Raw genomic sequence first — 57,671 nt, 5'->3', positions numbered from 1 at the left:
AATAACCACCGACCCTGCTTATGGGCTTGAAGCTGTATGGATAAAAGATGACAGCAAAACCCAAGCGTTGAATATGGGCTACTCGGTGGTAGATTTAGGCACCATTATTGCCACACACACTGGTAAGGTGATCAAAGAGCATTTAGATGAGCTATTCAGTTATGAGGATGTACAAAAACTCAATGAGCGTTTAAAAGAGATTTCACCTAGCTTAGCGGAAACCTTCGAAAAAGCCTTACCCACTAACTTGCAGCTTAAAGTCATTCGTTTATTGCTTAAAGAGCACATTAGCATTAAAGATATTGTCACCATTGCAGGCACTTTAATAGACAGTGTTGAGGTAACTAAAGATCCTATTCTACTGGTTTCAGATGTGCGCTGTGCTTTGCAAAAAGTATTAGTAAAACAGGTAATGGGTAATCGTGATGAACTCAGTGCTTATAGCTTAGATGAAAAACTAGAAAGTACCTTACAAAGCTCACTCGACCAAGCGATGCAAGCAGGCAAAGTTGTACTGGATAGTTTTGCGGTTGACCCTAATTTACTAGGCCAATTTCAACGCACTATGCCACTGATTGTCGAAGATATGAAATCAAGAGGGGTAACACCTACATTAATTGTGGTGCCACAGTTACGACCCTTGCTGGCACGTTACGCCAAAACCTTTACTAAAGGCAGCTTAGTAGTTCTTTCTTATAATGAAATTCCAGATACCATTCGTGTTGATATACTCGGATCGTTGGGATAATTAGTTAGATTTCATCTATAAAATGAACTTAGCATGAATTTTGTAAGTAATATTTGCAATTAATTCTATTTAACTATAGTCTATTGTTTTTATTATACATAGTTACTAGTTTTTATGTTGGTAAAAAACAATGCATAAGTAAATTAAATGGCAAACTATGCGAAAGCATAGGACGCAAAGCTTCCAGTCTAAGGCAATCGCTACGATCGTGGGGTTACATTAACTTAGTGATATTAATTAATACCTTGTTTGTATTTGTTGTATTTCGCTATTCATTTAAAAAACTTAATTGTTCTCTAAACTTATACGGAATACTCATGAACGGATTTCCTAACATTATTAAATTTGCACTTCCTTGTGCATTATTTTTGACGCAATCAGGGCAGGCTGCAGAACAAAATCTGGTCCAAAGTTATGAAAACTCGACTTGGACTGTTAAGGGCGATTCTTTCGCTTGTTCGCTACAACAGCGCTTTGAAAATTATGCGTTGCTTGAAGTTAAAACCGTGCCAGCACAGCAGCAACAACTTGTGTTTACTTGGCTTTTAAAAGATAAGCCAATAACCCGTTTGCACGTTTCATCACGCAAAGCCGATTGGCAATCAGCAAATACAGTACTCACCCCACTTAACTTCACATCAACAGATATCGAAGACAATAAAGTGCAATTTTCAGCGGATGTAAGCGCTTTACTTCGTTTAATTAAGCAAGGTGGTTGGTTAGACACTTTAGTCAGCTTTAAAGATGAGCAGTTGCGCCTAACGTTTACCAATACCCATAGCGATGAAATAGTTGCAGATTATCAACAGTGTTTAAGTAACCTTTCTCCGCTTTCTTGGGAGCAAGCACGTGATCATCAGTTACAGTTTGCCAGCGGGCAGCGCACGGTAACAGCTGAAAAAGACTTAAAATTTCTAAAGGATTTAGTGCGTTATATTTCTTTAGACAATCGCGTTAGTAAAGTATTTGTGGATGGCCACACCGATAATACAGGCTCGCCGCTATCTAATCGGCTGCTTTCAAAAGAAAGAGCGGATGACGTAGCTTCAAGACTCATTGAATTTGGTTTACCCAAAGACATGTTAGAAGTGAGAGCGCATGGTCAACGCTACCCCATTATTAAAAATTCAAAGCAGGGCGCATCGTCTAATCGCCGTGTTTTAGTTCGTCTTTTCAGACACTCAAGTTAATTGCATCGTAAGGGAATTATATGAGTCAAAGATACCTCTTATGGATCAGTGAACAACAGCCAACGCCTGAAATTCAGCAAGTTGTATTTGCCGAAAATTTTAAGTTTTTGCATACAAACTCCATCAGCGATGCGGTTAGTCACTGTCTTATTAGTAAACCGGAACTCGTGTTTGTTGATGCTGATACTCAACAACTCGAGCTTGTTGAATTAGTAAAATTACTGCGCAAAACATGCCCAACCTCACAAATTGTGACTTTAGTGGATTCATCGCAAAGTGAAATTGCTTCAAAAACAATTAATACCGGTGGTGCTGTTGATTATCTCTTAAAACCTTTCTTTGCTGAGCAGCTTAAAAAAACAATCAGAAACACTGATTCAATGAAGCATGGGTTTGAAGATTTAATCGCTGTTTCTACTAAATCACAGCAAGTATTACGTTTAGCCAACCGCGCTGCACATACCTCAGCAGGGGTGTTAATCACCGGCGAGTCTGGAACAGGTAAAGAGAAGCTCGCGCACTTTATTCATAAAGCTTCAGATCGCAAAGATAAGCCATTTATTGCAGTTAACTGTGCTGCTATCCCAGAAAATATGCTCGAAGCCATGTTATTTGGATTTAATAAAGGTGCGTTTACCGGCGCTGTAAATACCCAGCCAGGCAAATTTGAATTAGCCAATGGCGGTACTATTTTACTCGATGAAATTACTGAACTACCGCTCGATTTACAAGCTAAGTTACTGCGCGTATTGCAAGAGCGCGAAGTTGAAAGACTGGGTAGTCATCAAAAAATCAATTTAGATATACGCATTATTGCTGCCTCCAACCGCGTACTGCGTGAACAGGTTGAGCAAGGCGCTTTTCGTGAAGATTTATTTTATCGTTTAGATGTATTACCACTTAGTTGGCCAGCACTTCGGGATCGTGTTGATGACATCATCCCATTGGCTTATCACTTTATCAAAAAATATGGCAACTCTGAGTTTCACATTAGTAAACAAGCAGAAGATGTGATGCTTTGTTACAACTGGCCAGGGAATGTGCGTGAAATTGAAAACGTAATCCAACGCGCCTTAGTGATGGCCAGAGGGGCAGAGATTCAGGTTGAAGACTTAAATTTACCGCAATGCTCACCGGCGGCGGCAGCTTATTGTGCCACCCAGTTAAAAGAAAATAAAAAGCAGGCAGAATTTGATTACATATACAGTTTGTTGAGTCGATTTAAAGGGCATCGTACCCAAACAGCACAGGCGCTTGGGGTAACTACCCGAGCATTAAGATACAAAATTGCCGCCATGCGTGAATGCGGTATTGATATTGATGCAATTGCATAATTTGAAGGAAAAATAAAATGTCGCCAATTGAAAGTCAACAAATGATGCTGGGCAAAATGATGGACATGCAAAAAATTGCAGGTCCAGAAAGTATAGAGCCGGCTGCTATCAGTAATCAAAATGTAAATATTAGTGAAGATTTTAAGCATGTTATTCGCTCTATCAACGCCCAACAAAATATAGCTGGTGAGATGGTAAAAGCCGTTGATACCGGTGAAAGTGAAGACGTAGTAGGGGCGATGATTGCCAGTCAAAAAGCAGGGCTTAGTTTTTCTATGCTAATGGAAATGCGCAATAAAGTGCTCAATGGCATTGATGATGTCATGCGCATGTCACTGTAGAGGCTGATATGAAAGGAGAATTAACAAAAGTACCTGAGCAAAATGAGAGTAACCTAAAAGAAAGAGTGGTTAATCTCTCAAATAAATTAAATTTTGGCAGCTCAGGTGACAGAAGTGTCGCGACCATTGCTCTACTAGCGACATTAGTAGCGGCAACCATAGTCCTTATTTTATGGACATCGGCTAAAAACTACGTGCCGCTCTACGGTAACCAAGAAAGCTACGATAAAGCCAATATTTTAGAGATTTTAGATAAAGAGCAAATCACTTTTCGCATTGATACCGATAGCGGCAATATTTTGGTTCCTCAAGAAAAGCTGGCGGATGCACGTATCACGCTTGCGGCCAGAGGAATAAAAGCCTCTATGCCTGAGGGAATTGAAAATATTAGCGATAAAGTGTCTATGGGCACCAGTCAATTTATCGAATCTATGCAATACCAGCATGCCTTAGAAGGTGAGCTGGCGCGCACCATTATTAACATGCAAGGTATTCGCAATGCGCGCGTGCATCTAGCAGTTCCCAAGCGCAGCTTGTTTGTTGGTCGTACTGAGCAAAAAACTGCAGCGTCTGTGATGGTTGATTTAGCGCCAGGCCATGAGCTTAAACCGGAACAAGTGGAAGCCATTATTGCACTGATTATTGGCAGTGTGCCAGGGCTTGATTCTCGTTCTGTGTCGGTGGTGGATCAGCGCGGTAAATTACTCAGTGGCGATTTATTCGATACTACGCCAGTGGGTAAAGAAACCGATAAAAAACTCGCCTTTATTGAAAAAGTTGAACGCAATATAGAGCAACGCGCCTCTATAATGTTGTTGCCAATTTTGGGTGAAGGTAATTTTAGAATTCAGGTTTCAAGTGATGTTGACTTTAGCGTGGTAGAAGAAACCCGTGAAATGGTTGACCCACAAAATGTATTAACACAAGAGTTTATTAAATCTGATAGCACCATGGATCAGCTGGCGGCGGGCATTCCGGGTTCTTTAGCTAATGAGCCACCAGTGCCCAATGAACAAGCTGAAGATGAAAACAACGAGCGTACTTCACAACGAAGTGAGAGCAAGCGACAGTTTGAAAATGGCCGCTCAGTCACTCACACCCAATTTGAAGTAGGCCGAATTAAAAACATGAGCTTATCGGTACTTATTAATGAGCAAGTAGCAGGCACTGCTGATGGCTGGAGTGAAGAAAAGCTCGCTTCATTAGGTGAAATGGTAAAAAAAGCCACGGGGTTTAACGACGCACGCGGCGATCAATTCAACATAACTAGCTTTGCCTTTGTAGAACAAAAAATACTTGCCCCAGGTGAAGGCCTTGAGTGGTGGCAAATGCCAGAGCTTAAAGAGTATGCCCGTTATATTGTTGGTACTTTAATTAGTTTATTGCTGATTTTATTTGGCGTGCGTCCTTTAGTTAATCACTTAATTAAAGGCAAAAGTAACGAAGTAAACAACGCCATAGCAACCACAGATAATGAGGTTAAGTCAGCCTCTGCAACAGAAAGACAAAGTAGTCCGCTTGATGAAGCCATTAATGCGAAATCGCAAATAGAAAACTTAACTGCCAAAGAGGGCGCAAGCGAACATCAAAATATGTCGTTACCGCAAATAGGCAATGACTTTGAAGAACAGATAGCGCACATGCAGTTACTTGCTAATAAAGAAACCGAGCGTGTCACATCGGTAATAAAATATTGGGTAGAACAAGGAGTTGAAATTGAATCAAGAAAAGCTTGATAAAGGCTCACAATTACCGGCGTTAGATCGCGCCGCTATTTTATTGCTAAGTATGGGCGAGGAAAACGCCGCCAGTGTTATTCGTAAATTAGGCCGCCGTGAAGTGCAGGCTATTTCTGAGCGCATGGCTAAAATTTCAAACGTTACTCAACAGGATGTTGCAGGCACCTTGAGTGAGTTTTTTGATTGCTATCGCAATGAAAGTGGCGTCAATGGTGCATCGCGTGTGTATTTAGAACGAGCACTCGATAAAGCCGTCGGTAGAAAGCTTGCCAAAACTATGCTTGATGATATTTATGGTGGCGCCATGAATGACGATTTACGTCGTTTAGAGTGGATCCCGCCTGAACTTATCGTGCGCTTTTTAGAGCAAGAACACGTGCAAATGCAAGCGCTGTTTTTGGCTTTTTTACCGCCAGAGCAAGCCTCTGCCATTATTGTGCTGTTTCCAGAATCTAAACACGATGACTTACTTTATCGTATTGCGAGTCTTCGTGAAGTGAGTGAACACGTTATTGATGATGTACGTTTAACGCTTGAGTCGTGTATTGAATTTGTTGGTCGCCAAGTGGGCGCGCAGGTCAATGGCGTCGATAAAGCAGTTGAAATTATGAATCGTTATAACGGTAATAAGAGTCAAATTATCGAACTAATGAAAAAACATAACACTAACGTGGCTGATGAAATACAAGAAAAAATGTACGATTTTGACAGCTTAATTAAGCAAACAGACGAGACATTAACCTTGCTACTTAATGACATTCCTGATGAGTTATGGACGATGTCATTAAAGGGTGTGAACAGTGAGTTTTTAGCGCGTGTTTTAGGTGCACTACCTAAACGTTTAGCGCAAGTGTACCAACAGCAAATTGACGGTTTAAGCGCACAACCACTGAGCAAAGTCATTGCCGCCAGAAAAGAAATTATGTCGATAGTTAGAGACATGAGCAAACAAGGTGATATTGAATATCGCTTATTTGAAGAAGAGACTGCAGGCTAGCTATGAGTCAAGTATTCAGGTTTCCCACTTTAAATAAAAATGAGCAACATCAAACGCTGCAAGAGCGTTTAGATGCTGCTCAGCGTATTGGTTTACAGCAGGGCTATGAAGAAGGGCTCGCGCAAGGGGCTGCCAATAAGCAAAGCGAATTAGAGCAGCAAATGGAGCAACAAATAGAGTTGCGTGTTGCTGAGCGTCTTGAAGCGCAAAAAACACAGCTTATTGAACGTTTTAACACTTTATTCGACAAAGCGAATAACGAACTACTCAACTTTAATGATGAGTTTAAACAAGACATTGTCTTGATGATAAGCAGGTTAGCAGAGCACGTTATTGACTGCGAGCTAAAAGTACGCCCCGAAATACGCTCGCAGCTGATTGAAAAAGCCATTACCTTGCTTAGCAATCGCGATGTAGTAACAAAAGTTATGATCTCAGGGGCTGATCGCCACAGCTTTAATGATGCACGTTTAGCTGAATTTTCGGTGCCGGTTTACTTTGATGAGGCTCTGATCAGTGGAGACGTTGAACTGGTGGCAGAGCAACAAACACATCGGTTTTCTTTTTCAGAGCGCCTACAAAGCTTACTGGATGAAGTGATACCTGAAATACTCAAAGCGCAGCCACATGACTAACCCCCTACACACTAGTTTAAAATCTGCGCTGACAGCGCTAACCCCGCCTGAATTAGTTAAAAGCTATGGTCGTTTAACACGAGTCAATGGTTTAACACTTACCGCGACGGGTGGGCAATTCGCTATGGGCGAAAAGTACCAAGTTGAGAGTGTTGACGGTCACTGGTATGACGCTGAAGTTGTGGGTTTTAATCAAGATGAAGCCTATTTAATGCCCTTGAAAAAAATACAAAATTTATATTCTGGTGGGCGAGTCAGACCAGTTATAAAAAACAGCCATGTGGCTATTTCAGAAAAGTTATTGGGGCGAGTAATTGATGCGCAAATGCAACCCATTGATAACCTAGGGCCACTTGAACAAGACAGCACAATGGGTGCTTGTAAATTGAGTAACGATTATTCTTTAACGCCACTGGAGCGCAAAGGCGTTACCGAGCCGTTAGATGTGGGTATTCGCGCTATTAATAGCCTATTTAGTGTAGGTAAAGGCCAGCGTTTAGGGTTATTTGCAGGTTCGGGTGTAGGTAAAAGTAAATTACTTGGCATGATGACCCGCTTTACCTCGGCCGATGTAGTCATTGTAAGCCTAGTCGGTGAGCGTGGTTGGGAAGTAAAAGATTTTATTGAGCAAAGCTTAGGTAAAGAAGGGCTAAAAAAAGCCATTGTAATAGCATCCCCAGCAGACGATTCTCCCTTATTGCGTATCAAAGCCGCCGAGCTTAGTCATAGGCTGGCGGCCTATTTTAGAGATAAAAACTCAAATGTATTGCTATTAATGGACTCATTAACCCGCTATGCGCAAGCACAGCGTGAAATTGGCTTATCGGTAGGTGAGCTGCCCGCATCTAAAGGGTACCCGCCATCGGTATTTAGTAAATTAACCCAGTTGGTTGAAAGCTCTGGTAATAGTGAAAAAAGCAAAGGCAGCATGACCGCCATTTATACGGTATTAGCTGAAGGCGACGATCAACAAGACCCAATAGCCGATAATGCCCGAGCAATTCTTGATGGCCATATAGTATTGGATCGCACATTAGCCGAAAAGGGCCACTATCCGGCCATTAATATTGGTTCATCGATTAGTCGAGTGATGCCAAATATAGTGAGCGATGAGCAATTGAGCTTTTGTTATAAATTGAAAAAACTTTATAGCCGCTATATGCAAGTACATGAGCTTATACCTTTAGGGGCGTATCAGGCAGGTAAAGATCCGGAACTCGACAGTGCGGTAAATTTGTATCCAAAAATCGAATCATTTTTATGCCAAGGATTGAACGAACAAGTGGATTTCTCACAGTCAGTGAATCAGTTAAATGCAGTGATGGGTGAACTGAATGCTTAATAAATTTTTAGGATTACAACAACAAAAATTAGATAAAATGCTGGCCGAGCAAACTCAATTACAACAAAGAAGTAACTTAGAGCAGCAGCGACTATCGCAGCTACAGCAGCACATAAACAGTATGGATAAAAACCAGCAAATGAGCTCGGCGCTAAGCTTACAAAATTTATCAGGGATGAAACGCATTTTGTCTGGTTTGTCAGCGCAGCAACAAGCGCGGATTCATGATTCACAGCAAGATGAATTACGTCAACAGCAAGCTTGTTTTAAGCAAATGAGCTTTACCAAAGGCATAGAAGGGATAGTAAGCAACAGGCACCGTGCTTTTCAAAGCCAAGCGCAGCAACAAGAAGCTAAAGTTTTAGATGAAATGATAAGCCAAGCACATAGTCGTACCCTACATAAATAACTGCTAATTTTTGCTACAATGGCGACAAAGTAATTTAGGGTAAATAGCGTGCTGCCGGTTCAAGAAATATATAACTCACTCATTGATGCATTAAAAGCCAATCCAATCACCTTACTGCAAGCGCCGCCTGGTGCAGGTAAATCAACGTGGTTGCCATTACAGCTTATGCGCGATGGGCATTATAAACACATAGTGATGTTGGAGCCTCGGCGCTTAGCTGCACGTAATATTGCCAATTATTTAGCGCATTGCCAAAACGAAACGCTGGGGCAAAGTGTCGGTTTACGGGTGCGAGGTGAGAGTAAAGTAAGTGCGAACACGCGCCTTGAAATAGTCACCGAAGGCATGCTGACACGCATGTTACAAAATGACCCTGAGCTCAGTGATGTTGATTTACTGATTTTTGATGAGTTTCATGAGCGCTCTATCGCAGCAGATACCGCGCTGGCTTTTGCTTTAGAATCGCAAGCGGCGCTACGTGAAGATTTAACCATTATGCTGATGTCGGCCACCCTCGATAGCGATCGTTATACCGCATTTTTTAATTGCCCAGTTATTCAGTCAAGCGGGCGAAGTTACCCGATTGACGAAATATATTGCCCAATAAAAGATGAAAGCCGCTGGCTTGATGCTATCCCGTCAATAATAAAACAAGCACTCAATGAGCAAACCGGCAGTGCGCTGGTATTTTTACCCGGCCAACGAGAAATACTGCGCGTGCAACAAGCATTGAGCGACTTACCTAGTAACTGCCTAGTCGCCACTTTATTTGGTGAGCAAGATAAAGCCAATCAACAAGCTGCAATAGCACCTGCGCCTCAAGGGATGCGAAAAGTAGTATTGACCACCAATGTTGCCGAAACCAGCTTAACCATTGAAGGCATTCGAATTGTGATTGATAGCGGCAAGCGCCGTGCAGCCAGCTTTAATTTAAAAACCGGTGTAACTGAGCTGACGACTCAAAGTATATCTCGTTCATCGGCAGTACAACGCGCAGGGCGTGCAGGACGAATAGAAACAGGGGTTGTGTATCGTTTAGGTTCAAAACAAACTTTTGAGCGACGAAACAGCCACGATAACCCTGATATTCTTACCTCAGATATTAGCCAACTGATGCTTGAGGCGAAGCAGTGGGGCGCAAGCATTAGTGAACTCACCTTACTTGACCCGCCGAGTGAGCAACAATGCAACCAAGCTACCAATTTATTATCTATGCTTGAAGCGATAGATAGCCACGGTAAGCTCACCGCACTGGGGAGTAAAATGTTGGGCTTTGGTGCCGATATTCGCCTAGCGCACATGTTATTAAAAGCGCAAATGCTAGAACCACAGTTAAGTGGGATTTATCGCTTAGCTATTTATTTAGTCGCCTTACTAGAAAGCCGAGTTAGCACTGCCAATGAGCTCAACCTAGCACTGCATAGTCAACAGCAGCGTCCGCATCCTGTGTTTAAGCAACAATTAAATTATTGGTTAAAACGCTTAAAATTTACCGACAGCAAAACAGATTTAAACACCGATCATTTAAGCTTATTAGTGTCGCTTGCCTACCCAGATCGCATCGCTAAAAAACGCGGTAATGGCTACTTACTTGCTAATGGCGCAGGGGCCGAGCTAAACCCTGACTACTGGCATAATGACGAATATATAGCTATTGCCAGTATGGGCGGACACAAAGGCGGGCGAGTTTTTGCAGCCACGACGCTAAATCCATTAGCGCTTAAAGAGTATTTACCGCATTTATTCACTGAGTTGACTCGCTGCGAGTTTGATGAAAAAGCCGCTAGGTTTATTCATCAAGATGAAGTAAAACTTGGAGAAATTACCCTTAGCAGCCAACCAAGTAAACATAAGCTTGATAAAACAGAGCGTGCCAAAGCATGGCTTAGTGTGTTTGCCAAGCAGGGCTTTTCACTGTTTAACGAGCAAAAAGAAAGTGAGCAGTTACTTATTAGAATGTGCCTAGCCAGCAAATTGATGCCAGAACAGTTTCCTGTTATTAATCAGCAGCAGCTCATTGAAACAGCAGGTGATTGGTTAGGGGTATACCTTGAAGATATTAAAACCCTTGAGCAAGTTAAAAAGTTTAATTATTTTGAGGCACTACAAAACTGTTTTAATTGGCAACAGCAAAGCGAGCTAAAATCTTTACTCCCACTGCGACTAACAGTACCAAGTGGCTCTAACATAAAAATTGAATACCAACTTGATGGACCTGCCAAGCTTAGTGTGCGCATGCAAGAGGTATATGGTTTAACCAGTACACCTATGCTAGCTAACGGTAAATTAGCATTGCTAATGGAGTTGTTATCGCCAGGCAAGCGTTCACTACAGTTAACCCAAGACTTAGCACATTTTTGGAATAGTAGTTACCGCGAGGTACAAAAAGAGATGAAAGGGCGCTACCCCAAACATTTTTGGCCAGACGATCCTGCCAATAGCGTTGCCACCAATAGAGTAAAAAGCAGAATGTGATCACGCTTCCTTAATGTCACTTAATGTTAAACGTTGACCATGCAAATAACGAACATTTTTGGGCGTTTTACAAGCGACTAAACTACTATTACTTTAATGCTGACATTTTACAGAGTAAGGCTTACTACGCTAGTGTACATATGAGCAGTAAGGTAGCGAGCGTTTGTAACTAATTGAAGATGCAGCTAACAATCTAAAAGTGATAATAGAGGGAACATGCATGAAAGGCGTTATCTTTAGAGGGCTTGAGGCACTGGTTATTGAAAAATGTGGCATGGCAGCATGGGACGACTTACTTGAAAAAAATGCACCGGAGGGTCGTGTTTATATTTCTGCAGAAAGTTATCCAGATGAAGAAATAGTTGGTTTAGCACAAGATGTAGCAACTGCACTTTCTATGTCTATGCCAGAGGTATTAAAAGCCTTTGGAGAGTATTTATTTTCTCACTTAAAGGCACGTCATCCAAGCATTGTTGCTAACTTTAATTGTTTTGCTGATCTCATTATTAGTATTGATAAAGTAATTCATGTTGAAGTAGCTAAGCTTTATCATGAGCCTAATTTACCTGAAATTGACGCCCAAATTATTGAAGACGGGTTTATTTTAATGCGTTACAACTCTAAGCGACAGCTTTGTATGTGCGCCGAAGGGCTTATTTTTGGTGCTGCGGCTCATTATGGGGTTGATGCTAAACTTAATCATGCCCAGTGTATGCATGATGGGTTTGATTCGTGTTTAATTGAAATAAAATATGAGACTCCCCATGGCTGAAGACGACTACAATTATAAAAAAGCGTATTTGCGCGAAAAATCAGCCAGAGATCAATTAGAAACCCTACTAGAAGACAAAACACGGGCATTGTTTATTGTTAATCAAGAGCTGGAAGAAAAGCTCGAAACGGTTAAAAACCAACAAATAACCTTAATGCAAAGTGAAAAAATGGCTACTTTAGGCACGCTTTCTGCTGGGGTCGCTCATGAAATCAATAACCCGCTTGCTTACGTAACCAGTAATATTGAAAGTATAAAGTTTATAAAGCCTGTCATGGTTACGTTAATGAAGGCTGCTCAGCAGTTTATAGATAAATCGATTTCAGTATCGCAGTTAGAGTCTATTTTAGTTCAGCTCAATCAAGAGAACGATTTAAGCTTTATTGTGGACGATATTGATGACTTAGTTGATGATACCCAAGAGGGATTAGAACGTATCGCTCATATTGTTAATAACCTTGTTGACTTTGCAAGCCTAAAAGACAACGTAACTGCAATGGCAGATATTACAGACTCACTCAATAGCACACTAAAACTACTCGACAACCAGCTAGGGGCATGTGCTATAGAGTTACACATTGAAAAGTTACCTCTAACACGGTGTAATATATCATCGATGAAACAAGTGTTTGTAAACTTATTAATTAATGCCAAACACGCCTGCGACGATTTGCGCGATCAGCAAGGAAAAATAAGTGTTAAGCTGTTTGCCAATGAAAACAATATTTACATAGAGGTGGCAGATAACGGCTGTGGAATGGACGCTGATACACTTAAACAAATGTTCGATCCCTTCTTTACCACTAAACCCGTAGGCCAAGGCACTGGTATGGGAATGGCTATAGTTTACAATGTACTTAAAGAGCACAATGGCACTATAGAGGTAGAAAGTAAAGTGGGTATGGGGTCTTTAATACGTTGTGTAATACCTATTGCTACATAACTTTGTAAGCTTAAAGTTTACAATGCAGGCATGGCTACAAAGTGTGTTGTGGCTATTGAGCGTAGGTATAAGTATCTTAACTCGATACTTCTTGTCCGCCATGTTGCTCTGCTAAATCATCAAGTTCGGCAACGGTATAATCAAATCCGCTTTCATCATATTCGTAGCTTACTTTAACGCTGTCGCCGCCATTAAAAAGACGTGTTTTTACGTCATTGACTGGCCAATCTTTTAATTCGTGTAAAAAACGGTTTGCAACTTGGGATGATTCAAATCGATAACTAATCTCTGTTTTCATAAATAATAATACCCTGATAATTTTACCCCCGTAGTTTGTTGATTTTTACCAAGGAGTCAAGTTATCTACTTTAAAAGGGCAATAAATTATGACTTTATAGATACTTATCGGTCATAGTAATCTAAATTGGAGTGTTAACAGTATAAAGCTGTTTAAAAAACAATAACGACATAACAAAAACGGAGTAGGCAATGAAACATTTAGTGAGCTTAGTTGGGCTTATCGCATTTTTAATGGTGGTATTACCGGGGCCTCTTTATAAATTTAATATGGTTGAGCTAGGTACTGCCTTTGCCGGTTTTAGATTAGGCGTTTATGTAGGTGGTGCAGCATTAGCCTTATTATTAGTTCAAGTGCTATTCATGCGTAAAACAGTGAGCCTAACCAGTGCAGTGGTCACGGTTATTTTTGCAGCTGTTGCTATTGCAATGCCGATTAACATGATGAATACAGCAAAAAGTGTTCCGCCAATTCATGATATTTCTACCGATTTAATTAACCCACCTAAGTTTGTTGCGGTTGTGCCTTTACGTGCTGATGCACCTAACCCTGTTGCTTACGCGGGTGAAGAAACGGCAGCGCAGCAACGTGAAGCGTACCCAGAACTAAAACCGCTCGAGTACAACCAAACCCAAACAGAGCTGGTGGCAGCAATCACTAAAGCCATGGAAAACCTTGGTTGGGAACTGGTTAGTAGCGATGTTAATAATGGCATTGTTGAAGCGACAGACACCACAACATGGTTTGGTTTTAAAGACGATGTTGTGGTTCGTATTAACGATAAAGGCAGTAAACGCGTGGTCGATATACGCAGTAAATCACGCATTGGTAAAAGTGATTTAGGTAAAAATGCACAGCGTATTAAAACACTGATTGACGAGTTAAATGCTGTTGTTGTGGAATAATTGAATACTAATAAACAGCCCTTGCGTTTTTCAGGGCTATTTGCAGTTGCACATGATCAGCTTATGTTCATAGCTGACAGTGCATACTGTGGATGATTTTTAATAAACTATGGAGTTATTATGAAAACAGTCGGATATGCAGCAAAAAGCCAAGGTTCTGAGCTTACAGAGTTTTCTTTTGAGCGCCGCGATTTACGAAATAACGATGTAGCAATAGAAATTTTATATTGTGGTGTGTGCCATTCAGACTTACACGCAGTGCGTAACGACTGGGGGGGTAGTAATTACCCATTAGTTCCTGGGCACGAAATTGTAGGTAAAGTAATATCAGTCGGTAGTGATGTAAAAAAATACAAACAAGGCGATACCGTTGCCGTAGGGTGTATGGTTGACTCCTGCCAAAGCTGTGACCAATGTGATAATCACGAAGAGCAATTTTGTCGTGAAGGCATGGTCGGTACTTACAGCGGGACCGATAGAGTTAACGGCGAAATGACTCAAGGTGGTTACTCTAAACACGTTGTAGTACGCGAAGAGTTTGTATTATCAGTGCCTGAAAACTTAGAATTATCGCGCGTGGCGCCGTTACTTTGCGCCGGTATTACTACTTATTCTCCGTTACATAAATGGGGTGTAAAAACAGGTAGCCGTGTTGCTGTGGTAGGCCTTGGTGGATTAGGTCATATGGCGGTTAAAAATGCAGTAGCAATGGGTGCAACCGTTACTGTTATTGGTCGTACAGAGTCTAAAAAAGAAGATGCAATTAAGCTCGGCGCACAGCATTATTTAGTATCAAACAATGATGATGAAATGAAAAATGCGCAGTCAGCGTTTGATGTCATTATTGATACCGTGCCTGTAAAGCATGACTTATCAATTTACACACCGCTACTTGATATCGATGGTACCTTGGTTATTGTTGGCCAAGTAGGCCCAGTAGATGAGCTAAACACAGTTCCTCTTTTAATGGGTCGTCGTCGTGTGGCTGGTTCGTTAATTGGCGGCATTGCAGAAACACAGCAAATGCTTGATTTTTGTGGTGAGCACAACGTACTGCCAGAGTGTGAAATGATCAACATAGACGAAATTAACACCGCTTATGAGCGTATGGAACGCTCTGATGTGCGATACCGTTTTGTTATTGATATGTCATCTATTAGCGTTTAATACGCTAAAGAGTAAAATGTAAAAAGAGCCGCTTAGCGGCTCTTTTTGTTTTTATTAACAAGGCTGTGCCTGTTTAGTTTTGTTGCCGCTAATTTGTATATAACTAAGCAGCCACATTAACAGCCCACCTAAAAATAAAGCCGCAGCAACATAGCCTGTTTGATTTGGCGCTGCTCCTTTTGCAATAGCAATGCCGCCAACCCAAGGGCCAATAGCATTTGCAATATTAAACGCACACTGCACTAATGCCCCAATCATGGCGTGGCCGTCAGGTGATACATCCATTAATAGCGTTTGCACTAAGGTTGATAGCCCTAAGCTGCAGCCAATAAAAAATATAACCGCATACAGCAGATAAATATTATAGCTGGCACTGACATATGCAAATGCAAAAACAATGGTAGAGGCAAGCGTAAATCCGGTGGTTTTTATCGCTGATTTATCGGCAGCTTTACCTAGTACGTAATTACCGAGCGTAGAGCCAATACCAAACATCACCATAGCAATTGAAATTGTATAGGGCGCGCTCTGAGTGACCTCTAAGATCGTATCGGCCACATAGGTATAAATACAAAATACGCCACCAAAGCCAATAATAACAATCCCTAATATTGACCAAACCAGTTTGTTTTTTAGCACCCCTAATTCGTTGAGTAAGTTTGAGGTATGGGTGTTTTTAACATTGGGCACCATGTTATACACAAAAATAAAGGCAATAAACGCCAACATCCCAGCCGCAGCGAGGCAATAACGCCAACTAAGATTTTGCCCAACCAATGTCACCACCGGCACACCAACGATAGTGGCTATGGTTAAGCCCATAAACACTTTTGACATAAAGCTAGCGCGTTTTCCTTGCGGTGCTATATCAGAGGCCAGTAATAACGCGGCACCAAAATAAGCGCCATGGGGAAGGCCACTTAAAAACCTAAACAGCACCAGTTGTTCTAACGAGGTCGCTAATGCACTTAAACTGTTTGAAATACACATTAAGCTTAAAAATAATAATAGCGCTCGTCGTTTTCGCATATTTGCCGTTGCCAGCATTAAAATGGGTGCGCCAACCACCACCCCAAGAGCATAAGCACTAATAGCATAACCACTTTGTGACGGGGTACTGCCAAAAGCCTCACTAATTAATGGCAACATAGGCATCATAGAAAATTCAGATAACCCTAAAATAAAAGTACCCAACGCCAGCACAATTAAAATAGCGGTTCTATTGGGCTGACCCGACGGCGATGTAGTATCAACGGCCATATAAATCCTTGAAGATAATAAATAAAATTTAATAACAAACTAAACGCCAGTGCGTTTAAAAATAAAGCACACACGCTTATTTAGTTGAATGTGGAAATGAGGAGTAAAGAGGCGTGCATTTTAAATTAAAAGCTCTCTTTCGTCATGGACTAAACCATAATTTAAGATGAATAAAATTTAACTTAAGCCAACCAAAGGATGGTTAAGTAAGTTCAGCAAAGTATTAACGTAATCAAAAATAAGCAGTGTTAAATTTAAAATGTAATGTTAACTTGACTTTTTGTAAGGTATGAATGATATTTGTAAAGTAAACATTACTTTTAAAAACAGGATAAAGGCAATGAAAGCAGAATTAAATTTAAAACAACGCCAAATTAAAAATACCAGTTACCTAGCTAAATGGACCTTAATGTGGCTTTTTACTTTAGCTATTTGCAGCTTTGGCCCCACTTTAATCTGGGATCGTTCAGCGCTAATTAGTGGCTTTTTTATTATTATAAATTTGGCTGCTGGCGTAGGGATGATTTTAGCCAACAAGCGCTATTTGCAAGGCATGGATGAATTAATGCAAAAAATACATCTCAGTGCCATGGGGTTTACCTTAGGTGCAGTGTTAGTAGGCGGGCTGGCATACACCAATTTACAATTGAGTGGTTTAATTGATTTTAAAGCGCAAATACCCGACTTAATGTTTTTAATGGGGGCGGTGTATTTAATTAGTGTGTATGTGCTTAATAAACACTATTGCGCAGGTGATGAATGAAAAATAGATTAAAAGTGTTAAGAGCCGAGCATAATTTCACTCAAGCAAAGTTGGCCGAGCTGTTGGATGTATCGCGCCAAACGATTAATGCCATTGAAAAGGGCAAGTTCGATCCCAGCTTGCCACTGGCTTTTAAGGCCGCAAGGTTGTTTAAACTTAAAATAGAAGACATTTTTGATGACGAACAGGGTTAAAAATTAACAAAGTGCGACAATATGTCGCGCTTTTTAACTTGCCGCAGCACGTATAATTTACCCACAAAATTTTTGTGGTAAATCAATAATGACTGATAAAAAAAATCCCCTAACCTCCTATTTAGTATCGCCTTTGGCACTTGTTATAAGTGGCGTACTATCGCCTGTTGCCTTTGCAGATGACGCCTCAATTGAAGTGATTGAAGTACACGGTCAAGCACAAAACAAACACCTATCGTTAGGTTCATCTGAATCGTTATTAACTGATTTAGGTGTGGACTTTTCAGCCGCCGGTGGCATGGCTAACTTACCTGTTTTAAATGGTTTAATGGGCGATAGAGTGGCGGTACTGGTCGATGGAGCGCAAATCACCGCCGCCTGTGCCAATCAAATGAACCCGCCACTGTCGTATATTTCAGCCAATCAAATTAGTAGCTACAAAGTGGTTGCAGGTATTTCTCCGGTAAGCGCGGGAGGCGATAATATTGCAGGGGTGATCGCGGTTAATTCTATTTCACCTCAGTACAGTGAAAGCAAGCAACTTGGCTGGCACTCTGGCTACGTATCAGCCCAATACAATACGCTAGATAACGGCAAAAAGGTAGGCGCGGGCATGCGCATTGCCAGCGACGTATTCAGTTTTAATTATCAAGGTGCGTTTAGCGATGCTAACAGTTATGAAGATGGTAACGGCGATTTAGTGCTCGATACCCTGTACCGCGCGCAAAACCATAGTTTAAGTGCTGCCATGCGCGATGATAAGCAACAATTAGTTGTTAAGCTAAGCCATCAAAAAATACCCTATCAAGGCTTTGCTAACCAATATATGGATATGACAGATAACACCAGCTATGGCGCTGTTGCCCAGTATAAGCGTGCTTTTACAAACAGTGAGCTTGAAGCGCAGTTAAATTGGCATAGCGTAAAGCATGAAATGGGCTTTTTCAGCGCAGAAAAAACCGGAAAAATGCCAATGAAAACCGACGCCGAAGATATAAGCACTCAGTTAAAATGGCGATTAGCGCTTGATAACAACAGCCAGTTATTACTCGCCCAAGAGTACCATTATATGAATATTGATGATTGGTGGCCTGCGGTTGAAGGCTCAATGATGATGGGGCCAAATGACTACAACAATATTAATAACGGCCGGCGTCAGCGTATTGCCCTGCTTGCTGAATATGAAAGCCAACTAAATACTCGCTGGTGGTTAAATGCAGGCGTTCGATTTGAAAATGTAATAACCAATACCGACGATGTACAAGCATACAACGCAGGTATGGCCGCTATGAGTGCGATGACCATGGCGATGCCAAGCGATGCAATGGCCGCTAAAGAGTTTAATGGTCAGAACAAAAAACAAACAGACAACCTAGTCGATGCAAACGTGCTGATTAACTATCAACTAAGCAATAATGACGAGTTACAAATTGGTTTAGCTCGTAAAAATCGCGCACCTAATTTATACGAACGTTACAGTTGGGGGGTGGGAAATATGGCCACCACCATGATAGGTTGGTACGGCGATGGTAATGGCTATATTGGTAACATTGCCCTTAAACCTGAAACCGCACATACGCTTAGCACTACGTATACCCGTATGGCTAAAGACGACAGCTGGCGTATCAGTGCTAATGCGTGGGTGAGCGATGTAAATGATTATATTGACGTCAACAGAGTAAGAAGCTTTAACCGCACAGCGCTTGCTGCCAATACTCGTAATGTACTTATGTTTAATAACGTAGATGCCACGCTTTATGGAGTAAAGCTAGATGCGGTTACTACTCTGCACGAGTCTAAGCAGTATGGTAGTTGGTCGTTAAAAGCTAACATTACCAATACCCGTGGTAAGCGCGACGATACCAATCAGCCGCTTTATCAAATTAAGCCACTGCAAACCCAATTTGCGATTAACCAGCAAATAGGCCGCTTTGAAAACGCACTCACGTGGCAGTGGGTCGATAGTAAAACCCGCGTAGATAGCAACCGCCTAGAAAACCAAACCGAGCAGTATCATTTACTTAATTTAAGCTCAAAAGCCAGTTGGGATGCATTGACTGTGAGTGTTGATATTACCAACCTGCTTGATGAGTATTATGAATTACCACTGGGCGGCGTAAGTATTGCTGAGTTTAAACAAGATATGTCACAGGGCTTTAACCAATTAGCAGGGCAGGGGCGCTCTATTAATTTGGCTATGAGTTACGCGTTTTAAGATGAGAGAGTAAGTTAGTGTGAGCTGTCAGATTCGATTTTTGGTTAATCGAATCTGACAGTTAATTACTATTAATTTTTTAAGTCTGCTTGTGACAAAAATCTATAAACTGCGTTAGCAGCGGATTTTTGTATTTGTCTTTATGCATCACTAACCAAAACTGTCTTTGCATGGAGTGGTTTAAGTTAAGCTGCGTAACGCGGCCATCGTTTAAAGCGTACTGTGCCGCGAGTGACGATAAACATCCCAGCCCTAACCCTTCTGCAACGCTGTTGATCAATGCCTCTGTGGTATTGAGCTCAAAGCTTTGACTCCAATTATCGATATGCGTAGCAAGGTTTTGTAAAAAGAATGAGCGTGAGCCAGAGCCGGTCTCTCTTAATACCCATTGACTGTTTGCTAAGTCATTAAAACTAAGCTGTGGTTTTTTAGCTAAAGGGTGGGATAGCGGTGCAATAATGCACATGGTGTCTTGATTAAACACGGTTGAGACTAAGTCACTTTGCTGGGCATGGCCTTCTATTAATGCAATGTCGAGTTCAAAGTCGCGCAGTTTTTGACAAATAAGCTCAGAATTTGAAATAAAAACCTGCTGAGAATAATGCTGCTGTTGTTGGCGAAATCCACTGAGTATAGAGGGTAACACATGATTACCAATGGTATCGCTGGCACCTATTTTTAAGGTACCGCTGGCTGTTGCGTGGGACGAAAAAAGCGTATTAATATCATTTGCTCTGTGCAGTAATTCATCTGCAAGGGGAAGTAATTTTTGCCCTTCTTGATTTAAAATTAAGCGATGATTTACCCGGTCAAACAGTGGGTGGCCTAATTGTTTTTCAAGCTCGCTAAGAGACATACTGAGTGCCGCTTTAGACAAGTAAAGTCGCTCTGAGGCTGCGCTAAGCGTTGTATGCTGGGTAATACCTACAAACACTTTAAGTTGTTTAAGAGAAATATTCATGAGCTTGGTGTTTAGTTTTTCTGAACGTGTGTTCTATATGATTAGATTTAACTAAACAAGATGCAAGGTTAAACTTCTTTATAAGATAAACAGTGAGTGTGGAGTATAAACATGTTTAATTATATAAAAGCCAAAGTAATAACCGCACCCACCCCAATGGGCGGATTAGCATTAGGCATAGCCAGCCTTGGTTGGGCTTGGGAAAATATGTTCAATGTAAATGGCGCAGCGCAATACACTGGGGCGGCAATTGCAAGCGTATTATTATTAATACTTGGCTTAAAATTTTTACTGCACCCGCAATTACTAAAAGCCGACTTAGCGCACCCTGTTGTAGGCAGTGTGGTGCCTACTTTTGCTATGGCAACGTTGGTGGTATCTAATTCGTTAGGACACGTTAACCTATTAGCTGGCGATGTGCTTTGGGTAGGCGCATTTTTATTGCATTTGGGATTTTTATTGAGCTTTATTATTCATCGTGTTCGTGAGTTTAAAATTGAACACATGGTGCCAAGTTGGTTTGTCCCACCGGTGGGGATTATTGTTGCCGATGTCGCGTTCTCGGGTAATCCTGCACTGCTATTTTTAGCGCAAGGGGCACTTTATTTTGGCATGTTAATGTACGCAGTTATGCTGCCGATAATGATTTATCGGATAATATTTGCTGAGCAAATTCCTGATGCTGCACAGCCTACACTGGCTATTTTAGCGGCGCCAGCAAGTTTATCGTTAGCGGGGTATTTCACTGTGGTGACTCAACCGTCACCAGTGATTATTGGGGGGTTATTTGGTATTGCCATACTAATGACACTCATTATTTATACGGCATTTTTTAAATTACTACGCCGCAGGTTTTGCCCAGGGTTTGCTGCATTTACCTTTCCCATGGTCATTGGTGCTACAGCGTTATTTAAACTCGCGGATTGGATGCTAACGATGAACGTGGATATGCAGTTTATAAATCAAATACATTACTTAGCGATATTTGAGCTGCTAGTAGCAAGCGCTGTGGTTGGCTATGTAGCGATCCTTTATACGCATTATTTTAACCCTTTGGCTTCAAAGTGGCTTGAATATAAAACGAATAGGTAATTATCAGGTTTTTGTTTATTTAGTTATTATTTTTGCGACAGTTAAAAAAGAGCCCAAAGGGCTCTTAACTGGGGGGATTAATAAGGATTGATAGGGGAGTAGAAGTTGTTGTTATTACCATTAATGCTCACGTCTAGTTGCATACCATTATGAGCGTGGCTAACCACATTGTAATTATCACCAGGTAGTAGCTTTACTCTATTAACATTTTGATAGTTAACAGCACTGCCACATTGCAATGTTACTCTTTGCGTATTAGCCGTTTCTTTAAAGATGTAAATTTCATTACTGCCGTCAACAACACCTGTACCAGAGGCATCGATGAACAGTGAGGTTGCCTCACTGGCTGCAATAGAAAAGTACTGATTGCTGTGATGGCCTAAAGACACGATGGCGCGCCCCATTCTGTCACGTTCTTGGAAGTGCGTATCGGTTAAGCTGTTGTTTAATACAGGCACATTAATAAAGCGACTGCTGAAGTTAAGTGTCTCATGGCAAAAGTCAGTGACTACTTCATCGGATACTGCACCAGCAACGCCATCTGGGTCGTACACGCTGTTTGCCATTAATGCCATGCCTGCAGACGTTCCGCCAACGACACCGCCCTTATCAAAAACGTGTTGCACAGCGGTTTGTACTTTTGTACCTTGCCATTGATTAAGATAATCAGATTGGTCTCCGCCTGCAATCCATACAAATTCGGCACTGCGGATAGCCCAGTCAACATAGTCATCATTCGCTTTGTTGCGAGTATCAATGATCAGTGTTTCTACTGAGTCGGCATTCATTAAGTTCAGTAAATAATTGTTGTAGGCGTCAGTACCTGAGGTTCTAAGCACAACAACATCGGCACCGCTGCCAACATGGTTGGCAACGCGATTACTAAATGCTTGATCAACATCGCTGCCACCACCCATCAGTAATACAGCACCTTGATCAGCTGTTAATGTGCTACATGAATCAGTCCTGCCACCTTGTAAATATGCTTGTAATGAACCTGGTTTCGCAGGGCGAGAACTATAGCCACAATCATCGTTACCACTTCCGCCACCGGTGTTACTACCTTCACCAAAATTGACTGTTAGATCGTACCAACCTGTACCCGAGTAACGCGTTACTTTTACATAATAAGTACCCGTTGATTGCGCGTTATAACTGCCTGTTTCTGGCACATTACTGGTCGCCCCTTCGGCTAGGGCCGACCCCGTTTCTTGATATAATGCCCAGTCAAAGTCATCACGAGTATGATGATCAAGATTAACTTCAATAGGTCCGGTTTGCGTTAGTTCGAATCTAAACCAATCAGTATCATTTCGACTCAACGAGCCTGCAACGGCGGTATTACTACAAAGTGGGGAATTTGCATTGCTTTCAGTGTCGTTTGATTCAACCTCGTTTGTTAAACAAGCATTACTTGCAAACGAAAAAAACATGCACGCGGCTAGTGATCCATTAAGAATTGAGAGTTTTCTTTTCATTATTGTTACCTGAATTTTAATTACATAGAAGCCTTCCTACTGCGAGGCATTATTGCTTTTAAATTATTCAGGTTTTTTTATTCGTCGAACCATTCACTTAAATGATAGTCGACAGAACATTCTTGAGGAGCACTAGGAGTGATAATAAATAGTTTGTTCATTTATGCCTCCTAAGTGATTATTGGTGTGTTTCAGCATTGTTGCTGAATATTCAATATTACAGTTGGGCGTTCAATTTGCAACTATTTATTAACTTTTATTTTACTTTCATTCCAAGTTTTTGTTTTTATTGATTTATAAACATGTTTCATCGTTTATAGACTCTGTTAGCTGTTCTTGAGCCAGTAATGCTAATTTTTCACGTTCAGCTTTAGACACATATGCAGGTTTATTACTTTTATGTAATTTTGCATTTGCGCGCTTATCTTTGTTATTAAACTTTGTAATGATCTTTTTTCTGCGATTCATGATTAACCCCGTAATTTTAAGGTGCGCATTATACAGGCATCTTTAGTAAAGCTGTTAGATAAATATAGTGGCGGTTTTACGCTCTGTCGCAAAGCGTTGTTTGTTATTATACAAGGGCGTTATAATTATGGTTCTTGGTTGTTAATTAAATGGGATTTGTTTTGAAAAAGTTAGCTTTAGCTAGTATCGCTTTATTGGCCTTTAATACTCATGCACAATTAAATAAAATTAATGACAGCGTGGCTGATTACGCTGTAAATACCTACCAAAGTGCGCAAGTACATACACTCACAAATTTGGTGTCTTTTCCAACGGTCAATAAAAGTGATGTTAGCGCACCACAAAATCCCGACTTTATTGGCTTTAAAGCGTTACTAAAAATGAAAGCGGCTGAGCTTGGTTTTGATTATCAAGATTTAGGTTACACCGTACTTATTGGTATGGGGCAACAAACTGAAAAGGTAACCATAGTAACTCATGGCGATGTACAACCTGCTAATGCCAGCAAATGGAAGCAAAGCCCATTTATTATTGACACCTCAGAGGTGGGTAAGTTGGTTGGCCGTGGTACCGAAGACGACAAAGGCGCTATTGCGACTGCAATGTACGCCATGAAGGCGATAAAAGATAAAGGCATAGCGCTTGATAACCGTATTGAATTAATGATTTACCTAGCGGAGGAGTCTGACTGGGGGCCGTTAACTGAGTTTATGAAAACTTATCAGCAACCAAAGTATGCGGTAACCATTGATGCCTCATACCCTGTAGTGGTTGCTGAAAAAGGCTGGAGCTTAATTGCGCCAACATTTGATGCAACATCACCACAAACAGGTGTGTATGTCAGTGATGTAATCGGCGGCGCATTTGCCAGTCAAATCCCTGAAGATGCCAGCCTATTACTACATAACGCCAACGAAACATTAATTAATCAATTAAAAGCAAAAGCTAACACACTTAAGCAAGTTGAATTTAATTTTACAGAGCAAAATAACGCGCTTGCCATAAGTGTTAAAGGCATGTCGGCCCACTCATCTGAACCGGAATCAGGCGTTAACGCCATTGCTTATTTAGCTGAAATATTTAAAGACGTTGAGCTTGAAAACAACAGTGATGGCCAGCTCATTGATTTTGTTAATCAGCTTATTGGTTTAGATATTCACGGTAAACAGTTTGGCGAAATTGCTTATGAACATGACTTTATGGGGCCAATGACCGTAGCGCCTACGGTTATTGAACGTGAGGGTAATGCGCTTACTTTAGCGGTCAATGCTCGCCGTCCGGTTGGTAAAAATGAGACGTTACTTAAACAACAAATTGATACTGCGCTTGCTAATTGGCAAACGGCTAATCAGGTTACGTTAGCTAACATTAAAACCACCATTGGTACGCCCATGCTTTTAGATAGCGCACCCCATGCGCAAAAGCTACTTGATATTTTTAAGCATTATACGGGTGATAAAAACGCTGATTTTGTTTCAATAGGGGGCGGTACAAATGCCAAGCTATTTGATAATGCCGTGTCGTTTGGCCCATCTATGCCGGGCAAACGCTACACAGGGCACTCAGAACATGAGTTTATTACCCTTGAGCAATTAGCACTTAATTTACGTATGTATACCGCAATGATGATAGAGCTGGGGAATATGTAATTTTGGATATATAACCTATATCTAATACGAAAAAACCGCCGTAACGGCGGTTTTTTTATAGCAACGGTGTGCTATTGAAAATCAACTTCTGGCAAGCATTCAAACCCTGGTTTTGCAAATAAGTAACCTTGCATTAGCTCAATACCTGCGTGTTTTAACCACTGATATTCTTCAACGGTTTCAATGCCTTCAGCCAGAGCTGTAACATTTAGCGCGCTAAACATGTTTAAACAGTGAGTTACGATTGCCTGGCGATTTTTATCTTTGTCGATATCTCTGATCAGCGCCATATCAAGCTTGATAATATCAGTTTGAAAATCGGCTAATAGGTTTAATCCAGAATAGCCTGAACCAAAGTCATCGGTGGCTGTTTTAAAGCCTAATTCTTGGTAATAGCTCACAACACGTTTTACATGTGCGCTGTCTTCTATTTTTTCGACTTCTGTAAATTCAAACATAATATTTGTTGTAGGGAAGTTATACTTTTTAGCGGCTTCTAGGGTGGTACGAATACAACGCTCTGGCTTGTAGATAGCGTTTGGTAAAAAGTTAATACTAAGCATCGAATCTACACCTAGCTTTGATGCAAGTGCAATCGCTTTAATTCTGCATAACTGATCAAACGTATAGCGGTTAGTATCGTTAACACGAGAAATAATAGAGTAGGCCGATTCATTATTTAAACCACGGACAAGTGCTTCATATCCAAAAATAGTATTATTTTGACAATTTACAATAGGCTGAAATGCCATGGTAAAGTCAAAATCTAGTTCATTCGAATCAACGCAATTGCTACAAGATACTTTTTCGCAATTTAGTGATTTATCATTCATTCATCGTACCCTTTGTTTTAACCTACAAAATAAGGTGTGGTTAAGCCTGCCCTTAATCCTAACAAAGTATTGATATTTTACATAATCTATTTAACTATTTTTGTTTAACCTTTTTGTAACTCACTGCGATTAAACAGTGCCTTTATTTCTATGATTAATGAAAAAGTAGCAATAAGGTTATGGCTTTTTTACATGCGCATAACCTTACTTTTCATGAGCTTTAAGCGCTTTGCGCCTAGCTTAATACACTCGGTATTTACTTAAGTGTGGCGTTAAGCGAAATCTCAGTATTTAATAATTTTGAGATAGGGCAGCCTTTTTTGGTTTGTTCGCACAATGCTTGAAATTGCTCATTTGAAATATCAGCAATGGTTGCATTTACTTCAAGGGCAATGTGCGTCACGGCAAAGCCATCATCCACTTCGTCTAAACTAACCACTGCTTCGGTGTTTATGTTCTCAGCGGTAAAGCCCGCTTCACCAAGTGCCAGCGATAAAGCCATACCAAAACAGGCACTATGTGCTGCACCCACTAATTCCTCTGGGTTTGATCCTGGCTTATCTTCAAAGCGGGTATTAAACCCATACGGCTGGTTATCTAATGCGCCACTTTGCGTTGAGATATAACCTTTCCCTTTTTTAATATCACCAGACCATGTTGAACTTGCAGATTTTTTAATCGTCATTATGTTCTCCTTGTTGAGGGTGTAGGCTTTTTAGGTTAATTAGTCATACCGTGTAGTGTTTGCAATACGTTGTAAACACTACATGGTAAAACAGCTAAAAAGCGTTATTTACATAGATAGTTGCAAAATAGAAGCCAAATAATTTAATAAACAAGGTTCACGTTATGTTTGGGATTATTTATTATCCCGAATTTAGGTTATATCAGCTATTTGCAGGTGATAAGGCGGGGCGCTTTCACGGTTTTGAAACGCTAAAATAGCGTTGTTTTTAATTATTCCGTGTTCAATATTGATAGCGCGGCGAATGGTTTCGTCTTTTTGCCATTGCTCTGGACCGGCTAAAACAGTTGGCAAGTATACAATGAGCGCGGCAGAAATAGAGCGCGTTGCACTTTCCCATAAGTAGCTAGGGGTATGATCAACCGCGTAATAATCCGTGGTTTTATAGCTAAACATTGGGTGTTTAAATGTTGTTGGCTTTGCAAAAAAGAATCCCATTCCTTCATCACAGCTTACATCTATTATAAGGCTATTGGGTTTTAAGCAATCGGCTTCAGATTCAATCACAAAATTGACGGGGTTTGCGGTTTCTTGGTAGGTGCCATTAACAATAATGTCAGCTTCGCTAATAAGCTCAGTAAGCGGACGCTGCGAACCATCGTGCTCAACCACTATCATACGAGCTTCGCCTTCAATGCCTGGGCGTACTTTAACATAATGACAATCAAGTACTTCTTCACGCACTTCATGATCGGGGCGCTGTATACAAATTGTAATATCTCTAAAACCATGAGCTTTTAATGCATAAATAGCGCCTCGGCTAACAGCGCCAAAACTAAAAATAATGGTTTTACGTTGATTACCGTAATGGCCATCAATGCCTTTTAGTTGCAGAGCATGTAACACCGCACAATAACCAGCCATTTCATTGTTTTTATAAAAAGTATGACGGCCCACATTCCCCTGTGGTGACCATACAAACATGTCTTCAAAGGCAATAAGAGTGAGTTTTCTATCAAGGGCAGCTTGGGTAATTGCTTGTTGTTGTACGCAATGTACATAGCCCCAAATTGTGCCGCCTTCTTTAAGCTCTTGTAAATCAGCAAGCACTGGTTTGGCAATAATGACGGTGCCTAATTGGGTTAAAATATCACTGCGGGTGGCAATGCCGCCTGTCAGTGCTGCAATTTCTTCGTCGCTCATATTAAATGCCGCGCCATAACCTTGCTCAAAAATCATATTTTTTCTGAGTTTTTCAGGTATACGCATTAAATGCGCAGGATGAATAGGGTAGCGTCTTTCATCTGTTTTACGTGATGTTCCAATTACGCCAATAGTTAATTCACTCATGCTATATCCTTGATTAAAGTATGCTGAGTTTATAAACGAATAATGCTACATCGCTAACAAACAAAGAGGGGTTTTACAGGCAAGCTCACGCCATGGCTGTAAAATAAGGCTTGGTAAAGGGTGTTCTTTTAATTAGCTGTGCTAGGTGTAATGAATGTTGAGCAGGCAGAGGGTAGAGTGTTAACTTGCATTGAATAACAAGTTGAAACGTTAACCACTATAACAGCTATGTAAGATATAAAGTGAGATTAAAGCGAATATGCGTGTATTGGTTTTTATAAGCGGCTATTTGCTGCGTTTGCACCGCTCTGAGCAATAAATAACGTTATCCCAATCTCGTTGCCACTTTTTACGCCACGCAAACGGCTTATTGCATACTGGGCAAATTTTTTGCGGTAAGTTAAGTTTTTTGTGCGCCATAATTAGGTGTTCTCTTTATTGCTGTTACTGCGAGTTTTGCGTTTTACACGGGTGATTTTTTGAGTCGGAGCTACGTGTTTTTTAAGAATTTTACCTATGGCGCGTTTTACATCGGGCCGCTCTCGGTATTGCCATAGCCGTTCGCGGGCTTCTTTTGAGGCGGTGGTTAAATCAAGCATCGGCTCAGGGTAGTCTTCACCTAGTTTAAAGTCGTTAAATAGCGCTTCCATGGGCGTTTGCTCCCAAGGTTGATGTAAATATTCAATGGGGAGCTTTTCAAGTTCAGGGCACCATTTTTTTATAAACGCACCGGTTGGGTCTTGATCCTCCGATTGCTTTATTGGGTTGTAATGACGAATGGTATTAATACCGGTGACAGAGGCTTGCATTTGAATTTGTGGGTAATGAATTCCCGGTTCAAAGTCTAAAAAGTAATTAGCCAGCGGAAAACTTGCCTGTTGCCAGCTGATGTTTAAATGATGCGTTACAAAGCTAACTAGCATAGCGCGCATTCTAAAATTAATATAACCGGTGGCTTTTAAACAGCGCATGCAGGCATCAATAATAGGAACACCAGTTTGCCCCTGTGCCCAGCGTTCAATATCGCTAGTAACCTGGGCGTCATCACGATACGGAAATGCATGGTAACCCGGATTTAGCGCTTTAAATTCCATGGTGCATTCGCTTTCAAACTTTTGCATAAAATGGCAATGCCAATGCAAGCGTGATACAAACGCGGCAAGTGGGCGCTTCCACCCTTTTTTATCAGCAGAAGTGCTATGGTATGCGTCAATCGCCATTTGATACACTTGCCTCAGGCTGATATTCCCCCACGCTAAATAGGGCGATAACCTAGAGCAATGTGTACGGCTTAAGCTTGGGCTGGATATTCCTTTTTGATAACCCTTACCGCGTTCAGCAAAAAAGCTTTGCATTACTTCACGGGCAAGTCGAGGGCCCCCGTGCTGAAAATGTTCATTATCTTGCGTGTAGGCGCTCGGCAGTATAGGTGTTTGATAATCAGTAAGAGTAAGTGGTTTTATTTGCTTCCAATTAGGTATAGCAATAGGTGCTTGCATGGTTTGTTGCCAGCGCTCGTTCCAATTACTGCGATTTCTTTTGCCACGTATCACAGCCCCCGTTGGCGACTCTAACCAGTTAATGTGATGGTGTTGGCACCAGGCTTTAATTGCTATGTCACGCTCAAAGGTATTGTTTAGCCCTATTTCTTGGTGGCTAAAGAGGTTTGTGATTTCAAACTGCGAGTGAAGCGATTCAAGCAAGGTTTGCATATCTTCATTAAATATATATACGCGGCTGTTAAAGCGATCCAACTGAGTGTTTAAGTCGCAAATAGATTGATATACAAAGCGCCAATGCCGCTCGTTGTAATGCGCATCGTTAAGCAGTAAAGGTTCGAAATTATAAATTAAGAGGGTAGGCAGGCCGTTACTAAACGCATTTTTTAAAGGCTGATGATCGCTTAGGCGTAAGTCACGTTTAAACCAGACTATGTTTATTTTTATGCGCATGGATTCAATGTATTATTTAAAAATGCTATGAAGTAATTATTTAACTTGTACGCAGCGTAGCGATTTTCCGATTTAGTTTTTTAAGATTAAAAGTGAGAAACCATGTTTTTAGATTTAACCGATAATAGCAATCATTCTGTTTATAGCTACTTAGTGGGCGGTATAAGCCCAAGACCGATTGCGTGGGTAAGCACGTTAAGTGAGGAGGGGGTTGCTAATATTGCGCCTTATTCGTTTTTTACTGTTGCTAGTTGTAACCCGCCGGTTTTAAGCGTCACGCAGGTAAACCCTCGGGATAATGCAAATAAAGATACGTTAAATAATTTACTCGCTACCAAAGAGTGCGTAGTTAATATTGTTAGCCATTCGCTTGTTGAACAAATGAACCAAAGCTGCGCTGACTATCCACGTGACGTGAGTGAATTTGATGCTGCAAATATACAGCGTACCCCCAGCCAATTAGTCAGTGTACCAAGTGTTGCTGCGTCAAAAGTGCGCTACGAATGTAAGTTGCGAGAGGTGATTACTATTTCAGATGAGCCAAGCGGTGGGCAAATGATGCTGTTAGATGTGGTGGGTATTTTCCTCGACGACACCGTTTTAGTGAACGGATATATTGATCCAACGCGTTTAGATGCGGTGGGTAAAATGGGCGGCGATTATTTTAGTACCACGAAAGACAAATTTGCATTAAAGCGCCCACAGTTATAAAGCAATGTTGGTAACCTATTATTCGGTTTGTGGTAAAAAGAATGCACTTATAGCACCTAAAAAACCAAGAGTACTGTAAAGTAAAATTAGCTCAGCGGTTGATAAAAAAGCCTCGAGTAAACCTATACTACCCAGAAGTAGTAATAACACCCCAATTACCGTGTTACTTACCGATACATAATCGGTGCGTTTATTGCCCTCAGCCATATCAACAAGGTAAGTTTTTCGCCCTAAACGCACGCCTTGGTGTGCAACTGAGAGTAAAAAATACAATATAGGCATAACCCACCAATTTAGCAGTAGTGTGCTATACCAAGTGGCAATAACAAATACGGCTAAGCCATTAAATGTGACTAATATAGCGCTAAGCACTAAAACACGCTGGCTGGATAAGTCACTGAGCCTGCCCCAAATAGGCGCCGAGACTAAACTAGCAAAGCCAGAAACGGCAATAAAAGTGGCAAGCAGAGAAAATTCAAAAGACTGTTTACTGGCTAAAACTATATAAAAAGGGGCACTCAGAGCTGAGCATAAAAGTAGCGCACGCGTAATAACAAAATGGGCAAATTGTTTATCTTTATAAAGCAGCTTAAGTTTAGAAAGTGCATGCAGCAAGCCATTTTCACCGCCATCGGTTGCCCCCTTATATTCATTTATTTGGCTGTAAAAAAAAGCCGCGATCACCCACATTATTGCACCGAGTGCTAAGGCTATAATGACGGTGTTTTGATCTTTTTGTTGTGAAAAAAACCACATAAGCAAGCCAAACGTTAAGGTGGCAAAACCGGCAATACTGGCAGCTAAGCCACTAATATTACCGCGCTGTTGCTTAGGAATAACTTTTCCAAGCACATCTTTTGCGGCCACCGAGTTAAACCCTCTAGCTAAGCTAAATAAAATTAATAAACCAATAATGGCGTAACCCGCAAGCTTGCCCTCAAGTGTAAACGCGACACCAACCATAGCCAAAATACATAAAGACTGCACAATAGCGCCAATAACCCACACCCATTTACGAATAGGCAATTGGCGGATAAAGCCAGCAATAGCTAACTGTGGCAGCAGTGAGCCCGACTCTCTAATAGGTACTAGCCAAGCAATAAAACTCGCTGGCACGTTTAAGCTTTGCATTAACCACGGCAACGTTATTTTGGGATTGAGTAGCGCATCAGCAAACTTACTAAACAGTTGGCTTAGCAGTAAAGTAATAAAATTACCGGGGACTTCTTGGCATGCGTTATCGTCAATGGCCTTACACGCGCGAGCATCTTCTTCGTTATTTAAGCGTTTATAAATTTGCTCTTTTGTTAGTTTTTTCACTCTATTTTACCGCTGTATAAGTACAAATATCTATATATATTAAGATGATATGGTTAACATATCTACTTTACTCATTGTTTTTAAGCTCATATGGCAACCATTTTAGGAGTTTTTTAAATAATATGTCTTGCGCAATGGGCTTAGAAATATAGTCGTTCATTCCAACCTGTAAGCACTTAGCTTTATCGCCTACCATAGCGTTTGCTGTCATAGCAATAATAGTAATTGGGGGATTTTTACTTCCAGCTTCATTTACTCTTATATTGGTTATGGCTTGGTAACCATCCATCACTGGCATTTGGCAATCCATTAAAATGAGTGAGTACGGGTTATGGGAAGTTGTTTGTTTTAAATATTCGAGCGCGTGCTGGCCATTTGCTGCAATATCAATGCTATTAATTCCTATTTTTTTAAGCGTGGTAGAGGCGACGATTTGATTAATGTTGTTATCTTCAACCAGTAAAATACGAATACTTTTGTCCCACACAATATCATCGCTCGACAAAGGCTGAGTGTCAGATAAATCCTCAGTAATGAGGCTGCTATTACTTTGCTGTTTATCGCTAAAGCAGGTCGATAGCATCTTAAAAAGATTTTGTGTGATTATGGGCTTTGTAACAATGGCTGAAAACCGAGGCGCTTGATATAAATCGCGCTGTTTATTTAGCTCACCCGTGGTCATTAAAACAACATGCGCAGCCATAAGATCTACTTCTTTATCAAGGGTTTTACTTAAGGTTAAAGCATCGCCGTCACTTAGCTGCATATCAATCATAATTAAATCAAAACAAAGGTTTTGTTTTTCGATATATTGCTGACATATTTGCACAGCCTGCTTTGCGGATGGGCTGATTACGGCTGTTGCTCCCCATTTAGTAAACTGCTTGTGTAAGATAGAAGATTGAGTTTGATTGCTGCACACAATTAAAATATTTAACGATGACATATCTACAGGGGGTAATACTTTTTGTGGGTTTTTACTGCGTTTTAGAACAACATTAAAGCTAAAGTTACTGCCCTTATTTTCTTTAGATTGTACCTGTATATCACCTTCCATTAGGTAGCATAACTTTTTAACAATCGCTAAGCCTAAGCCCGTGCCTCCATATTTTCGTGTTGTTGAAGAGTCAACTTGAGAGAATGATTTAAATAGCTTGGCTTGTTGGGCTGCAGAAATACCAATCCCAGAGTCTATTACTTGGCAGTTAAAACGCATTTGATTATTGTTAATCGGTGTGAGTTTAGCAATAACTTGCACTTCACCTTTATGAGTAAATTTAAGCGCATTATTTACTAAGTTTGTTAAAATTTGTTTGAGGCGTCCGGCGTCACCAATGACAAAAGCGTATTCAAGATGCTCTATATCTAGCATTAACGGAATATTTTTACCGTGGGCATGAATTGCTATTGTTTCGATAAAATCGTCGAGCATGTTACAAAGATTAAACTCTAACTCCTCAAGCTCAAGCTTACCGGCATCCACTTTTGAAAAGTCTAAAATATCGTTAATAATATTTAATAAGGAGTTTGCACTATTGAGTGCAATGCTTACCTGATGGTGTTGTTTTTCATTTAATGAGCTATCTAAAATCAAATTAAGCATGCCTAATACGCCATTCATAGGCGTGCGAATTTCATGACTCATTGCTGCTAAAAACTCGCTTTTGGCAATGTTAGCCTGTTCAGCCGCCGCTTTTGCTTCAATTAATAATTGATTCGCTGCTTTTTGCTCAGTGATATCTTGCTGAATTCCCACATAAGCTGTGAGTTGTTGCTGCTCGTTAAAAACAGGTGAGATTTGTAGGCTATTCCAAAATTCCGTGCCATCTTTTTTATAATTTAGTATTTCTATACGTTGAGTTTTTAATGTTTTTATTGCATTAGTAATAATATCTATTGCGTTCTTATCGGTGTTTGGCCCTTGAAGTAAGCTGCAATTTATTCCTAGCATTTCCTCTTTACTATAGCCTGTTATTTTTTCAAATTCAGAGTTTAAAAAGACTAAAGGAAAGCCTTGCACACTCGCATCGGCTATAGAAATACCCACATTACACGATTCGATTGCCTGCGCTAATAAATCATTTTGCTCTTTTGCTTGTTTTAATGCTTTTTGAGAACGTTTTTGCTCAGTAATGTCAGTTACAGAGCCTGCCATTCTAATTGCTTTATTATGCTCATTGCGCAGTGCCATCCCTTTTACTGTAAAATAACGATAAGCGCCTGATTTAGTCTTTAATCTATAATCGTAATTAAAGGGAATGTTGCTAATTAAGTGATTTGCTATTTGCTTTTTATGCTTGGTTATATCATCAGGGTGAAGTAACTTATAAAGTGCATCAGCACAGTGAGGCAAAGCGTTTTTATCGTTTTCGTCGTAGCCAAGCAATACGCTAATACGGGGAGAAAAATATACTTCATTTGTAACAATATCCCAATCCCAAATACCATCATTACTTCCCTTAACCGCCAGTTCGTAACGCGCTTCACTTTGCTTTATCGCTTCTCTTGAGGATTCTAAAAGCTTAAACGGGTTTAGTAGTAAGTGCCGACCAAATACAAACAGGAATAACGACGATAAAGCCATACTTACAATAATTGATATAGCAATATCGATTATGAAGCGAGTAGTTTTAGCAGCAATTAAATTGGCAGTAATGTAGTAGTTTAATGTTATATCTGTATTGCCAATGAGGTTTTGGTTAATACTGACATACTCGTCATCTTGATTTAAATTAGAATAATAAACCCATGGGCCTGCTAAAGTCAGTCCATGGCTTTCACGGTCAAAGTCGGTCGGTAGTAACTGGGTCATTGGCGTATTAAATTGCACCATAAGCACGCCCTCAGTAAAGTTATTATATTTTATAGGCACCGCAATGGTGAATAGGTCGGTATTGGTTGGCTTATTTAATATCACCGCCTTTTCTGTATGCTCTTCAAGTAAGCTATTTATCCATGGTTGCTCAATTATACTCAGCTCGTTAAGCAAAGGGTCGTTACTAAAAACCACCTCTTTTAATACGTTTATAATCGTTATTTTTTCGGTGCTACCCATTATTTTATATTGAGAAAGGTAATCTTGGAGTAGCGCTTTTGAGGTGTCTGCCCCCATTATGGCGTTAGATAAAATAGGTTGACGAGCAAGGTCATTAAGAATTTGTGTTCTTGTTTCTAAAAATAGTGTGAGGTAGCTGGTGGTGAGTTTAGATTCAATCTCAAGACTTTTACTTTGCAAATCATAAATAGCTGTATTTGCGCGATGACCAACAAACAGTAAAGAAATAGTCACTGATAATATTAAGCTCAATGCTAAAAAAGTATAAAAAGCATTATTTGTTGAGAGCTTAAGTTTTTTATTTATTAATGCTCGCATTACTCAACATTGCCTATTGGGTTTTCGATAATGTGTATTTTTCCATCTGGCTGATAATTTGCCATGCATAAATCGTCAAAACCAAGTGCTTCGTGGGCATCAATATTATTAGCTGACCACACAGCAAAAGGACGTTGGTATTGTTTTATTAAGCCATTAACTGGCATGGTTAAGTTCTCAAGTGCATGTTTAATTTTTGCTCTGTTGTGCTCTGTATTATCGGTTAAAGTTATTTGTGATATGCCCTGTAACAATAGTTTTGTTAAGTCGTAGGCATGAATAAATCCAGCCGGAGAAATTAACTCAGTGGGTGCTACAGGGGTAGGCTTGAGGGATAAGCTTTGTGCTATAACATTTTTAGTTAAAGCGGTTTGCGGCGTTTTTAAAAATGAAAAACAGCTTTGTATAAAATGTAAGCTCAAGTTTGATTTTATGGCTTGCTCAACGTTGGCAAAAATACCCCCACCCGTTATTCCCCAATGACTAACAATAGGAAGGCGTTCATTTTTGGCAAAACTTGCCATCGCATTTATAAATACAGCCCCCTCAATGGCATTTCCAACAAATAAAATACACTCTGCAGGTGTATTTTTTATTTGATGTAGCATTAATTTGGCGTTATTTATTTTTGTGTTCCAGTTAAACCATTTTACTTGTGGTTTTATATCACCAAAGGCCTTAAGCATGGTGTTGTTGTTTGATTTTCCCCATGGCGTGTCTTCTAAAAGTAAGAGCGGATTTTTGCAATTTAGAGTTTGCGTTGCAAATTGTGCCATTCTATAACCGGCTTTTGTATCATCTACCGAGAGCCTAAATACCCAGTTATCATCGCTAGGGTATCGGGTAATAGACCCTCCTGCAGCCCAAGGCAGTAGTAGTAATAGTTTGTTTTTATTGATGAACTCTCTGTTTTTTATATAGGGCGGGGAGTGCAATCCACCAATAAAAACCAGTGCATTGGGGTCTTTTAGAAACTGCTGCATGTGCAATAAGCTGCGATTCGCATTACCTCGGTTGTCTTTTTCAATCAGTGTGAGCTGATAATCTTGCACGTTATTATTAATCTCTGCTAAAGCAGTCAGCACCCCCATCTTCATTGCATAGGCCGATTCGTAATGGTTTGAATAGTCTGAGTCATGGTAGAGCGTTAATGTTTTTACATCTTCGCTGCGTGCACTTAAAGGAAATGCTGCAATATAAAGTACACTTAAGAGGAGTACACAAACCAAAGATCGCATAATAAACTTTATATTAGTAATTTCTATTAAAGTTAGTCCATTTTGGCGTGTTTTCCTGTTTTAAAAGGAAATTATTTAATTTTTTATAAAATATGAAACTGAAATATGATTCATATTTTTTATTAATGGACATAAAAAAGCCAGCTAAGCAGCTGGCTTATTGAACTGTTTTGACTTTTATTTAAAGTCTTGGGCCGTGTGGCGCTCTGCCATTTGCTCTTCTTCCGGGCCCCACGTACGATTAACGCGACGACCTCGTTTTACGCCTGGACGTGCAGCCACTTGTTTAGCCCAACGAACCACATGGGTATAAGATGCCACATCTAAAAACTCTGCCGCGTCGTATAGATCACCTAAAACCAGTGAGCCATACCACGGCCAAATAGCAATGTCGGCAATTGAATATTTACTGCCAGCCATGTATTCATTGTCACTTAAATGGCGGTTTAGTACATCAAGCTGGCGCTTAGTTTCCATGGTAAAGCGGTCAATCGGGTATTGCATTTTACTCGGTGCATAACTGTAAAAGTGGCCAAACCCACCGCCTAAGTAAGGTGCTGAGCCCATTTGCCAAAATAGCCAGTTACGACACTCTGTTTTGGCTTTGAGATCATTAGGAATAAAGGCATCAAATTTTTCGCCTAAGTATTGTAAAATAGCACCTGACTCAAATATGCGTGTTGGCGGTGTGGTTGAATGATCCATCAGCGCGGGTATTTTTGAGTTCGGGTTTATATCAACAAAGTCAGAGCCAAACTGATCGCCTTCACCAATATTAATTAAATACGCATCGTATTCGGCATCGGTTAAGCCAAGCTCTAAAAGCTCTTCAAACATAATACTAACTTTTTGGCCATTGGGTGTTGCCAGCGAATAAAGCTGAAATGGATGTTCGCCAATCGGTAATGTTTTGTCATGAGTAGCGCCTGCAATGGGGCGATTTATACTAGCAAATTTACCACCACTTTCACTGTCCCATGTCCATACTTTAGGCGGGATGTATTCGTTGTTTTCACTCATAAATAACCTCTATCTTTATTAAACGCGTGTTTTAGTTGTTGCTTGCTGATTTTTTAATTTATCTGCTTTTGCTAGTTTATAACCTAAAAACAATCCACTTAATGCACCAAAAAAATGGCTCTCAAACGAGATATGAAAACGCTGCGGTAATACGCCCCAGATAAAGCCACTGTATAAAAATGCTACGATAATAGCGATGAAAATCGATTTAAATGAACGCCTTACAATGCCATAGCATAAAATAAATCCCCACAAACCATAGATGACACCGCTTAGACCCACATGAATATTACTGCGGGCAAACATCCAAACTAATAAGCCACCTACTAAAGCGGTGAATATAAATACACTATAAAAGCGCTGTACGCTGTACTGGCAAATTAACCAGCTTAATACAGCAAATGGCAACATATTACTGGCAAAATGCCACCAGCTACCGTGTAAAAAGGGAGCACAAAGAATACCAACCAACCCTTGAATACTTCTTGGATAAATACCTAAACCGTTTAAATTAATGCCAGGTAGGCTATTAATAAGCTGCAATACAAAACAAATAATAATAATGCTAAAAATAGCAAAACGGGTACTGGTAATAAGTGAAAGCGTGTTTGGTTTAGTGGCCATAGTGTGATCCTAATTTACCGAAAGTGTTGCCAGTATAGGAATTGTATAAGGTAATGAAAAGCAATTAAAAAAGCACAGCATAAAATGCTGTGCTGATTTGAGTTGTTGGCTGCTATTAACCTAGTTTAGTTAATAGCTTTTTAGCTGCAAGTTCTGAGCTTGCTGGGTTTTGACCGGTGATCAATAAACCATCTTCTAGAGCAAGTACGCCCCAGTCATCGGTTTTTTGGTAATCGCCACCTTTTTTGATAAGTTCGTCTTCAACTAAAAATGGAACAATGTCAGTAAGTTGTACAGCAGCTTCTTCGCTGTTAGTAAAGCCCGTTACTTTTTTACCGGCGACTAATGCATTGCCATCAGCGTCTTTAGCATTTAAAAATACCGCACTTGCATGACACACGCCAGCGACTGGTTTTTGCTCTTTAATAAAGCTTTCAATGAGCGATACAGAATCGGTGTTATCGACTAAATCCCATAAAGGGCCGTGACCACCAGGGTAGAATACGGCGTCGTAATCAGAAGAGTTTACTTCGCTTAAAACTTTGGTATTTGCCATCAGTGTTTGTGCACCACTGTCTGCATCGTAACGTTTGGTTGCCTCAGTTTGAAAATCAGCAAGTGTACTAGTTGGGTCAATCGGTGGCTGACCGCCGTTTGGAGAAGCCAATGTTACTTCAATACCTGCATCAATAAATGCGTAATAAGGGGCTGCAAATTCTTCTACCCAAAAACCAGTTTTTTCGCCAGTGTTACCAAGCTCTGCATGTGATGTAAGAACCATTAGTATTTTTTTAGCCATGTAAGGTATTCCTTATGATGATTTAAATTAATTAATCTTGCTTGATAAATACTATATGCACTAAGAGAGCTTTAAACAACGATGATAAATTTAACTTAATTGATTCAATAATTGATACAATGGGAGGGTTGAAGTTAAAACCGCATTGGAGCACCTATGAAAGTCTCGTTTGAACAGTTAAAAAGTATGGTGGTATTTGCACAAATTGTAGAGCAGGGCAGCTTAACTGCAGCGGCAAAACAATTAGGGCTGACCCGTGCCGTAGCGAGTTATCACTTAAAAAAATTAGAAACACAGCTCGAAGTGACGCTACTTAACCGTTCTACCCGCACCATGGCGTTAACCGAAGCCGGAATGGCCTATTATGAGCGTTGCCGTGTTATTACAGAGCAAGCTAATGCCGCTAATCAGCAAATAGAAAATATAAAAAGTGAACCTCAAGGGCTATTAAAAATAAGTTGCCCAGTAAATGTAGGGATGCAGTTAATTGTACCGGCAATAAATACCTTTAAACGTCAGTACCCTAAAATTGATATAGATTTACAGCTCACGGATGACGTTGTGGATATTATTAAGCACGGGTTTGATTTTGCAATTAGAGGGGTTGCACTGCGCGATTCGAACTTACAAGCCACTAAGCTCACCACTATGAGTACCTGTATTTGTGGTGCGCCCGATTATTTTGCGCATTTTGGTAAACCCACCACACCCGATGAGTTGGCAAAGCATCAATGGGTGGTTTATCAATTAGGCAGTAAAACGCTGACCTTACAAAAAGAAGGCAAAAAGGTCGATATTACAATGCAAGGTAGTTTAAGCACCAATAACGCTGCTGCACGCACTGCGTTTGTAGAGGCGGGGCATGGTATTGGTCGTATTCCACTTTATGATGCATGGCCAAAAGTACAAGCGGGTTTGTTGCAAATTATACTCGATGATTATAAAAGCAAAGACATTGAACTTTATGGGGTGTTCCCGCCTGGGGCGGCGGGCTCTAAAAAACTGCGTTTGTTTATTGATTATTTAAAAGCGTATTTTGTAAAGCAACATACCGCATTAGGTATGCTTAAATAATAGCGCTTAAAGCACTCGGTTAAACAAAGCAACGGCTTGTTGATACATGGTGATAGCAAGTGCTGCGTCGTACCGCTCGCCTTCATCACGCATAAAGGCATGTTGCGCGTTCACTTCTTGCCATTGGTAATTAATACCCGTACTAACCGCTTGTTGATAAATTTTGTCGCGACCTTGTTGTGGCACATGGGGGTCTTGTTTTCCCCAAATAAAGTGGATTTCACCTTGTATATCGGCCATACGTTCAAATGAATTATTCCCTTTTTGTGCGGGAAGAGTATCGCTATGAATATCAGTGGCATATAAGCAAAAAGCAGCTTTTATTGCGGGGTTTAATGCGGCCCTATACGCTAAATGCCCACCAATACAAACACCCATTGCACCCACAGAGCCAGTACAATAATCGTGTGTTTGTACAAAGTCGATTAACGCTTGGGTATCGCTGTCGTGAGATTCAAGCGGTTTTGCCCATTTATCGTTATTGCCTTTATCTTTACCCGCATCGTCATAAGCAAGCACTGTCCCGATAGGGTTAAGCTCATGAAATACTTCTGGCACAAGTACCACAAAACCATGACTTGCCAAAATAGCGGCGCTGCGAGCAATAGGCGCGGTTTGCTGAAAAATCTCAGAGTAAAAAATAATGGCTGGGAATTGCCCGTGAGCGTGTGGGCGATAAACCGTAGTGCGCATTAACCCCGTTGGGGTAGGCAAGTCAGCATGGTGGTGTTGGATGATCATAAAAGTGCTCAGTTAAATAATATATAAAATATATGGTAACTGAGCGCGATAAAATAAACACGCCTTAAAGTTTAAATACTTGCAGGCATGTTATTACAACTAGCATAGTAGCTTACGGTTGCTGGCCAATCGGAAAAGATACCCATTACACCTACGTCTTGCGCTAACACATCAACCACAGTGAACATATCGCCATCGTTATCTATAACATCACTAATTGACTGATAATAATAACCGCCGCCTTGATTTAGAGGGCCAGAGCGCTCAAGACTCCATGCAATGATATTAAGCCCCGCGGCTTTAGCGTCAATAGCGTACTGTGAGGGGACAATATTACTGTTGTTATCTATGCTTAATAGCATCCATATGGGTGGCGCAATAATTTTAACGCCGTCGTTTACGAGCTCTGCCATACTTGGCTGCCATGTTGCTGCGTTGTTTGGATCAAACCCTGCATTGCTGTCGCGCCCATCTAAATAGACACTCTGCGCTGCAAATTCAGGATTAGTATTAATCCAATATTTTACGTCAGCTAAATTAAATGATTGCGGGTACACTCGCGAGGCGGGTACCTCCATTTGCGTGTATTCATCCAGCATTTTTTGTGCGTATTGCGTTTGGGTCATACCGTTAAAAGGCATACTTACTTGAGGGGATTTAAGCTCTGGGGTCATTTTTACTCCCAGCTCTTTAAAGAGTGCAATACTTTGTTTGTGGGTCATGAGTGTACCAGAGGTGGCGTATAAGTCAGTGCGCCAACTGGGTGTACCTTTCATGTAATCGCTAACATTGGTGGCACTGGTGTTTGCGCCATCCATCTTGCCCTCAAGAGTTAAAAATTCTGCCAAACTAATATCACTGGTACAACATTTAGCTGAAGCAGGCGTGCCACTGTTAGAGTTTGCTGGAGTAAATGGCTCACTACATTTAGCAGCCAATGTTGGAATGGCTAAAATATTGGTGGTGGTGTGCAAGTCGCACTGAGAATGACGACATACTAGCTCTTTATCATTGGTAAAGGTGACATCGCATTCGACAACACCTGCTCCCATGCGAGCGGCTGCAATATAAGATTCTTTAGTGTGTTCTGGGTATTGCATTGGAGCACCGCGGTGACCAATTGAAAAATCAGTACGATAAAAAGGACCTTCTTTGCACGATTCTAATTTTGTTTTTAGTGCGCTGTCAGCCATATCGTCAATTAAGTAGTCGGGGCGAGTACCTAGTTGCGTATTGGTGCCTTGAGCTACTTCAACAATAACCGGGGTAGGTACTTCAACAATTTCAACGTCAGTGTTGGTAACAACCACTTCTTTTTCAACTATTTTTACATCGTCATCACAGCCAGTAAGTGAGCTTAATAATAAAAAAGTTGTCAGAAAAGGTATGCGCTTCATTATTTGTCCTTAAAAATAAAAGTGGACGCTACCTTACTAATTATTAATGACAATTTCACTACAGAGTGATTAATTTGCTGATTTAGTCATTATTTGGTTTACCACTAAGGCAACCAGCATCACTCCCCCGCCAATGCTTAATCTAAGTAGGTCAGCGTCTCGATTCCAAATAAGCACATTAACAATTATACCGGCAGGAATAAGTAAGTTGTTCATCACCGCCAGCGCACCAACATTGACAAGCGTCGCGCCTTTATTCCACATAAAGTAGCCTAAACCAGAGGCCACAATACCTAAATAAATCAGTATGCCCCATTGAGTTGAAGTACTTGGTAATTTGTTAAGATCACCAAATAAGGCGTAACAGGCGCTTGCAACAATTAGTGCGCCAATAAAAAACCAACCAAATACGGTTTTATCATCGAGTTGTTTATTAAGCATTAATCGTTTGTAGGTTACTTGGCCGATGGCAAAACTAATATTAGCGCCTTGAACCAGTAATAATCCGACTAAAAAGTTACTGTCTAAGTTTTCATAACGAATGGTAATAGCACCTAGTACGGCAATAAACGCAACGATAAAAAACTGCGGATTAAACTGTTTATTTAGCGCATCGTTTAAAAGCGTAATGTAAAGCGGGGTCATTACAGTAAATAACAGCACCTCAGGCACACTTAAAAACAAAAATGAGTGGTAATAAAAGCCATACATAACCCCCAGTTGCAGTGCGCCTATCAGCATGAGTTTACATGCAAGCGGGGTGGGGGTTTTCTTTAAAAAAGGCAAAAATACTAACGCTGCTAAAGCAACACGAATTAACACACTAAACCATGCGTCAACTTGGCCTGCTAAATACACACCAATTAAACTAAACGAAAACGCCCATAATAGAGTGACGGCAAATAAATAGCCCATGGTGTTGCTTGCTCCAAATTAAAAACGCGAGTGTATACTACACCGACTAACAAAGGGAGGGCTCAGCTAACTGAGCCCAATAATTAACTTATTGCTGTGAGCTTACAAATTGTTTTGCTTGTGCTTTAAGGTCTTCCAGTGCGGCTTTATTATAGTAGCGGTTATGGCTGATCACCCCTTGTAATGATTGCGTGTTACGCACATCAATTAATGGATTGCGCTGTAAAATAATAATATCTGCCACTTTACCAACTTCTAAAGAGGTAAATTGCTGGGTTTTATTTAAAAATGTTGGCCCCGCCACAGTCGCACTTTGCAGTATCTGTTGTGGAGTTAGGCCATAGTCACTAAAAAGAGCTAATTCTTGATGAAGCGACAGCCCAGGGTAAATATAAGAATTTAAAAAGCCTGCATCGGTGCCCGCAATAATAGGCACACCCGCCTCTTGTGCCCAAGGTAGCAGTTGAGCGGTTTGAACAAAGCGTTGTTTACGCTGTTTAATTTGTGTAGGAGTATCTTTATTTGCGCGATCAACGCGCCACTGGTAGGTGTCTTTTAGGCCCTTACCTAAGTAATTTAAAAACTCGTCCTGCTGGTGGTTATCTTCGTCAATATAAGCCGTAACTTGGCCGCCAATTAAGGTTGGCACAACCGCGGTGTTGTTTTTGGCTAATAGACGGTATTTTTGCATTGCGGTGTCTTTATCTATGTTATTCATCACAATGGGTAAGGCGCTGCGGTAACTCAGTTCACCGGTTTTTACTTTAGCTGAAATTTCATCTTCGTTTTTAGCTGCCGCCTTAAGTAAATATGTCATATGTTCTATCGCGTCTAAACCCGCGCTAGATACATCAGTCACTGATAACGAAAACGGAATATGCCCTGATATTTTGTAACCACGTTTTTTAACTTCTTTTACTGCCTGTAAATAAAGCGCAGGGGTTAATGCGCTGTCAGTAATTTTAATAAAGTCGACATTCATCGCGTCTAGTTTATCAATAGCAGCATGCATTTCTTGGGGTGTTTCCACTTCAAGGTCGCCCGGCCAAATAGAGCCTTTACCTTCAAGCTTAGGGCCTGAGGTATAAATAGTGGGACCTATCAGTTCACCTTTGCTTATTTGCTCGCGCCAGCTTAGAACTGATTCACTTAAATCGGCGGCGGCATCGCGCACCGTTGTTACGCCGTAGGCCAAATATAAAGGCAGTAGCTGCTTATTTTCTTCAATTAATTGTTCGCCACCGCCAAAATGCACGTGCATATCCCAAAGGCCTGGCATAACAAAGCGCCCTTGTGCATCAATTTGCGTGGTGGCACTGTAGTTTAATTTAAGTGAGTTATCGCCGCGGGCAATAATTTTAGAGTCAGAAATGGCAATTGTTTGATTGGGGATCACCACTGCATTTTCGATATCAACAATATTCGCGTGGTTAATAATAATATCGGCATGTTGCTTTTCGTTAGCAAAACTCAATGTGCTTAGCAGCAATGAGAGAGGGAGGAGAAACGTGTATTTCATAAAGGCACCTTAATTTTTTTTAAGGTTAACATAGCCAAGTTATATTGTTTAAGTGTTTGAGTTAAATGGCGTTTTAAACAAGTTAAAAAAGCCCGCAAGCGGGCTTTTATTAACGATTAAAGTAATCGATTAGTCAACTAAACCACGGCGCTTAAGCAATGCGTCAGTCGTTGGTTTTTGGCCTCTAAACTCAATGTAGCTTTGCATTAAGTCACGGCTGTTACCTTTTGATAGGATTTCTTTACGGAACTTATCGCCATTTTCGCGCGTTAAGCCACCGTTGTTCTCCATGTGAGCAAAGGCATCAGCGGCGAATACTTCAGTCCATAGGTAAGCGTAGTAACCTGCTGAGTAACCACCTGCAAAGGTATGGCTAAAGTAGTTTGATTTGTAACGAGGTGGTACAGGGTAGTAATCAATACCGTGTGCCTTTAATGCCTCACTTTCAAACTGTTGTACATCAGCTACTTTCTTATCAGAACCAAATGAGTGCCATTCCATATCCAGTAGTGCTGCAGCTAAATATTCAGTGGTACCAAAGCCTTGGTTGAATTTTTGCGACTCAAGTACTTTATCAAGTAGTGCTTGAGGAATTGGCTCACCTGTTTTGTAATGCTTAGCGTAGTTAGCTAATACACTTGGCTCAATCATCCAGTCTTCATGTGCTTGTGATGGAAATTCAACAAAATCACGCGCTGTAGCAGTACCCGCTAGGCTTGGGTATTTAACGTCAGAGAATAAACCGTGCGCTGCATGACCAAACTCATGGAACATAGTCGACACTTCGTCAAACGTCATTAGCGTTGGTTCGCCTTCAGCTGGCTTAGGAATATTTTGCGCATTATAAATAACCGGTTTAGTGCCTTTTAAGCCGCTCTGACTTACATATGCACTCATCCATGCACCGCCACGCTTACCTTCACGTGCATACGGGTCCATGTAAAATAAACCAATTGCGCTGCCATCGGCATTAAATACTTCAAATGCCATTACATCATCATGGTAAACCGGTAGGTCTTTACGCTCTTTAAATGTAATGCCGTAAAGTTTTTCCATTGCAAAGAATAAACCGTTATGAATAACCGATTGCATTTCAAAGTAAGGCTTAACTAAGGCTGGATCTAGGTCGTATTTTTCAGCACGCACTTTTTCTGCGTAGAAAGACCAATCCCATGGCTTAAGTTCAAAGCTTTCGCCCGAATCGTTAATTACTTTTTGAATCGCTTTTGCTTCTGCTTGCGCTTTTTCCACTGCTTTTGGTGCAAGGTCATCTAAAATACCGTACACGTTATCAGTAGTTTGCGCCATGCGTGAAGTCATTACATAAGAAGCCCAATCTTTAAAGCCTAACAGTTCTGCTTTTTGTGCACGTAAGTTAGTTTCTTTAATAATAATAGGGCCGTTGGTTTTAGCTGCACGATTGGTTGACGCTTTAAAAATTTGCTCACGAAGATCTCGATTTTCAAGGCTTGCTAAGATTGGCTGTTGCGTGGTGTTCACTAGGGTGATCATGTAGCCGTCTTTGCCGGCTTTTTTAGCAGCAGCTGCAAGGCCTGCAATTTCACCTTCAGATAAACCAGCCAGTTTGCTTTTATCTGTTACTAAAATGACGTCTTCTTTAAACGATTTTAATACGTTTTGAGAAAACTCTGTTGATAGCTTTGCAAGTTCAGCGTTAATTTCACGCATTTTTGCTTTTTCAGCATCGTTTAATTTAGCACCGGCTTTAACAAACTGTTTGTAGTAAAAATCAACAAGGCGTTGATCTTCAGCGCTTAATTTATCTTTGTTGTCGTATACTGTTTGTACACGAGCAAACAATGCACCATTTAGGTAAATGTCATCAGAGTGTGCAGAGAACACAGGCGCCATTTTTTTATCAATGCGTTGGTACTCATCGTTAGAGATAAGACCTGATAAGTTATAAAAGGCAGCTGATGCGCGGTTTAATAGCTCACCTGCAAGTTCCATTTCTACCAGCGTATTTTCAAAAGTAGCTGGTTCTGGGTTATTGGCAATTGCCATAATTTCTGCATTATGTTGTGCAATACCTGCATCAAATGCGGCTTCGTATTCAGTGGTACCAAACTTATCAAACTCAGGAGCCATGTATTGTAATGGGCTTGGTTTAAATAATACATTGCTTGCATTGATATCTTGCACTTGTGTTGTGCTTTGTTGTTTTGTTTCTTGAGTGCTTTCAGAAGAACAGGCAGATAATAAAAGTGCACTAGCAATCGTAGTGGCGATCAGTGTTTTACGCATAATAACTCCATAAAAATAGTAGCCGAAATAGGCTTTTCGAGTCGAAAACCCAGTTAACTTACCAAATTTTGACTTATATACAACAAAGTTTATCGATTTAAAGCGGGATTTAAACGCAAATTAGATTACATAAGCTCGATATGTAGATAAAAACAGCAGTAAAAATCATCAATAAAGTGTATACAGCCTTAGCAAGCACCGACCACAATACAAAATATAAATGCGAATAGCGGGGTTCAGAGTGCTTAATTGGGTGGTTATTTTAAATTTGTAAATATAGATTTAAGCTAGCCACATGCTAAACTTGGGGTATTACTAGCACATAAAAAATAACTATTTGCGTGCGACTTTATACATGGAAAATCAATGAACTTAGAACAAATTAATCACATTCTCGCCTTCGTATTGTTTAGCTACAACGACATTCACATTACCGTAGCAAAAGTCATTCAAGTCCCCCTTATTTTGTTTACCATGTGGTTTGTGGTGACGCAGATTGGCAAGTTAATTAAAAAGTCATTATTAGCTCGAAAAATGAGCCCTGATGCTGTGCATTTATTTACGCGTTTTTATTTTATTTTAAGTATTGCGATTTTACTTTTTACCTCCCTTGAGGTGCTCAACATTCCACTAACCGCATTTGCCTTTGTATCGGGTGCGATTGCCATTGGTGTGGGGTTCGGTGCACAAAATATTATTAATAACTTTATTAGCGGTTGGATATTAATGTGGGAGCGGCCAATCCGTATTGGTGACTTTTTAGAGGTTGGCACTGCAAAAGGGGTGGTTGAAACTATTAACACTCGCTCTACCCGCATTCGCAGAAACGACGGGGTGCATATGTTGATCCCTAATAGCCAGTTATTAGAAAATACGGTTACAAACTGGACGCTCATTGATGGCAATGCGCGCTCGTCGGTAAGCGTAGGCGTAGCTTATGGCTCTGATGTATTACTGGTTAAAAAGTTAATTCAGCAAGTATTAGATGAACATGAAGCAATATTAACAACGCCTCAATCAACCGTATTGTTTGATGACTTTGCCGACAGCTCGCTGGTCTTTAATGCTATTTTTTGGGTCTGCGCTGAATCTGAAACTCGCTTAAGACAAGTGCGCAGTGATATTCGCTTTAGTATTTATGAAGTGTTTGAACAACACGATGTGGTGATTGCATTCCCGCAGCGAGATATTCATATTGATGGTGAAATTGCACTCACACGTTCATTAGTGAAAAAGTAGTATTTAAAAAAGTGCCGCGTTATTTTGCTATATTTTTTAACAATTCATTGTAAGGACATATGTCCGCTTTTTGGTTGTTTAGTTGCGAAAAGTACACTAAAAGTCGGGATAGTGCGCTTAAGTGTTAAAAATAAGTTTATATTTTTAACACTCAGCATGCGGTAAATTAATTACAGCATGGTATAATCTCGCGCATTCAGTCAGCCTTATTTATGCCGTTTTTGTACTCTCGGTAATAAGGTCCGCGCCGCATAGAGCAAGTCGCGAAAAATTGACTGAATCCGTAATTATTTAATTGCGCAACACATCAACCGTTGAACAAGAGTGCACTAAAAAGGTTAACCCCGACATGAAAGCAATGAAAAGATCTACGTTAGCAACCCTTATCAATGCAACGTTGTTCTCTGCCGTAGCAGGTACTTCAATTTCAGCCCTAGCTGCTGAGCAAGAAACTACTGCTAAGAAGAACCAACTAGAAGTTATTCAAGTAACTGCTCGTAAACGAGTAGAAAACGCTCAAGAAGTACCTGTTGCTGTTTCAGCCCTGCAAGGCGACAGTTTAGATGCTTACAGCTCAGCTGGTATGGATATTCGTTTTATGAATGCGAAAATCCCAAGTTTATCTATTGAATCTTCATTTGGTCGTTCATTCCCACGCTTTTATGTACGTGGTTTAGGTAACACTGATTTCGATTTGAATGCTTCACAGCCTGTGTCACTTGTGGTTGATGAAATTGTACAAGAAAATGCTATTTTAAAAGGTTTCCCTGTATTTGACGTAGCGCGTGTTGAAGTGCTTCGTGGCCCACAAGGTACGTTGTTCGGCCGTAATACGCCAGCTGGTCTAGTTAAATTTGATACCGTTAAACCAAGTCAAGAATTTGAAGGTTATGGCTCTGTATCATACGGTAGCCGCGGCGCAGTTGATTTTGAAGGCGCAGTTGGTGGTTCATTAACAGACCGTTTATCAACGCGTGTTTCAGTACTTTGGCAAGATAAAGACGATTACATTGATAATCGTGCACCGGGCTTTGAACAAAAAGATGCCTTAGGTGGTTACACTGAACAAGCTGCACGTATTCAATTTTTATATGAAGGTGACGATTTCACTGGATTATTTAACTACCATGTCCGTGATTTAGATGGCTCTCCAATTGCCTTTCGTGCCAATACTATCAAGCCTGGCACTAACGACTTAGTTGATGATTTTGAAAATGATGTGGTTTACCACGATGCCGCATCGCGTGCGACGCAACAAGTGGAATCACAAGGTGCAAGCCTTAAACTTGAGTGGGACTTAGCTAACCACACAGTAACGTCAATCTCTGGTTGGGAAAGTGCAGAAATTTACTCTCGTGCTGACATTGATGGTGGTTACGGTGCGGTTTATATCCCAGATTATATGGGCCCAGGCCTTATTCCTTTCTCTTCAGAAAGTGCTGATGGTATTCCAGACCAAGACCAATACACGCAAGAGTTACGTTTATCAAGCAACTTTGCTGGTGATGTAAACTACCAAGTGGGTGTTTTTTACTTTGACGAAGCATTAACGATTGAAAACTTTAGCTATGATACTTTCTCAGCACCAGCTGGGGCATTAAATGGTTTTGTTAGCCAACAGCAAGACACTAAAGCATGGGCTGTGTTCGGCTCAGTTGACTACACCATTACTGATGATTTAAAAGTAACAGCAGGCCTGCGTTACTCTGACGATGAGAAAGAGTTCTCAGCAAATCGTACGCTTAGCCCAATTGGTGGTGCTGCGACTTATATTGAAAAAAATGTAAGCGATGATCACGTAAGCTGGGATTTATCGGCTAACTACAAAATCAACGATGACGTAAACTGGTATGGTCGTATTGCTAACAGTTTCCGTGCACCAAGTATTCAGGGTCGTATCTTATTTGGTGATGAAGTAACCGTTGCTGATTCAGAGACTGTTACCTCGTTTGAAACAGGTATTAAATCTGACGTGTTAGATGGCCAAGGCCGTGTTAACGCAACCGTATTTTATTACACCATGGACGACCAACAGCTAACAGCTGTAGGTGGTGGCGCTAACTTTAACCGTTTATTAAATGCTGATAAAACAACTGGCTACGGTTTCGAAATTGATTCTGAGTGGGTGTTAACGGACGAACTAAACGCAACATTTAACTTAAGCTACAACAAAACTGAGCTTAAAGACGATACTCTTAGTATTGCTGCACCAAGTCGATTGGAGCTTTTAGATCCAATCATCAATGGTCAAGCTATGCTTGATGGCAACAGCTTACCGCATGCACCAGAGTGGATCTCTAACATCACACTTCGTTACACTAAAGAACTCGCTGAAGGTGAATTCTTCACTTACGCTGATGTGTCGTACCGCAGTGAAATTGACTTTTTCTTATATGAATCAGTTGAGTTTGAAGGTAAGCCACTAACAGAAGTAGGCCTACGTGCTGGTTATGCATGGGCACAAGGCGACTACGAATATGAAGTATCAGCATTCGTGCGTAACCTATTTGACGAGCAACAAGCGATTGGTGGTGTTGATTTCAACAACAACACAGCAATGGTTAACGAAGAGCGTTACATTGGTGCTGAATTTAAAGTTAACTTTTTCTAATCGAAAAATTTAACGTTAAATTGTAATTATTGATAAAAGCCTGCCTAGTGCAGGCTTTTTTATTTTTGTAGAGCTGCTAAAGTAGCGCTCATATGTTTATTAAAGAGAAAAAATAATGGCTGGATTTTGGAATTACCGTGTAATTTTTTGTGAAGCAACCAAAGATGAAGCGGCGCAATATCAAATACATGAAGTGGAATATAACCTAAATGGTAAAGTAACTAACTGGTCAGAAACGGGTGCAGCGCCGTTTGGTACCACGTTAGATGAACTAAAAGATGATGCTGAGCGCTTAAAAACCGCATTTGAGAAACCCGTACTTAAAGTGATGCGCAAAGCCCGTGGTTACGAGTTAGTTGATGTAGACACCGGTGAAGACGCTTATGCTGAGCCACCAGCAGGCTTGACCGAGTAACATAAATTAATTAAAGGTGCTTAGGCACCTTTTTTATTATTCAGAGCATAGGCTGATTAGCTAGACAGCTAAACAACAAGGAGAAAGTATGTCTATTGAAGCGGTATTATTTGATATGGATGGCACGTTAGTTGATTCTGAAAGTGTGCATTATATCTGCTGGAGCCAATTACTTGCGCCTTTTGGTGTGCGTTATGACGAAGATGATTTTTGCCAGCGATTTTCTGGGCGCCCCACGATTGACGCTGCAAAGGAAATAAAACAAACCCATAACTTGTCTGTGAGTAGTCGCTATTTAGCGGATGAAAAATACCGTTTGTTTAGCAAATTCGTTCAAACCAATTTACCGCCTTTAATGCCTTATGCTGCAGATATTTTATTCGCGGTTAAAGAGCAAGGCTTAAAAATGGCGTTAGTAACAGGCAGCGCACGCTATGAAGCTGAGCCAATACTAAAAGGATTAGGGTTTTATGATTTATTTGATACGGTGGTTACAAAAGACGATGTAACCAATCCAAAGCCTGCCGGTGATCCCTATTTATTAGCACTTAAAAATATGCAGGTCGCTGCAAAAAATGCGATTGCCGTTGAAGATACCTTCACTGGCGTAACAGCAGCAAATAATGCAGCCTTAGCCGTTGTAGCGATTGCTAATAAGCACACCGAGCAGCACGACTTCAGTAAAGCAACACAGCAAATGGATAACCTTGAAGAATTTTGGCAATGGCTTCAATCTCAACTATAGTTTAAGCCATATTTAAATTTGCAAGGATGCAGTTATGGTTACTATTCAAAGATACCTATTTATTTTTTTAACGCTTTTTAGTGCGAGTTTATTAGCGCAATTGCCGCAGGTGCAACTCGCTGATGTTTATGATGAAACTAAGCATAACGATATTCGCCAATATTTGGTGAGTGAAAAGTTTGACGGCGTTAGAGCAATATGGACGGGGAAACAATTTGTTACCCGCCAAGGTAATCCAATTAATCCTCCTAAGTGGTTTACCGCCCCTTTGCCTGATGTTTGGTTAGACGGTGAGTTATGGACCAAGCGGGGTCAATTTTCTGTTCTCAGTGGTATTGTTAGAACAAAAATACCCGACGACTTACTCTGGCAAACAGTGACTTATCAAGTATTTGATATGCCAGATACAAACACGCCTTTTCATCGTCGCTATCAAAATTACCTGTCACTCATTACTAAGTTAAATAGCTCACATATTAAGGCGGTTAAGCAATATCAATTTAGCGACAATCAGCAACTAAGTGATTACTTTAATGAGGTCACCAAACAAGGCGGGGAGGGCGTTATGCTTCATTTAGCAGAGGCTAAGCATACGAGTGGTCGCTCTAGTGCATTGTTAAAACTCAAACCTTATTTGGATGCTGAAGCGCTAGTTATTGAATATTTACCAGGTAAAGGTAAATACACAGGTATGCTCGGGGCATTGCGAGTGCAAACCAAGCAAGGCGTAACCTTTTCTATTGGCACGGGCTTTAGTGATGAAGAACGCAAGCGTCCGCCAGCCATTGGTTCAACAATCACTTATCGATACCACGGATACACTAAAAATGGTTTACCGCGTTTTGCTAGCTTTTTGCGAGAAAGACCCGAAAAATAAAGAGTGTAGGCCAATTCAGTATATATTTTTTAGCAATTATGCTAAATTGCGCGGCCTTTTTGGTAATGTTTGGTGATCTATGTTTGTTGGTTTTGATTATGGTAGTTCTAATTGTGCTATGGGTGTTTTAAACGAAGAGCGTGTTCAGCTTATCCCTTTAGAGCAAGGCAAACATTATCTTCCATCAACTTTATACACACATCATAGCGCCTTAGTCGTTGATTTTGTTGCGCAGCATTTGCAGGGCTCAGAGCATGAGCATGCCTATAAAACCGCGCGCCAACCCTTACTTAATACACTCCCGCGAATTAAATCAGACCTAGACTTACAAGCCGGCGACGACACCCTATTCATTGGCCGTGAGGCAATTAGTGAATATGTACAATTTCCTGAAGAGGGTTATTTTGTAAAATCCCCTAAATCATTTTTTGGCGCAACGGGCTTAAAGCAAGGGCAAATCAATTTTTTTGAAGATATTGCCACAGCAATGATTTTAAAAATAAAACAACGTGCTGAATTATCGTTAGGGTATACGCTGAGCCAAACTGTTATTGGGCGCCCAGTGAATTTTCAAGCGGTCGGTGGTGAGCAGTCAAACCAACAAGCCGTGGGTATTTTAACACGCGCAGCAAACCGAGCAGGCTTTAAAGATGTTGAGTTTTTATATGAGCCACTCGCGGCTGGGATTGATTATGAAAGTGATTTAAAGCAAGACCAAAAAGTATTGGTGATTGATATTGGCGGTGGTACCAGTGACTGCTCATTTGTACAAATGGGGCCAAGCTTTAGAGGAAATAGCCAGCGAGATGCAGACTTTTTAGCACATAGTGGTAAACGTGTTGGCGGAAACGATTTAGATATTGCTTTGAGCTACCATGGTTTAATGCCGTTACTCGGGCTTGGCAGTACGTTTAAATCAGGTTTACCGCTACCTAATCAACCATTTTGGCAAGCTTGTAAAATTAACGATGTGAATTTACAGAGCCAGTTTTATAGTGCTCAGCATTATCGTGAACTCAGTGCGCAGTTACGCGATGTCAGCGCTCCTGAACTTTATAAACGACTTATTCACTTACAGCAAAATAAGCAAGGTCACCAATTAGTTCAACAAGCTGAAGCGGCTAAAATTGCATTAACATCCGCAAATAGTTTTAATTGTGATTTAGCCTTTTTAGATAACTCATTAAGCAAAGATATTTCAGTCGCTGATTTAGCGCTTGCTGTTGACGATAGCATTAGTCAGATTGTTACCTTGGCTAAACAGGCAATTACTGATGCGAATACCACTCCCGATGTGATTTACTTAACGGGAGGAAGTGCACAGTCTCCATTAATTAAAGCGGCGTTGAGTGAGCATTTAGGCAACATAAAAATGGTGAACGGTGATCACTTTGGTAGTGTAACTGCTGGCCTTACTAAATGGGCCAGCATGCTTTATAAGTAAGCTGCTATAGAGATATTTGTCGGGTTGCGAGGTATTTTTCGTAATCTGGCAATGTTCGCTCAAGCTCTATATCCATTAATGGTGAGCTAAGTAGCATATCGGCACTCACTTCATTACACGCCACAGGAATATTCCACACAGCAGCTAAACGTAGCAGAGCTTTAACATCGGGATCATGCGGTTGCGAGGCTAAAGGGTCCCAAAAAAAGACTAATACATGTATTTCATGCTCCGCTATTTTCGCCCCGAGTTGTTGATCGCCGCCCATAGGGCCACTTAATAATTGAATAACATCAAGCCCTGTTGTTTTCTCAATTAAATGCCCAGTAGTCCCTGTGCCATATAAAGTGTGTTTACTTAGAGTGGCCTTATGTTTTTCACACCATAACTTAAGCGCGGCTTTTTTGCCGTCATGTGCTACTAAGGCTATATTTTTTTGCGCAGGTAGAGATTGTATTTTTTGATCCATGCTGATTCTTATTAGTTAGAGTAATAAATTGATAGCCAAGGCAATAAATACAATGCCTGTGAACCTATCAATCCAGAGCTGGCTATTTGGGTGATTTCTAAAAAATTGAGCTATTTTATCGCCGAAATAAATATACGTGCAGTCAATCGGAAAAGCAAAGATTGGATAAAGTAGCCCAAAAAATGCCAGCTGAAAGGTTGCAGATGACAAGCTAGGGTCAACAAATTGTGGGATAAAAGCAATAAAAAACAAAGCCACCTTAGGATTAAGCACTTCTGTCATCATGGCTTGAAACATGACATTTTTGTTTTTATTGGTTGTAACATGCGGTTTATCGCTTTGCTCACAAGATGGTGGCATAAACGTGCCTTTAAGCATCATAAAACCTAAGTAACATAAATAGGCTGCACCTGCATATTGTACGCTGGCATAGGCTGTTTCAGAGGCTTTTAAAATAGCACTTAAACCAATAACTGCAAAAAATGTATGTACTACGCCACCTAAGGCAAAGCCAAAAGCACTTTGCATACCTGCTTTTCGCCCGTTAGCAAATGTTTGTGCCATTAAAAACGCGTTTGATGGCCCAGGCGCAACGGCCATTAAAAAGCTGGCGAGTAAAAATGAGAGCAAAAAGTCAGGGTTGATCATTAAATAGTACGAAAAAGAAGTGGTAAGTGATTTTATCAAGCAAATACAAAAATAAAAAGCGGGCATATTGCCCGCTAAGTTGAGGATACTAAGTTGTTATAAAACTAGCCGTTATACTTTTAAACATAACGAAGTGCTAAATTTATTAAAAACTAACGGTGATATTATTTGAACACACCGTAGTGCTCAGCGCTTCACATACTTGATATGTATACGTACCACCCCCTTTAGTATTTATACTGTCGGTGTAGGCATTATTATTTGCAGTGGTAATGACTTTGCTACCATTGCGGTAGATATCAACTTGGCTTGTTGCTGCGCCATTCCAACTTAAATCAACAAATTTAGTGCCTTTTGATTTGTAACCTGAAGCGCTAAGAGAGATATCATCTACGCCTGGCTCTGGATCAACACCACCAGTATCGCCACCCGCACAGCCGTTTGCTGTAAGGTAAGCATCAGCGTCTGCCGCTTTTACAATACCATAGCCAAAGTAATCATCACGACCAGCAGCCCCTTGATCTTGCGCTGTTGCTTTTAACGCATCGCGAATTTCTGTGCCTGTACAGTCGCTATGGTTAGACCATACTAGCGCAGCAATACCTGAAACTGCAGGCGTTGCCATTGACGTTCCACTCATAAAACCATAATCAGTTGCGCCAATATTAATTGTCACGTTTGTACTAGCAACTAATGCGCTACGATCTTCAAATGCAGCGCCTACAGCAGGAATTGAAGTATCGTTGGTATCACCTAGTGTTGCGTATAACATGCCGGCTTCATTGTTGATAATAACCGCACCTAAACCGCCTGAGTTTTCACAGTTAGCAACTTTGTCATAAAATGAAACAACGCCGCGGTCAATCATACATACTTTACCAGCCGCTGCTGGATCAACTGTTTCGCCGGTCCCCATAAAGTAGGCACTCGCCGTGACTTGACCTGCATTTTCCATTGCTGATGAATTATATGCTGTGCCATCGGCTGACATACTCGCTGCTGTAGCCATACCTGCAGGGTAGGTTGATAGCGTATCAACACCACCGGCTGTTACTTCTACACAAATGGTTTCATCGTTTGTTGCACGTTTACCACGACCTGATGAACAACTTGGGAATTGTGAAAAATCAGCAATTTGATTATTGGCATCATTAGCACCAACCATCATAACTGACGGGTAGCCTGCAGGATAAGAACGTACGTTATTACCATCATTACCCGCGGCAGCAACAACAAGGCCGCCTGCATTGGTAAAGTTAGCAAACGCATTTGATTCTGTACTGTTTGAGCCGCCGCCCCCTAAGCTCATACTAATAATGTTCGCACCTGCTTGAGAACATAAATCTGCTGCTTGAGCCAAGTCAGATGAGTAACCCCAGCCTGATTCGTTAAATACTTTAATAATGTGCATTGCCACACCCAGTGCCATACCCACAACACCGAGGTTATTATCTGCAGCACCAATTGTACCGGCTACATGCGTCCCATGTGGGCCGTCATTATCAAACCAATTACCGGTGATGTTGCCCCAAATAAAGTCAGGGTTTGAGCTATCTAAGCCGGAATCGATAACACAGACTTTCATGCCTGCATTGGCATCAAAAGTTACTTGATCAACCTGTGATTGATAAACGGCATAAGGCGTAATTTGCTGCTGCATTACATCGCCTACATCATCGTTAAATAATGACATAGGTACACGCTTATGATCTTCTTCAATGAGTTTAATATGTGGGTTGTTGAGTAGGCCTTTTAAGCTACTTAAATCTTGACCAGTAAATTTTGCGGCAATAAATCCATTACCATCTACTTTAATCTCACCACCTAGTTTTTTAGTAAGCGCTTTAACAACACCTTTTTTATTGTTATCAACTTGAATGATGAAGCGATCGTTTGCAGCATGGGCAGTTCCGGCTGCACAAATACCAGTAAGAACTAATGCTAAGGCGAGTTTATTCTTTTTCATATTATAATATCCTAGAATTAATTGGTTAACTTTCTGTTAACTTAAGCCGGCATTAAAATAATAAAA

51 protein-coding genes and 1 riboswitch (1 of these 52 running past the window's edge) are annotated in these 57,671 nt (G+C 40.7%); of the genes, 27 read left to right on the top strand and 24 right to left on the bottom strand.

What is annotated here, in order from left to right; all coding sequences use genetic code 11:
* The 12 genes from flhA to A9479_RS08045 form a co-directional block, all read left to right on the top strand.
* On the top strand, positions 1-748 hold the 3' end of the coding sequence (gene flhA, locus A9479_RS08100; RefSeq protein ID WP_064663156.1) for a flagellar biosynthesis protein FlhA. 1,328 nt of this gene lie to the left of the window's left edge; the window shows 748 of its 2,076 coding nt (coding positions 1,329-2,076); its start codon lies off the left edge, out of view; it ends in the stop codon at positions 746-748.
* Between the two features lie 139 nt (positions 749-887).
* Positions 888-970: riboswitch (cyclic di-GMP riboswitch) on the top strand.
* 95 nt (positions 971-1,065) lie between these two features.
* Positions 1,066-1,938: an OmpA family protein gene (locus A9479_RS08095; protein ID WP_064663163.1), complete on the top strand. Its 873-nt coding sequence runs from the start codon at positions 1,066-1,068 to the stop codon at positions 1,936-1,938.
* A 20-nt stretch (positions 1,939-1,958) separates the two neighbouring features.
* A complete protein-coding gene (locus tag A9479_RS08090; RefSeq protein ID WP_064663155.1) occupies positions 1,959-3,272 on the top strand; it encodes a sigma-54 dependent transcriptional regulator in 1,314 nt (437 codons plus the stop codon).
* Between the two features lie 17 nt (positions 3,273-3,289).
* Entirely contained in the window at positions 3,290-3,613 is a 324-nt protein-coding gene (locus A9479_RS08085; RefSeq protein ID WP_010391195.1) for a flagellar hook-basal body complex protein FliE, read from the top strand.
* An 8-nt stretch (positions 3,614-3,621) separates the two neighbouring features.
* Positions 3,622-5,349 carry a flagellar basal-body MS-ring/collar protein FliF gene (fliF, locus tag A9479_RS08080; protein WP_064663154.1) on the top strand — a complete coding sequence of 576 codons (1,728 nt, stop codon included), beginning with the start codon at positions 3,622-3,624 and terminating at the stop codon, positions 5,347-5,349.
* Positions 5,330-6,349 (top strand): FliG C-terminal domain-containing protein, encoded by a 1,020-nt coding sequence (locus A9479_RS08075; protein WP_064663153.1) that lies wholly within the window; start codon positions 5,330-5,332, stop codon positions 6,347-6,349. Before fliF ends, A9479_RS08075 begins: the two co-directional genes overlap by 20 nt.
* A gap of 2 nt (positions 6,350-6,351) precedes the next feature.
* The gene (locus A9479_RS08070) at positions 6,352-6,984 is read left to right on the top strand and encodes a FliH/SctL family protein (protein ID WP_064663152.1); all 633 of its coding nucleotides are present in this window, start codon (positions 6,352-6,354) and stop codon (positions 6,982-6,984) included.
* A complete protein-coding gene (locus A9479_RS08065; protein ID WP_064663151.1) occupies positions 6,977-8,326 on the top strand; it encodes a FliI/YscN family ATPase in 1,350 nt (449 codons plus the stop codon). Before A9479_RS08070 ends, A9479_RS08065 begins: the two co-directional genes overlap by 8 nt.
* The gene (locus tag A9479_RS08060; RefSeq protein WP_064663150.1) at positions 8,319-8,735 is read left to right on the top strand and encodes a hypothetical protein; all 417 of its coding nucleotides are present in this window, start codon (positions 8,319-8,321) and stop codon (positions 8,733-8,735) included. Before A9479_RS08065 ends, A9479_RS08060 begins: the two co-directional genes overlap by 8 nt.
* A gap of 48 nt (positions 8,736-8,783) precedes the next feature.
* Positions 8,784-11,210 carry an ATP-dependent helicase HrpB gene (gene hrpB, locus A9479_RS08055; protein WP_064663149.1) on the top strand — a complete coding sequence of 809 codons (2,427 nt, stop codon included), beginning with the start codon at positions 8,784-8,786 and terminating at the stop codon, positions 11,208-11,210.
* 220 nt (positions 11,211-11,430) lie between these two features.
* Positions 11,431-11,982 (top strand): heme NO-binding domain-containing protein, encoded by a 552-nt coding sequence (locus tag A9479_RS08050; protein WP_028835430.1) that lies wholly within the window; start codon positions 11,431-11,433, stop codon positions 11,980-11,982.
* Entirely contained in the window at positions 11,975-12,925 is a 951-nt protein-coding gene (locus tag A9479_RS08045; RefSeq protein WP_064663148.1) for a sensor histidine kinase, read from the top strand. The genes A9479_RS08050 and A9479_RS08045 overlap by 8 nt, the downstream gene beginning before the upstream one ends.
* A gap of 76 nt (positions 12,926-13,001) precedes the next feature.
* Here A9479_RS08045 and A9479_RS08040 read toward each other — a convergent pair whose 3' ends face one another.
* On the bottom strand, positions 13,002-13,223 hold the full coding sequence (locus A9479_RS08040) for a hypothetical protein (RefSeq protein WP_008108632.1): 222 nt from the start codon (positions 13,221-13,223) through the stop codon (positions 13,002-13,004).
* A 191-nt stretch (positions 13,224-13,414) separates the two neighbouring features.
* Between A9479_RS08040 and A9479_RS08035 the strand changes: the two genes are divergently transcribed.
* Both A9479_RS08035 and A9479_RS08030 read left to right on the top strand, forming a co-directional pair.
* Positions 13,415-14,128 carry a DUF1499 domain-containing protein gene (locus A9479_RS08035; protein WP_064663147.1) on the top strand — a complete coding sequence of 238 codons (714 nt, stop codon included), beginning with the start codon at positions 13,415-13,417 and terminating at the stop codon, positions 14,126-14,128.
* A gap of 120 nt (positions 14,129-14,248) precedes the next feature.
* Positions 14,249-15,295, top strand: coding sequence for an NAD(P)-dependent alcohol dehydrogenase (locus tag A9479_RS08030; protein ID WP_013464412.1), 1,047 nt, complete (start codon positions 14,249-14,251; stop codon positions 15,293-15,295).
* A gap of 54 nt (positions 15,296-15,349) precedes the next feature.
* Here A9479_RS08030 and A9479_RS08025 read toward each other — a convergent pair whose 3' ends face one another.
* Positions 15,350-16,555 (bottom strand): MFS transporter, encoded by a 1,206-nt coding sequence (locus tag A9479_RS08025; RefSeq protein WP_064663146.1) that lies wholly within the window; start codon positions 16,553-16,555, stop codon positions 15,350-15,352.
* 340 nt (positions 16,556-16,895) lie between these two features.
* Here A9479_RS08025 and A9479_RS08020 point away from each other — a divergent pair, with 340 nt between their 5' ends.
* From A9479_RS08020 to A9479_RS08010, 3 genes are all read left to right on the top strand, one after another.
* Entirely contained in the window at positions 16,896-17,318 is a 423-nt protein-coding gene (locus A9479_RS08020) for a hypothetical protein (RefSeq protein ID WP_231893555.1), read from the top strand.
* Positions 17,315-17,512 (top strand): helix-turn-helix transcriptional regulator, encoded by a 198-nt coding sequence (locus A9479_RS08015; RefSeq protein ID WP_013464415.1) that lies wholly within the window; start codon positions 17,315-17,317, stop codon positions 17,510-17,512. Before A9479_RS08020 ends, A9479_RS08015 begins: the two co-directional genes overlap by 4 nt.
* A gap of 88 nt (positions 17,513-17,600) precedes the next feature.
* The gene (locus A9479_RS08010) at positions 17,601-19,727 is read left to right on the top strand and encodes a TonB-dependent siderophore receptor (RefSeq protein ID WP_064663144.1); all 2,127 of its coding nucleotides are present in this window, start codon (positions 17,601-17,603) and stop codon (positions 19,725-19,727) included.
* 79 nt (positions 19,728-19,806) lie between these two features.
* Here the strand turns inward: A9479_RS08010 and A9479_RS08005 are convergent, their stop codons facing one another.
* Positions 19,807-20,688 carry a LysR family transcriptional regulator gene (locus tag A9479_RS08005; RefSeq protein ID WP_064663143.1) on the bottom strand — a complete coding sequence of 294 codons (882 nt, stop codon included), beginning with the start codon at positions 20,686-20,688 and terminating at the stop codon, positions 19,807-19,809.
* Positions 20,689-20,799: 111 nt separating this feature from the next.
* Between A9479_RS08005 and A9479_RS08000 the strand changes: the two genes are divergently transcribed.
* Entirely contained in the window at positions 20,800-21,780 is a 981-nt protein-coding gene (locus tag A9479_RS08000) for a TDT family transporter (RefSeq protein ID WP_064663142.1), read from the top strand.
* Positions 21,781-21,857: 77 nt separating this feature from the next.
* Here A9479_RS08000 and A9479_RS07995 read toward each other — a convergent pair whose 3' ends face one another.
* Positions 21,858-23,258: a pre-peptidase C-terminal domain-containing protein gene (locus A9479_RS07995; protein ID WP_064663141.1), complete on the bottom strand. Its 1,401-nt coding sequence runs from the start codon at positions 23,256-23,258 to the stop codon at positions 21,858-21,860.
* A 294-nt stretch (positions 23,259-23,552) separates the two neighbouring features.
* Complete coding sequence (locus tag A9479_RS07990; protein ID WP_064663140.1) at positions 23,553-23,726, bottom strand: DUF2986 domain-containing protein; 174 nt, start codon at positions 23,724-23,726, stop codon at positions 23,553-23,555.
* A 161-nt stretch (positions 23,727-23,887) separates the two neighbouring features.
* On the opposite strand from A9479_RS07990, the gene A9479_RS07985 reads away from it, so the two are divergent.
* Positions 23,888-25,375: a dipeptidase gene (locus A9479_RS07985; RefSeq protein WP_064663162.1), complete on the top strand. Its 1,488-nt coding sequence runs from the start codon at positions 23,888-23,890 to the stop codon at positions 25,373-25,375.
* A 71-nt stretch (positions 25,376-25,446) separates the two neighbouring features.
* Here the strand turns inward: A9479_RS07985 and A9479_RS07980 are convergent, their stop codons facing one another.
* From A9479_RS07980 to A9479_RS07965, 5 genes are all read right to left on the bottom strand, one after another.
* Positions 25,447-26,208, bottom strand: a complete 762-nt coding sequence (locus tag A9479_RS07980) for an EAL domain-containing protein (protein ID WP_058154340.1) — start codon at positions 26,206-26,208, stop codon at positions 25,447-25,449.
* A 256-nt stretch (positions 26,209-26,464) separates the two neighbouring features.
* The gene (locus A9479_RS07975) at positions 26,465-26,893 is read right to left on the bottom strand and encodes an OsmC family protein (RefSeq protein ID WP_013464424.1); all 429 of its coding nucleotides are present in this window, start codon (positions 26,891-26,893) and stop codon (positions 26,465-26,467) included.
* 192 nt (positions 26,894-27,085) lie between these two features.
* Positions 27,086-28,243 carry a N(5)-(carboxyethyl)ornithine synthase gene (locus A9479_RS07970; protein ID WP_064663139.1) on the bottom strand — a complete coding sequence of 386 codons (1,158 nt, stop codon included), beginning with the start codon at positions 28,241-28,243 and terminating at the stop codon, positions 27,086-27,088.
* 285 nt (positions 28,244-28,528) lie between these two features.
* Positions 28,529-28,663, bottom strand: coding sequence for a DUF2256 domain-containing protein (locus tag A9479_RS19670; protein WP_010391223.1), 135 nt, complete (start codon positions 28,661-28,663; stop codon positions 28,529-28,531).
* A 2-nt stretch (positions 28,664-28,665) separates the two neighbouring features.
* Positions 28,666-30,195, bottom strand: coding sequence for a cryptochrome/deoxyribodipyrimidine photo-lyase family protein (locus A9479_RS07965; RefSeq protein ID WP_064663138.1), 1,530 nt, complete (start codon positions 30,193-30,195; stop codon positions 28,666-28,668).
* A gap of 102 nt (positions 30,196-30,297) precedes the next feature.
* Between A9479_RS07965 and A9479_RS07960 the strand changes: the two genes are divergently transcribed.
* Positions 30,298-30,906 (top strand): flavin reductase family protein, encoded by a 609-nt coding sequence (locus tag A9479_RS07960; protein ID WP_064663137.1) that lies wholly within the window; start codon positions 30,298-30,300, stop codon positions 30,904-30,906.
* Between the two features lie 18 nt (positions 30,907-30,924).
* Here A9479_RS07960 and A9479_RS07955 read toward each other — a convergent pair whose 3' ends face one another.
* From A9479_RS07955 to A9479_RS07930, 6 genes are all read right to left on the bottom strand, one after another.
* A complete protein-coding gene (locus tag A9479_RS07955) occupies positions 30,925-32,226 on the bottom strand; it encodes an MFS transporter (RefSeq protein ID WP_064663136.1) in 1,302 nt (433 codons plus the stop codon).
* Between the two features lie 67 nt (positions 32,227-32,293).
* Positions 32,294-35,599, bottom strand: coding sequence for a PAS domain S-box protein (locus A9479_RS07950; protein WP_064663135.1), 3,306 nt, complete (start codon positions 35,597-35,599; stop codon positions 32,294-32,296).
* Positions 35,599-36,837, bottom strand: coding sequence for an ABC transporter substrate-binding protein (locus A9479_RS07945; protein WP_064663134.1), 1,239 nt, complete (start codon positions 36,835-36,837; stop codon positions 35,599-35,601). The genes A9479_RS07950 and A9479_RS07945 overlap by 1 nt, the downstream gene beginning before the upstream one ends.
* Before the next feature lie 177 nt (positions 36,838-37,014).
* Positions 37,015-37,857 carry a glutathione-dependent disulfide-bond oxidoreductase gene (gene yghU / locus A9479_RS07940; protein ID WP_064663133.1) on the bottom strand — a complete coding sequence of 281 codons (843 nt, stop codon included), beginning with the start codon at positions 37,855-37,857 and terminating at the stop codon, positions 37,015-37,017.
* An 18-nt stretch (positions 37,858-37,875) separates the two neighbouring features.
* Positions 37,876-38,481 carry a rhomboid family intramembrane serine protease gene (locus A9479_RS07935; protein ID WP_024602859.1) on the bottom strand — a complete coding sequence of 202 codons (606 nt, stop codon included), beginning with the start codon at positions 38,479-38,481 and terminating at the stop codon, positions 37,876-37,878.
* A 115-nt stretch (positions 38,482-38,596) separates the two neighbouring features.
* Positions 38,597-39,280, bottom strand: a complete 684-nt coding sequence (locus A9479_RS07930) for a type 1 glutamine amidotransferase domain-containing protein (protein WP_064663132.1) — start codon at positions 39,278-39,280, stop codon at positions 38,597-38,599.
* 156 nt (positions 39,281-39,436) lie between these two features.
* Here A9479_RS07930 and A9479_RS07925 point away from each other — a divergent pair, with 156 nt between their 5' ends.
* Positions 39,437-40,354, top strand: a complete 918-nt coding sequence (locus tag A9479_RS07925; protein ID WP_033103835.1) for a LysR family transcriptional regulator — start codon at positions 39,437-39,439, stop codon at positions 40,352-40,354.
* A 6-nt stretch (positions 40,355-40,360) separates the two neighbouring features.
* Here the strand turns inward: A9479_RS07925 and A9479_RS07920 are convergent, their stop codons facing one another.
* The 5 genes from A9479_RS07920 to A9479_RS07900 all read right to left on the bottom strand — a co-directional run bounded on the left by A9479_RS07920 (position 40,361) and on the right by A9479_RS07900 (position 47,191).
* Positions 40,361-41,095, bottom strand: a complete 735-nt coding sequence (locus A9479_RS07920; RefSeq protein WP_028835409.1) for a dienelactone hydrolase family protein — start codon at positions 41,093-41,095, stop codon at positions 40,361-40,363.
* 71 nt (positions 41,096-41,166) lie between these two features.
* A complete protein-coding gene (locus A9479_RS07915; protein WP_064663131.1) occupies positions 41,167-42,492 on the bottom strand; it encodes a glycerophosphodiester phosphodiesterase family protein in 1,326 nt (441 codons plus the stop codon).
* Between the two features lie 69 nt (positions 42,493-42,561).
* A complete protein-coding gene (locus A9479_RS07910; protein ID WP_036956831.1) occupies positions 42,562-43,407 on the bottom strand; it encodes a carboxylate/amino acid/amine transporter in 846 nt (281 codons plus the stop codon).
* 88 nt (positions 43,408-43,495) lie between these two features.
* Positions 43,496-44,926: an amidohydrolase family protein gene (locus A9479_RS07905; protein WP_036956832.1), complete on the bottom strand. Its 1,431-nt coding sequence runs from the start codon at positions 44,924-44,926 to the stop codon at positions 43,496-43,498.
* 129 nt (positions 44,927-45,055) lie between these two features.
* On the bottom strand, positions 45,056-47,191 hold the full coding sequence (locus tag A9479_RS07900; protein ID WP_064663130.1) for a M3 family metallopeptidase: 2,136 nt from the start codon (positions 47,189-47,191) through the stop codon (positions 45,056-45,058).
* A gap of 366 nt (positions 47,192-47,557) precedes the next feature.
* Here A9479_RS07900 and A9479_RS07895 point away from each other — a divergent pair, with 366 nt between their 5' ends.
* The 6 genes from A9479_RS07895 to yegD all read left to right on the top strand — a co-directional run bounded on the left by A9479_RS07895 (position 47,558) and on the right by yegD (position 54,522).
* Positions 47,558-48,430: a mechanosensitive ion channel family protein gene (locus tag A9479_RS07895; RefSeq protein ID WP_064663129.1), complete on the top strand. Its 873-nt coding sequence runs from the start codon at positions 47,558-47,560 to the stop codon at positions 48,428-48,430.
* 349 nt (positions 48,431-48,779) lie between these two features.
* Positions 48,780-51,041: a TonB-dependent receptor gene (locus A9479_RS07890; protein WP_064663128.1), complete on the top strand. Its 2,262-nt coding sequence runs from the start codon at positions 48,780-48,782 to the stop codon at positions 51,039-51,041.
* A 115-nt stretch (positions 51,042-51,156) separates the two neighbouring features.
* Positions 51,157-51,456, top strand: coding sequence for a hypothetical protein (locus A9479_RS07885; RefSeq protein ID WP_024602851.1), 300 nt, complete (start codon positions 51,157-51,159; stop codon positions 51,454-51,456).
* A gap of 88 nt (positions 51,457-51,544) precedes the next feature.
* On the top strand, positions 51,545-52,201 hold the full coding sequence (locus tag A9479_RS07880) for an HAD family phosphatase (protein WP_064663127.1): 657 nt from the start codon (positions 51,545-51,547) through the stop codon (positions 52,199-52,201).
* A 34-nt stretch (positions 52,202-52,235) separates the two neighbouring features.
* Positions 52,236-53,078: a DNA ligase gene (locus tag A9479_RS07875; protein ID WP_064663126.1), complete on the top strand. Its 843-nt coding sequence runs from the start codon at positions 52,236-52,238 to the stop codon at positions 53,076-53,078.
* Positions 53,079-53,157: 79 nt separating this feature from the next.
* Positions 53,158-54,522, top strand: a complete 1,365-nt coding sequence (yegD, locus tag A9479_RS07870) for a molecular chaperone (protein ID WP_064663125.1) — start codon at positions 53,158-53,160, stop codon at positions 54,520-54,522.
* Positions 54,523-54,526: 4 nt separating this feature from the next.
* Here the strand turns inward: yegD and A9479_RS07865 are convergent, their stop codons facing one another.
* The 3 genes from A9479_RS07865 to A9479_RS07855 all read right to left on the bottom strand — a co-directional run bounded on the left by A9479_RS07865 (position 54,527) and on the right by A9479_RS07855 (position 57,605).
* Entirely contained in the window at positions 54,527-54,991 is a 465-nt protein-coding gene (locus A9479_RS07865; RefSeq protein WP_013464445.1) for a methylglyoxal synthase, read from the bottom strand.
* 15 nt (positions 54,992-55,006) lie between these two features.
* Positions 55,007-55,639 (bottom strand): LysE family translocator, encoded by a 633-nt coding sequence (locus A9479_RS07860; RefSeq protein WP_033103913.1) that lies wholly within the window; start codon positions 55,637-55,639, stop codon positions 55,007-55,009.
* 145 nt (positions 55,640-55,784) lie between these two features.
* Positions 55,785-57,605: a S8 family serine peptidase gene (locus A9479_RS07855; RefSeq protein ID WP_064663124.1), complete on the bottom strand. Its 1,821-nt coding sequence runs from the start codon at positions 57,603-57,605 to the stop codon at positions 55,785-55,787.
* Between the last annotated feature and the right edge of the window lie 66 nt (positions 57,606-57,671).

The organism is Pseudoalteromonas sp. MQS005 (assembly GCF_001661605.1).
GTDB classification, from domain to species: Bacteria; Pseudomonadota; Gammaproteobacteria; order Enterobacterales; family Alteromonadaceae; genus Pseudoalteromonas; species Pseudoalteromonas tetraodonis.
The sequence above is the reverse complement of the archived record's forward strand: the minus strand, read 5'-3'. Positions and strand labels throughout refer to the sequence as shown.

Bases quoted from the DNA above. Each gene is read 5' to 3' on its own strand.
- A9479_RS08035 (WP_064663147.1), top strand. From the start codon at position 13,415: ATGAAACATTTAGTGAGCTTAGTTGGGCTTATCGCATTTTTAATGGTG.
- fliF (WP_064663154.1), top strand. From the start codon at position 3,622: ATGAAAGGAGAATTAACAAAAGTACCTGAGCAAAATGAGAGTAACCTA.
- A9479_RS07970 (WP_064663139.1), bottom strand. From the start codon at position 28,243: ATGAGTGAATTAACTATTGGCGTAATTGGAACATCACGTAAAACAGAT.
- A9479_RS07935 (WP_024602859.1), bottom strand. From the start codon at position 38,481: ATGGCCACTAAACCAAACACGCTTTCACTTATTACCAGTACCCGTTTT.
- A9479_RS07915 (WP_064663131.1), bottom strand. From the start codon at position 42,492: ATGAAGCGCATACCTTTTCTGACAACTTTTTTATTATTAAGCTCACTT.
- A9479_RS07880 (WP_064663127.1), top strand. From the start codon at position 51,545: ATGTCTATTGAAGCGGTATTATTTGATATGGATGGCACGTTAGTTGAT.
- yegD (WP_064663125.1), top strand. From the start codon at position 53,158: ATGTTTGTTGGTTTTGATTATGGTAGTTCTAATTGTGCTATGGGTGTT.
- A9479_RS07965 (WP_064663138.1), bottom strand. From the start codon at position 30,195: ATGCGCATAAAAATAAACATAGTCTGGTTTAAACGTGACTTACGCCTA.
- A9479_RS08090 (WP_064663155.1), top strand. From the start codon at position 1,959: ATGAGTCAAAGATACCTCTTATGGATCAGTGAACAACAGCCAACGCCT.
- A9479_RS08065 (WP_064663151.1), top strand. From the start codon at position 6,977: ATGACTAACCCCCTACACACTAGTTTAAAATCTGCGCTGACAGCGCTA.
- A9479_RS07995 (WP_064663141.1), bottom strand. From the start codon at position 23,258: ATGAAAAGAAAACTCTCAATTCTTAATGGATCACTAGCCGCGTGCATG.
- A9479_RS08045 (WP_064663148.1), top strand. From the start codon at position 11,975: ATGGCTGAAGACGACTACAATTATAAAAAAGCGTATTTGCGCGAAAAA.
- A9479_RS07905 (WP_036956832.1), bottom strand. From the start codon at position 44,926: ATGAAATACACGTTTCTCCTCCCTCTCTCATTGCTGCTAAGCACATTG.
- A9479_RS07875 (WP_064663126.1), top strand. From the start codon at position 52,236: ATGGTTACTATTCAAAGATACCTATTTATTTTTTTAACGCTTTTTAGT.
- A9479_RS07900 (WP_064663130.1), bottom strand. From the start codon at position 47,191: ATGCGTAAAACACTGATCGCCACTACGATTGCTAGTGCACTTTTATTA.
- A9479_RS07980 (WP_058154340.1), bottom strand. From the start codon at position 26,208: ATGAATGATAAATCACTAAATTGCGAAAAAGTATCTTGTAGCAATTGC.
- A9479_RS07865 (WP_013464445.1), bottom strand. From the start codon at position 54,991: ATGGATCAAAAAATACAATCTCTACCTGCGCAAAAAAATATAGCCTTA.
- A9479_RS08020 (WP_231893555.1), top strand. From the start codon at position 16,896: ATGAAAGCAGAATTAAATTTAAAACAACGCCAAATTAAAAATACCAGT.
- A9479_RS07910 (WP_036956831.1), bottom strand. From the start codon at position 43,407: ATGGGCTATTTATTTGCCGTCACTCTATTATGGGCGTTTTCGTTTAGT.
- A9479_RS07950 (WP_064663135.1), bottom strand. From the start codon at position 35,599: ATGCGAGCATTAATAAATAAAAAACTTAAGCTCTCAACAAATAATGCT.
- A9479_RS08050 (WP_028835430.1), top strand. From the start codon at position 11,431: ATGAAAGGCGTTATCTTTAGAGGGCTTGAGGCACTGGTTATTGAAAAA.
- A9479_RS08025 (WP_064663146.1), bottom strand. From the start codon at position 16,555: ATGGCCGTTGATACTACATCGCCGTCGGGTCAGCCCAATAGAACCGCT.
- A9479_RS08040 (WP_008108632.1), bottom strand. From the start codon at position 13,223: ATGAAAACAGAGATTAGTTATCGATTTGAATCATCCCAAGTTGCAAAC.
- A9479_RS07885 (WP_024602851.1), top strand. From the start codon at position 51,157: ATGGCTGGATTTTGGAATTACCGTGTAATTTTTTGTGAAGCAACCAAA.
- A9479_RS08060 (WP_064663150.1), top strand. From the start codon at position 8,319: ATGCTTAATAAATTTTTAGGATTACAACAACAAAAATTAGATAAAATG.
- A9479_RS07890 (WP_064663128.1), top strand. From the start codon at position 48,780: ATGAAAGCAATGAAAAGATCTACGTTAGCAACCCTTATCAATGCAACG.
- A9479_RS08015 (WP_013464415.1), top strand. From the start codon at position 17,315: ATGAAAAATAGATTAAAAGTGTTAAGAGCCGAGCATAATTTCACTCAA.
- A9479_RS07860 (WP_033103913.1), bottom strand. From the start codon at position 55,639: ATGATCAACCCTGACTTTTTGCTCTCATTTTTACTCGCCAGCTTTTTA.
- A9479_RS07930 (WP_064663132.1), bottom strand. From the start codon at position 39,280: ATGGCTAAAAAAATACTAATGGTTCTTACATCACATGCAGAGCTTGGT.
- A9479_RS07925 (WP_033103835.1), top strand. From the start codon at position 39,437: ATGAAAGTCTCGTTTGAACAGTTAAAAAGTATGGTGGTATTTGCACAA.
- A9479_RS08070 (WP_064663152.1), top strand. From the start codon at position 6,352: ATGAGTCAAGTATTCAGGTTTCCCACTTTAAATAAAAATGAGCAACAT.
- A9479_RS07855 (WP_064663124.1), bottom strand. From the start codon at position 57,605: ATGAAAAAGAATAAACTCGCCTTAGCATTAGTTCTTACTGGTATTTGT.
- A9479_RS08000 (WP_064663142.1), top strand. From the start codon at position 20,800: ATGTTTAATTATATAAAAGCCAAAGTAATAACCGCACCCACCCCAATG.
- A9479_RS07975 (WP_013464424.1), bottom strand. From the start codon at position 26,893: ATGACGATTAAAAAATCTGCAAGTTCAACATGGTCTGGTGATATTAAA.
- A9479_RS19670 (WP_010391223.1), bottom strand. From the start codon at position 28,663: ATGGCGCACAAAAAACTTAACTTACCGCAAAAAATTTGCCCAGTATGC.
- A9479_RS08085 (WP_010391195.1), top strand. From the start codon at position 3,290: ATGTCGCCAATTGAAAGTCAACAAATGATGCTGGGCAAAATGATGGAC.
- yghU (WP_064663133.1), bottom strand. From the start codon at position 37,857: ATGAGTGAAAACAACGAATACATCCCGCCTAAAGTATGGACATGGGAC.
- A9479_RS07895 (WP_064663129.1), top strand. From the start codon at position 47,558: ATGAACTTAGAACAAATTAATCACATTCTCGCCTTCGTATTGTTTAGC.
- A9479_RS08095 (WP_064663163.1), top strand. From the start codon at position 1,066: ATGAACGGATTTCCTAACATTATTAAATTTGCACTTCCTTGTGCATTA.
- A9479_RS07945 (WP_064663134.1), bottom strand. From the start codon at position 36,837: ATGCGATCTTTGGTTTGTGTACTCCTCTTAAGTGTACTTTATATTGCA.
- A9479_RS08030 (WP_013464412.1), top strand. From the start codon at position 14,249: ATGAAAACAGTCGGATATGCAGCAAAAAGCCAAGGTTCTGAGCTTACA.
- A9479_RS07990 (WP_064663140.1), bottom strand. From the start codon at position 23,726: ATGAATCGCAGAAAAAAGATCATTACAAAGTTTAATAACAAAGATAAG.
- A9479_RS08010 (WP_064663144.1), top strand. From the start codon at position 17,601: ATGACTGATAAAAAAAATCCCCTAACCTCCTATTTAGTATCGCCTTTG.
- A9479_RS07920 (WP_028835409.1), bottom strand. From the start codon at position 41,095: ATGATCATCCAACACCACCATGCTGACTTGCCTACCCCAACGGGGTTA.
- A9479_RS07960 (WP_064663137.1), top strand. From the start codon at position 30,298: ATGTTTTTAGATTTAACCGATAATAGCAATCATTCTGTTTATAGCTAC.
- A9479_RS08005 (WP_064663143.1), bottom strand. From the start codon at position 20,688: ATGAATATTTCTCTTAAACAACTTAAAGTGTTTGTAGGTATTACCCAG.